The sequence below is a fragment of the Massilia luteola genome (genome assembly GCF_034420155.1).
In the GTDB taxonomy this organism is placed as follows: domain Bacteria; phylum Pseudomonadota; class Gammaproteobacteria; order Burkholderiales; family Burkholderiaceae_D; genus Telluria; species Telluria luteola.
The window spans coordinates 1-56481 of sequence record NZ_JAXOFN010000031.1 but is presented as its reverse complement, the minus strand read 5'-3'; the positions used below and the strand labels follow the sequence as shown (position 1 = coordinate 56481).

Here is a 56481-nt window from a genome sequence, read left to right as displayed (position 1 = left end):
GGAACGCGCGCGGACTTTAGGCCGGCAGGTGATTGAAATTCCTGATCCAGGTCAGGACGGCGTCCGGGTCGAGCAAATCGAGCCACGCCACGTGCGGCGCCAGCCCGTCCGGCCGGGCGCTGCTGGACGCGACGGCCACGATATGCGGGTCGTCCGGGAACATCGGCGGCTTGCCGACTTCCGGCCGGTACACCTCCAGCTTGGGCAGCGCTTCCCATTTATAGCCTTCCACCAGCGTCAGGTCGGCCGGCGCAAGACGCGCCAGGTGCTCGGCCAGCGACGGTTCGGCGGCGCCGCGCAGCTCGCGCATGATGGCCACGCGGTACGGCGACGCGATCATCACCTCGGCCGCGCCGGCCGCGCGCACGCGGGCGCTGTCCTTGTGCGGCGGTTCCAGCGTGACGTCGTGGTGGCTGTGCTTGACGACGTTGACGCGCAGTCCCGCCGCCGCCAGCCCGCCCACGACGTATTCCAGCAGCGTCGTCTTGCCGCTGCCGGACCAGCCGATGATGCCCATCACGGGCCCGCGGTCGGGCTCAATACGGGACACGGTAGCGGGTTCCCCGGTAATTCATGACGGCCGCCCTGGGCAGCAGTTTTTCCAGCACGAGGCCGGGCGCGACCTCCTCGCCCTCGTGGCGCAGGGCCTTGTCGACGATCAGCAGGCGGTCGGCCGGATTCGACGAATACATATAGCCGCCGAAGGCCACGCGCGGGATGTCGCGCTGCCGGGCCTCCGGCAGTTGCTGCAGGAACGGCAGGCCCTCTTCCGGCGCCGTTTTGACGCCGGCGGGCGCCGCGGCGCCAGGCGCGGGCGCGGGCGCAGCCGGCGCCGTAGCGGCTGCACGCGCCGCCGGGGCCGGGCGCGGCGCCGCCGGACGGGCAACCGCGATCGCCGGCTCGCGCGCGGGCGCGGATTCGCGCACGGGTGCGGGTGCGGGTGCGGGTGCGGGTGCGGGTACGGGTGCGGATGCAGGCGCGGGCGGCGCAATGACGGCCAGCGTATCCGGCGCAGGGGCCGCAGGCACCGGCGCCGCCACGGGTTGCGGCGCGGGCGCGGGCACGGGCGCCGGCGCGTGCGGCCACATGAACAGCGCGCCGGCCGCCACGGCGAGGGCGCCGCCGGCCAGGCCCACGAACAAGGGCGTGCGGCTGGCCGCCGCGCCGGCCGGCGCCGCGGACACGACCTGCGGCGCGTGGATCGTCGGCGCGCTGCCGAGCTGGCGTTCGGCCTGGGCCTTCTTCAACGCTTCGAGGATGTACGACATATCATTTTCCCGTGGCTGCCAGCAGGTGCGGCTCGTCGACGCCGGACAGCTGGTTCAGGCGCATATAGGTGCGCGGACCGGCCAGGCCGTCCGCCTTTAGGTTCTGCTTCACCTGGAACGCGCGCAGCAGGCGCCGCGACGGCTCGTCCAGGATCTGTCCGGCGGGCGGCGCCGCGCGCTTGCCGTCCAGTTCCGCCAGGCGGGCGGCGATCCAGTCGACGTCCGGCCCGCTGTCGCCCGGCCCCACCTGGTCGCGGAAGCCGCGCGGCACCTTCCACAACGTCGTGTATTCGCCGTCGACGCGGGTCGCCAGCGCGCCCAGGCTCACCGAATGGGGCTGGCCGTCGATGGTGAGGGTGGCGCTGCTGTCGTCCAGGCCGGTCAGCACGGCGTAGCCGACCTTGGCGCCGTCGTGCAGGGCGATGATGGCCGGCCGGTCGAGCAGGCGCAGTTCGTACAACCCGCCGTGGCCCTGGTAGCAGCGCAGGCCGAGGCGCGGGGCGCCGTCGCACGGCGCGGCGGCCGGCAGTCGCTGGCCCCACAACGACCCCAGTTCGCGCAGCGCATCGTTCTGCGTGGACAGCGCCAGCGGCCTGGGCGGCTCGGCGCCCTGTGCGCGCGCGGGCACGGGCGCGGCGGCGACGGGCGCGGACGCCGGATTGTGCGGGACGGCCTGCCACGCCGCCGCGCTGATCGCCGCACCGGCCAGCACGCCGCCGGCCACGAGCGGCCAGCGCATCGGCTTGCGCGGCGCGGTGGCCGCGCCCTCGCCGGCGAACACTTCGCGCGCGGCGCGGCGCAGGATCTTCGGCGTCACCTCGCGGCTGTTCTCGACGTACGCCCCGAGCAGCGCGCGGTCGCACAGCAGGTTGATGCGGCGCGGCACGCCGTCCGTCAGGCGGTGGATCTGCGGTACCAGCGCGGCGGGCACGGGCGCCGCGCCCTGCTCGCCCGCGACGGCCAGCCGGTGCGCGACATACGCGCCCGTATCGGCGGCGGACAGCGGTCCCAGGTGATAGCGGGCGATGACGCGCTGGGCCAGCTGCTCCAGTTCCGGCCGCGCCAGCATCGCGCGCAGTTCCGGCTGGCCGATCAGGATGATCTGCAGGAGCTTGCGCTCGCTCGTCTCGAGGTTCGTCAGCAGGCGCAGCTGCTCCAGCACCTGGGCCGACAGGTTCTGCGCCTCGTCGATCACGAGCACGTTGTTGTGGCCGTGCGCGTGGCTCTCCAGCAGGTAGGCGTTGATGGCGTCGACATAGGCTTTCACGCCAGACGCGGGGGCGACCCCGATGCGGAATTCGTCGCAGATCGTCTGCAGCAGCTCTTCGACCGTCAGCTTCGGATTGAAGATATAGGCCAGGCGGCAGTCGTCCGGCACCTGTTCGATGAAGCAGCGGCAGACGGTCGTCTTGCCGGCGCCGATCTCGCCCGTGAGCAGCACGAAGCCGCCGCCGCTGCCTATCCCGTACAGCAGGTGCGCGAGCGCCTCGCGGTGGCGCTCGCTCATGAACAGGTAGCGCGGATCGGGCGCGATCGAGAACGGCGCCTGCTTCAAATGAAAGTAATTTGTGTACATACCCATACCAAAGGCTTACCGGCGCGGCGGCAGCGGTTTGAACTTCGCGCAGTATATTTTGCTTTTGGCATTGTAGTAAGCGATCGTACTGCCGGGGACGGATACGCGCAACGGGTAAGGCGACGCGTCGGCCGCCACGTGGCGCACGCCGGCCGCCTTGCGGACGTCCTGCTCCAGCTCGTCCGGCGCCACCTCGGCGACGGCGCCCACGAACACCCATTCGCTCGTGTCGTCGCTGACCATGACCTCGGTGACGGGCGCACCCCACAGCGTCGTCTCGCCCGTGCGGAACCAGTACGCGCCGCCCTCGTGCTTGTAGGCCGGGCCGAAATGGGTCTTGAGCCAGGAATAGAAATACGCGTTGTCGAGATGGTCGTGGCACAGCAGCGCCGCGCCGATGACGGGGGCGAACGTGGACGGCTGCTTGTCCTGCGTTTGCGCGTGCGCCATCCCGGCGAGGGTCAGCGCCAGGGCGAGCGGCGCCGCCCGCCGGCGCAGCGAGGTCACAGCTTGGACAGCCATGCGCGGTTGGCGGCGATCTTCGCCTTCACCGAGGCCGGCAGCGCTTCGTAGCAGCCCGGATGCTGCTTGAGCGCGTGCTCGCGCACTTCCTTTTCCAGGCCGTTGACGATGAATACATAAACGGCGGCACCGTCCGCATTCTTGCGAGTGCCCATGTAGCGAATCACGATGATCTCCTTGACGTGGCGCCCATTATGACATTCGCCCCCCGTTCCGGCCACGGCCGTGCTGCTGCCGTGCGTCAGGATGGGCTGCTGGTCACGGCCCGGCAAGCGCCGTCGTTGCGATTGAGCCACATTCGCACGGGAGCGGCGGCCGCGCCGCGTGGACAGACTGTCATGTCTTGCACGGCCGGGCCGGCCGCCGGCGCCCTATAATCGCCGCCATGACGACCGCCTTCCTCCTCCGCATCCGCGCCTGCGTCCTGGGCTGCGCCCTGACCTTGTCGGCCTGCATTGCACACGCGGCGCCTGCCGCGCCGCGCCTGTGGAAGGCCACGCGCACGGCGCCCGGCCACGACGCCACCGTGCTGTACGTCTTGGGTGCGACGCCTGCCGGACTACCGGTCGAATTCGACGGCTATTACCACCGCACCGTGCTGGCGGCCCTGCGCGCGTCCGCCACCTTGTCCGTCGAGGGCGTGGGCGACGGCGAGGAAGCGCCGGCCGGTTCCGCGTCGAACCCCGGCTGCGACCTGCGCCAGCTCGACGAACGAGGCATCGCCATGCTGAACGACGCGCGCCAGCGCATCCTCACCCTCACGCTGCAGGCCGACATGGCGCGGCGCGACACGCTCGACGTCAAGGCCCTCGCGCAGGCGCCAGACCCTGACACGCAGGCGCAATCGTGGGCGCGCCTGATCGAAATGAGCGACGAATTCACGCTGCTGCAGTTCGCCCGCGCCCAGGCGGCCTCGCTCGCGGCCGCGCCGGCGGGCGCCAGCGTCGCCGCGGCGCTCGTGCGCGCCCGGCCCGGCATCGCCGTGCACGACATCGATTACCGCACCGGGATGATGCATGCCTACTGCGCGTCCGGCCCGCGCCGCACGATGCTGCTGCTGGACGTGGTCGACGGCGTGCCCGCGCGCGCCGCCGCGGATCTGGCGCGCGACTTCGACGCCCTATTGCGCGGCCGCGCGCCGTCCGCCGATGGTCCGTTCGCCCGGCTGGCGCCGCTGGACGCGGGCCTCGTCTGCGCGCGCAACCGCGACTGGATCGCGCGCATGAACGCGGTCGCGGACGGCCGCGCCCATTTCTACGTGGTCCCCGTGCGCAACCTGTTCGCGGCCCGCCACGACGACGCGGATTGCGGCGGCTTGCTGGCCGACCTGGAACAGGCCGGTTTCACCGTCGCGCCGGTCAAATAGGCGGGCCGCGCCGGCCGCCGTCCACCCCCTGTTTTGCGCAGCCTGTCCTGCGTTTTCGCGCATTCGTCGAAAGGCGGCTGCGCAGGCGTGCCGCATGCCGTATCGTGCATTCTCCCGGCACCGCCACACGACAACGACACATCATGAATAACGCCCTCAAGCTCACCGTCCTCGCCGCCGCGCTCGCGGCCGGCGCCATCGCGACGGCACCCGCCTCGTTCGCCCAGCCGCAGGATGCCGGCGCCGCCACCGAACAGCGGGCGGTCACGGCGTTTTCCGCGATCGAACTGGCGGGCCCGTACCACGTAGTGATCGACGCGCAGGCCAAACCGTCGCTGCAGCTGACGGGCGAGCGCAAGCAGCTGGCCGAGGTCGAGACCGTCGTGCGCGGCGATACCCTCGTCGTGCGGCCCGTGCAGCGCAACGGCTTCTTCTTCAGTTTCGGCAAGCGCCGCGAGACGGTCACCGTACGCATCGGCGTCGGCGCGCTCAAGCGCCTGACGGTGGCCGGCAGCGGCGACGTCGACATCGACCGCGTCAGCGGCGAGCGCTTCACCCTGACCGGCAACGGCCCCGGCGACATCCACGCGAGCGGCGCCGTGCGCCAGCTGACCGTGACGAGCAGCGGCAGCGGCGACCTCGATCTGCGGCGCCTGAAAGCGGCCGACGTCGACCTCGCGCTGAACGGCCCCGGCGACGTGCAGCTGGCGGACGTGGCCAGCACCCTGGCCGTGCAACAGAGCGGCTCGGGCGACCTGCAGGCCGATGGCCTGCGGACGGCCAAGGTGACGGCGCGCATGCGCGGTCCGGGCGACGTCAAGCTGTCCGGCACGAGCCGCGAACTGGACCTCGAGATGTCCGGCGCGGGCGATTTCGAAGGCTGCGACCTGCGGATCGACGGCGGCGCGCACAGCGTGCAGGGGGGACCGGGCAATGCCTGCATCGCGGGCACCGTGCGCAAGTTCGACGGTGAGGTGGACGGTTCCGGCGAGCTGGCCGTCCGCGGCCTGCAGGCGGCGACGGCGCAACTGCGCATGAACGGACCGGGCAACGTCGCGCTGGCCGGCACGGTGGGCGACCTTTCCGTCGACATCGGCGGCTCGGGCGACCTCGACGCCGGCGGCCTCAAGACGGGCAAGGCGACGGTGCACGGACACGGTCCGGGCGGCGTGACGCTGGCGAACGTGGGCGACACGCTCGACGCGGAACTGAGCGGCTCCGGCGGCCTCACGGCGAGCGTGTCGGGCAGGCGCCTGCTGCTGCGCATGAGCGGGCCGGGCGACGTCCGCATCGACGGCAACGTGGCGCAGGTCGATGCGCAGCTCGCGGGCTCGGGCAGCCTCGATGGGCGCGGCCTGACGGCGGGCCATGCGGACATCGCCGTGCACGGGCCGGGCACCGCCAGCGTCAACGTCGTCGACACCGCCGGCGGCAGCGCCCGCGCCAACGCGAAGACCGTCGCACGCGGCCAGTTGCTGCTCGTCGACCGCAGCGGTTCGCACACGTCCCGGTAACGCCAGGCGCCGCATCGTGCTGGCCGTGTTCGCCCGCCCGAAACGCCGCCTCGCGCCGGCGCCCGGACCCGCCATCCGCGCGGTCCGGGACGGCTTCGCCACCCTGGACATCGCCGTGCCGTGGGACGGCGTCAGCGCCGCGCAGCGCCCACGGCTGAAGCCGCGATCCTTGTGCTAATGTAGCGGCGCCGCCCACGACACGCCAAGGATCCCGATGACGCCAATCCCTGTCCGCCTCGCGCCCCGCCTTGTATCGCTCGTCGGCGCCCTGGCGCTCGCCGGCCTGGCGCACGCGCAGTCGGCGTCGCAATATCCCGCCCTGCCCTCCGAGACCCCGGCCGAATTCACGCCGCCGAATGCTGGCTTCAATTACGTCAAGCGCACGGTGATGATCCCGATGCGCGACGGCACGAAGCTGAACACCATCATCGTCGTGCCCAAGGGCGTGCGGAACGCGCCGATCCTGCTGACGCGCACGCCGTACGACGCGGCCAGCCTCGTGAACCACGCCGAGAGCTCGGACCTGGAAACGATCCTGACCGGCTACGACAACGCGGCCGACGTCATCGCCGAAGAGGGTTATATCCGCGTCGTGCAGGACGTGCGCGGCAAGTACGGCTCGGAAGGCGACTACGTGATGAACCGCCCGCTGCACGGCCCGCTGAACCCGACGCCCGTCGACCACTCGACAGACACGTGGGACACGATCGAGTGGCTGACGAAGAACGTCCCCGAGACCAACGGCCGCGTGGGCATCATCGGCATTTCCTACGACGGCTTCCTGCCGCTGATGGCGCTCGTGAATCCGCACCCGGCGCTGAAGGTCGCGGTGCCGATGAACCCGATGGTGGACGGCTGGATGGGCGACGACTGGTTCCACAACGGCGCCTTCCGGCAGATCAATATGTCGTACATCCTCGAGCAGGTCGTCACGCGCGCCAACACGGCCAAGTGGCCCGTCACGAACTACGACGACTACGACATGTACATGCGCGCCGGTTCGGCCGGCAGCCTGGGACGCGAACGGGGCCTGGAACAGAGCGGCTTCTGGAACAAGCTCGTCGCGCACCCGAGCTACGACGCGTTCTGGCAGGAACAGGCGATGGACAAGATCCTCGCCCGCCAACCCGTGACGGTGCCCACGCTGCTCGTGCACAGCCTGTGGGACGCGGAAGACATCTATGCCGCCATCGCCGTGTGGAAGGCGATCAAGCCGCACGATACGGAGAACAAGGTGTTCCTGTCGCTGGGCCCGTGGTCGCACGGCGGCGCCATCGGCGACGGCAGCACGCTCGGCGCGCTGAAGTTCGCCAGCGACACGGCGCTGTACTGGCGCCAGCAGGTGCTGAAACCGTTCCTCGCGCGCTACCTGAAAGGCGATACCACCGTCCCCGCGATCCCCACCGTGACGGCGTTCGAGACGGGCACCAACAAATGGCGCAGCCTGGCCGCGTGGCCCAGCGGCTGCAACGCCGGCTGCGCCATCGAACCGGCCGTGCTGCGCCTGGCCGCGGGCCAGAAGGCCATCCTCGGCGGCCCCGCCGACGCGCGCGGCTATGACGAATACGTGTCCGATCCCGCCAAGCCCGTGCCGTTCCGCCAGCGCCCCATTCCGCCGTACGGCTACGACGAGACCAAGGGCCAGACGTGGCCGCGCTGGCTCGTCGACGACCAGCGCGAGGCATCCGGCCGCACCGACGTGGCGACGTTCGTCTCCGACGTGCTCGCGGCGCCCGTCAAGATCAGCGGCGAGCCCGTCGCCCACCTCGTGGCATCGACGAGCGGCACGGATGCGGACTGGGTGGTCAAGCTGATCGACGTGTATCCGGACCAGGTGGGAGCGCAACCGGCCATGGGCGGCTACCAGCTGATGATCGCCGGCGACATCTTCCGCGGCCGCTACCGCGAAGGCTTCGCCACTCCGAAGGCGCTGGCGCCGAACCAGGCACTGGCCTACCGCTTTGCCCTGCCGACGGCGAACCACGTATTCCTGCCCGGCCACCGCATCATGGTGCAGGTGCAGTCGAGCTGGTTCCCGCTGTACGACCGCAATCCGCAGACCTTCGTGCCGAATATCTTCTTCGCCCGGCCGGGCGACTACAAAAAGGCCACGCAGCGCATCTACCACAGCAGCTACGTCGAACTGCCGCTCGTGCGGGCCACGCAATGACAAACGCCGCGCGCAACCTGTAGAATCATATTTTTTCGAAGAAATCCTTCCAGATACTTCGCTTTTTCAAGATCCGTCATTGCCCTATCCTTCGCCTTGACAGCGGCCGCTTCGGCCACGATTCTTGTTAACGATGAGAGATACGACCATGAAACGGATCCTGCTTTTCCTTGCCACCAACCTCGCCATCATGCTCGTGCTGGGCATCACGGCGAGCCTGCTCGGGGTCGACCGCTACCTGACGGCCAACGGCCTGAACCTCGGCGCCCTGCTCGTCTTCGCCGGCCTGATGGGCTTCGGCGGCGCCTTCATCTCGCTGTGGCTGTCCAAGCCGATCGCGAAATGGACCACGGGCGCGCGCGTGATCGCACAACCGGCCGACGCAACCGAGCGCTGGCTCGTCGACACGGTCGCGAACCAGGCCCGCAAGGCCGGCATCCCGACGCCGGAAGTGGCCATCTACGAAGGCGCGCCGAACGCGTTCGCCACCGGCGCGACGAAGAACGCGTCGCTCGTCGCCGTGTCGACGGGCCTTTTGACCTCGATGACGCACGATGAAGTGGAGGCCGTGCTGGCGCACGAAGTGGCGCACGTCGCGAACGGCGACATGGTGACGCTCACCTTGATCCAGGGCGTCGTGAACACGTTCGTGATCTTCCTGGCGCGCGTCGTCGCGTATGCCGTTGACCAGTTCCTGCGCCGCGACGGCGAGGAGCGCGGCCCCGGCCTCGCGTTCACGATCACGTCGGTCGTGTGCGACCTGCTGTTCGGCCTCGTGGCCAGCATCATCGTCGCGTGGTTCTCGCGCAAGCGCGAATACCGCGCCGACCGCGGCGCCGCCCGGATCATGGGCACGCCGCGGCCGATGATCGCCGCGCTCAAGCGCCTCGGCGGGATCGATCACGCCGACCTGCCGAAGAACCTGGCGGCATCGGGCATCGCCGGCGGCGGCGTGCTGGCGCTGTTCAGCAGCCACCCTTCGTGCGAGGACCGCATCGCGGCCTTGCAGCACGCATGACGGACCGCCGCACCAGCACGCTCGTGGCGCCGGCGCTGTTCGCGCTGGCGCTTGCCGTCCTCCTGCAGCACTTCCTCGGCGCGCTGGCCTGGGCCGGCCTGCTCGCCGTCATCACCTGGCCCGGGCACGTGCGCCTGCAGGCGCGCGGCTGGCCGCCGGCCGCCAGCGCGGCAATCCTCGTCGGCCTGCTCATCCTCGGTTTCGTGGGCCCGTCGCTGCTGCTGCTCGATACGCTCGGCGGCGAACTGGCCGGCGTGCAGCGCCTGCTCACGCGCCTCAACGAGACCGGCGTGCCGGTGCCCGCGTGGCTCGCGCGGCTGCCCCTGATCGCGGAACACGCGACCCAGTGGTGGAACGAACATCTGGCCCTGCCCGGCGGCCTGAATCGCCTCGTCGGCAGCGCGGCCGGCGACTTCGCCCCGCACCTGACGGGCGCCGCGCGCATCTGGGGTTCGACGATCCTCGCCAACGCGCTGTACCTGTTCCTCGCCCTGCTCACCTTGTTCGTGCTGTACCTGCACGGCCCCGCCGCCATCCGCCACGTCGACACCGCCGGCATGCGCGCGCTGCCGCGCCAGTATCCGATGCTGCGCCGCGTGTTCCCGCTGTCCGTGCGCGGCACGGCGCTGGGCCTCGTCTCGGTCGCCATCCTCGAAGGCTGCGTGCTGGGCGCCGCCTACGCCATCGCGGGCGCGCCGGCGCCGGCGCTGCTGGCCGTCTTCACGGGCTATCTCGCGCTCGTGCCGGGCGGCGCGCCGCTGTCGTTCTCGCTCGTCGCGCTGCTGCTGCTGGGCCAGGGCCATTCCGGCGCCGCGCTCGGCCTGTTCTGCTGGGGCGCGTTCGAGCTGTTCATGGTCGACAAGTTCATCCGCCCGAAACTCATCGGCCGGCGCGTCAACCTGCCCTTCCTCGCCGTGCTGTTCGGCCTCCTCGGCGGCGTGTCGACGCTCGGCGTCATCGGCCTGTTCGTCGGGCCGTTCATGATGGCGATCCTCTTCGAGTGGCTGCGCGGCGATGACGCCGACAATACCGCATTCAATACCAATCTAGCGCATTTTTCCGGCCCCACAATCAGCACGGGCGAGACCAATTCTCCGCCATCCGAGCAACACGACAATACCAATTAAATACCCGTTGACAAGCCTATCAGTGCTGCCTATAGTGCCCTGACTTTCCCGGCAAAGCATTCACTATGATCGACTATCTCATCGGCGTCGACGGCGGCGGCACCGGCACCCGCGTGCGCATCGCACGGTTTTCTCCCGACGGCGCCGTCGAACTGGCCCAGGGCGCGAGCGGCCCGTCCGGCCTTGGCCTGGGCATCGCCCGCGCCTGGGCCGCCGTCCAGGAAGCCGTCGCCCAGGCGTTCGCCACGGCCGGCATCGCGCCGCCGCCCCCGGACCGCATGGCCATCGGCCTCGGCCTGGCCGGCGTGCACAATCGCCAGTGGACGCGGGAATTCGCAGCGCTTGACCCCGGCTACGCCGCGCTCGTCCTCGAAACGGACGCGTTCACGACGCTCATGGGCGCGCACGGCGGCCGCCCCGGCGCCATCGTCGCCATCGGCACGGGCAGCGTCGGCGAAGTCCTGCTGCCCGACGGCACGCGGCGCGAAGTGGGCGGCTGGGGCTTCCCCGCCGGCGACGAAGCGAGCGGCGGCTGGATCGGCCTCGCCGCGGTCAACCACATCGAACAGGTATTGGACGGACGCCGTCCGGCGAGCAGCTTCGCCGCCGACGTGATCGAAGCCTGCGGCGGCGACCGCGCCGCCATCCAGGTCTGGCTCGGCCAGGCCACGCAGACGACGTACGCGAGTCTGGCGCCGCTGGTGCTCCGGCACGCCGACGATCCGGCCGCGCGCGCCATCCTGACGAAGGCCGGCGACGAAGCGGCCGCCATCGCCCGCGCGCTCGACCCGGACGGCAGCCTGCCGCTCGCGTTATGCGGCGGCTTGGGTAGCGCCCTGCGCGACTGGCTCCCGCCCGCGCTCGCGGCCCGCGCGGGCGCGCCCGCCGGCGATTCGGCACGCGGCGCACTGCGCCTGATCGAGCTGCGCATCGCGGCATGAAAGGATTCCCCATGCAAGGCAATATCCTGACCCCGGACGGCTGGATCCGCGGCCGCCTCCACATCGAGGACGGCGCCGCGACGATCGCCGCCATCGACGGCGCGGCGGCCGATCCGGCATCCAATCCGGACGACTACATCCTCCCCGGCTTCATCGACCTGCACGTGCACGGCGGCGCCGGACGCGACATGATGGAAGGCGGCGACGCCCCGCACGTGATCGCGCGCCTGCACGCACGGCACGGCACGACGAGCCTGCTGGCCACGACGATGACCGCGCCGCTGGACGACATCGACCGCGCCCTCGCCGCCATCGGCGGCGCGTGCGAACAGCGCGGCAAGGGCGAGGCCCGCATCCTCGGCGTGCACCTGGAAGGGCCGTACATCAACTCGGGCAAGCTGGGGGCGCAACCGCCGTTCGCGCGCGCGGCGAGCATGGCGGAGGTCGAGCGTTTCAACGCGCAGGCGCCGCTGCGCCTCATCACCGTGGCGCCCGAAGTCGACGGCCACCTGGCCCTCGTGCGCCGGATGGCCGACGCCGGCATCCGCGTGCAGATCGGCCACACCAACGGCAACTACGACGACGGCGTGCGCGCGCTGGAACACGGCGCGGCCGGCTTCACCCACCTGTTCAACGCGATGCCGGGCCTGCACCACCGCGATCCCGGCATGGTCGGCGCGGCGCTCGCGCACGCGCAGTACGCCGAGATCATTCCCGACCTGCTGCACGTGCATCCGGGCGCCATCCGGACCGCGCTGCGCTGCATCCCACACCTCTACTGCGTGACGGATTCCACGGCCGCCGCCGGCATGCCGGACGGCGAGTACATGCTGGGCCGCCAGGTCGTCCACAAGTGCATGGGCGGCGTGCGCCTCGCGGACGGCACGCTGGCCGGCAGCACGCTCACGATGGACCAGGCGCTGCGCAACCTCGTATCCATCGGCCTCGATCTCGCCGACGCCGCCCGCCGCGTGTCGACCAACGCCGCCGACTACCTGGGCGAGACGCGCCGCGGCCGCATCGCGCCGGGCTGCTTCGCCGACCTGGTCGTCCTCGACCGCAACCTGAATTTGAAAACCGTTTATATCGAAGGAGAGCCCCGTGACCTCGCTGATGCTTGAAGAAGCCGTATCCGCGGCCGACTGCGTCGCCCTGCAGTTGTCGAACGACGCCGAGCGCTACGCGGCCCTGGGCCATCACCTGCGCAGCGCGCCCTTCCACAACGCGGTGACGGTGGCGCGCGGCAGTTCGGACCATGCGTCGGGCTACCTCGCCTACCTGATCATGGCGCGCATGGGCCGCCTCGTGACGTCGCTGCCGATGTCGCTCCTCACCTTGTACAAGGCGCCGCTGCAGGCCGCCGGCACGCTCGCGGTGTCGATCTCGCAGTCCGGCCAGAGCCCGGACGTGGTGGAACCGATGCGCTACTTCCGCGCCGGCGGCGCGACGACGGTGGCGCTCGTGAACGACATCGATTCGCCGCTCGCCCATGAAGCCGAATGGGCGCTGCCGCTGCGCGCCGGGAAGGAGCACAGCGTCGCCGCGACGAAGAGCTTCATCACCAGCCTGACGGCCGGCGCGCGCCTCGTGGCCGAGTGGCAGCAGGACGACGAACTGAAGGCCGGCCTCGCCGCGCTGCCGGACGCGTTGCGCCAGGCCGCGCACACCGACTGGTCGGCCGCGCTCGGCGTACTGGCGCCGGCACGCAATATCATGGTCGTGGGACGCGGCATCAGCTTCCCCATCGCGCTGGAAGCGGCGCTGAAATTCAAGGAGACCTCCGCGCTGCAGGCCGAGGCGTTCTCCGGCGCCGAGATCAAGCACGGCCCGATGGCATTGATCGACGACGGCTATCCGCTGCTGATCTTCGCCACGCGCGGCCCCGCGCAAGCGGGCCTCGTCGCGCTGGCCGACGAGATGCGCGGCCGCGGCGCGCGCGTGCTGCTCGCCGCGCCGACGGACGTGCCGTCGCGCGACCTCGACCTGCCCGTCGCGAGCTGCCCGGACCTCGATCCGATCGTCGCGATCAACGCGTTCTACGTGATGGCGGCGCACCTGGCGAAGGCGCGCGGACTCGATCCGGACAAGCCGCGCCACCTGAACAAAGTCACGAAGACGCACTGACCCACCGACACACCGACACACACCGATGCACACGAACGATTTGCGCCAACTGGCCGGCCGGCTGATCATGATCCGGCTGTTCGGCACGGCACTCGATGCCGATACGGCCGGCTTCATCCGCGCCAACCGCATCCGCGGCGCGTGCCTGTTCCGCCAGAACATGGTCGATGCCGCGCAACTGACACGCTTCACCGACGACCTGAAAGACGCGATGGGCGAGGAAGCGCTGATCGCGCTCGACCAGGAAGGCGGCGCCGTCGTGCGCGCGCTGTGGGTGCCGCCGCCGCCGTCCGCGATGGCGCTGGGCGCGGCCGGCGACGCGGCCCTCGCGCGCGACGTGGGCGCGGCCGTGGCGCGGGCGATCCGCGCGCTCGGCTTCAACTGGAACTTCGCGCCGGTGCTGGACCTGAACAACAATCCGCGGAATCCCGTCATCGCCGAGCGCTCGTTCGGCGCCGATCCGGCGCAAGCGACGACGCTGGCGCTCGCATGGATGGCCGGCAGCGAGAGCGAAGGCGTGGCCTGCTGCGTCAAGCACTTCCCCGGCCACGGCGACACGCACGTCGACTCGCACCGCGACCTGCCCACGGTGAACAAACCCTTGGCGGAACTGGAGCGCTTCGAATTCGCGCCGTTCCGCACGGCGGCACCGCACGCACCCGCCGTGATGACCGCGCACATCGTCTACCCCGCCCTCGATCCTGACCATCCGGCCACGATGTCGCGCGCGATCCTGCACGACCTGCTGCGCGCGCGATGGGGTTACGAAGGCGTGATCATCACGGACGGCATGGACATGCATGCGATCGCGCACCGCTACGGCGCCGGCGAGGCCGCCGTGAACGCACTGGTGGCCGGCGCCGACATGGTGATGGCCATCGGCAGCCGCGCCACGCAGGAAGAGACCATCGCCGCCATCGCCGCCGCCATCGCCGACGGCCGCCTGCCGCTGCACGAGGTGCACGCGCGGCTGGCCCGCCTGGACGGCCTCGCGCATGCGCATCCGGCGTCCTCCGTGCCGTACGCCACGGAGGACGCGGACCGCGCGCTGATGGCGCAAGCCTGGCGCCGGGCGCTGACGGCGCGCGGCAATCCGCACCGCCCGGCGCCGCGGGCCAGGGTGCGCCTCGTCGCGCGCCAGGACGTCGTCAGTGACGGCGTCTCGGAAGCGGGCGTGCCGGCCGGCGTCATCGCGGCGATGCTGCGACGGCTGTTCGACGTCGACCTCGTGACGTTCGCGGACGCCGAAGCCTTCGACTGGAACGCCCTGCCGGACGACGGGCGCTTCACGATCCTCGCGTCGACCTCGCGCCGCCGCTACGGGCCGCACGCGCGCGCCACGTGGACGCCGGACCTGCACCTTGCGCTGTGGAACCCGTACCAGGCGCTCGACTTCGCGGCGCCCGCGCTGCTGACATATGGCTTCGCGCCGCCCGCGCTGGACGCCGTGCAGGCCTGGCTGGCCGGCGCCGCCGACGCGCACGGCCACTGCCCCGTGCCGGGGTTTTGAAGGCAGCGGGTAACGCATTGTAACGACGCAGCCCGCCCTCGCACGGCTGGGGCACAATTGCCACGCCCATCAGCAGTTTGTGGGAGAATGCACGCTTTGTCCGAGATCGGCACCTGGCACCGTCGGCGTATGTGTATGTATATGCGGCCACTGGGCGGTGCAATTTTATCGTCATCAAGAGAGGATTTTTCAATGTCCCAATTCCGTTTTGCCCGCCTTGCCCTGCTGCTGGGCGCCCTCGGCCTGAACGCCGCGCCGGCCCTGATGCACAGCGCGTCGGCGCAGGACAAGAATGCGCCGGCTGCCCAGCCGAAGCCGGACGCGGTCCGCCCGGACCTGTACAAGCTGCTCGACCCGGCCCAGATCAAGCCGCTGATGGACGCGAAGAACTACACCGAGGTGCAGAACCGCATCACGCAGGCGGAGGCGTTCGCCGACAAGACCCCGTACGAAACCTATGTGCTGAACCGCATGAAGTTGTCGCTCGGTACGTCGACCGGCAACGACAAGATGGCGATGGACGCGCTGGAAGCGATCCTGGCCTCGGGCAAGCTGTCAGAGGCGGACAAGCCGAACTTCACGCAGGCCCTGGCGACCTATTACTACAACGCCAAGAACTACCCGAAGGCGATCGAGCTGTACAAGCAGATGCAGGCGTTCGGCAAGGCGTCGGACCAGGTCAACTCGGCCCTGATCCGCGCCTACTACCTGAGCGGCGACTACGCGTCGGCGCTGAAGGCGCAGGAACCGGTGCTGCAGGCCGCGGAACAGGCCGGCAAGACGCCGACGGTGGAAGACCTGCGCCTGTACGCGTCTGCCGCGAACAAGGTCAAGGATGACGCGGCCTACCTGCGCGGCCTGGAAAAACTGGTCGCCTACTATCCGAACGACGATTACTGGACCGACCTGATCCACCGCGGCATCGTGCGCAAGCCGGGCTTCGCCGACGCCAGCATCCCGGACGTGCTGCGCCTGGAATTCGCGGCCGTCAAGCAGATGTCGGGCGACGCCTATACCGAACTGGCCGAGCTGGCCCTGAAGGACGGCTTCCCGACCGAGGCGAAGAAAGTCGTCGACGCCGGCTTCGCGGCCGGCGTGATGGGCACGGGCAGCGGCGCCGCCAAGGACCGCCAGCTGCGCGACCGCGCCACCAAGGAAGCCGCGAGCGACGCCAAGAACATCGCGGCGGGCGAAGCGGGCGCCAACAAGGCCAAGACCGGCGCCGGCCTCGTCAACCTGGGCTGGGCCTACGCGACGATGGACCAGTACGACAAGGGCATCGGCTTCATCCAGCAGGGTATCGCCAAGGGCGGCCTGAAGTCGCCGGACGAAGCGAAGCTGCGCCTGGGCATGGCCTATGCGAAAGCCGGCCAGAAGGACAAGGCCATCGCCACCTTCCAGGAAGTGAAAGCCGGCGGCGGCCTGGCCGACACCGCCAAGTACTGGATCCTGCTGCTGAACCATCCGAGCGGCGCGGCGGCAGCCAAGTAATTCCCGGCGGGGCCTGCCCCGTGGACGAGGCGGCGCGGACTCACGTTCGCGCCGCTTTTTTTCGTCTGTGTGAATCAGCGTACGGGCACAGCCGGCCCGGCGGCGGATAATCGCCGCACCACTTTCCGAAAGGCCGGCCATGAGCACCGTACGCAAGGGACAGGCGCCCGCCAAGCTGAACCGCGACGAATTCCACCTCGTCTTCGCGCGCGACTTCTACGACCCCGCCTACCAGGCCGTGGCGCGGGAACTGGCGGCCGTCGAGGAGGTCGCGTGGCAGAACTACGTAGACTCGCACAAGGCGCCCGTCACCGTCAAGGCCGGCCCCGGCTTCTTCGACCCCGACTACGACCTGTCGGTCGAATGGAAAGAAACGCGCGACCGCCTGCTGGCGGCCGAGGCGCGCCAGAAGGACCCGGCGACGCCGAACCGCATCCTGCTGATCAACGGCGCGGCCCGCAACGACGGCAGCTGTCCGGGCGAGATCTCGAAGACGTGGCGCCTCGCGAAGCTGTGCGAGGAGACGCTCGCGGCGGAAGGCGTGGAGACCGACCTGCTCGACCTGTCGCGCATCATCTCCGACTACGACCGCCACATCCATCCGTGCAAGGCCTGCGTGTCGACGGCCATGCCGCTGTGCCACTGGCCCTGCAGCTGCTATCCGAACCATGCGCTGAACCAGGAGAACGACTGGATGAACGAGATCTACGAGCGCTGGGTCCAGGCGCACGGGATCATCATCGTGACGCCCGTCTACTGGTACCAGGCGCCGTCGATACTGAAGCTGATGATCGACCGCCTCGTGTGCGCGGACGGCGGCAATCCCGACCCGACGTCCACCCACGGCAAGGATGCGGAAAAAGCCAAGGCCCTCGAGACAGACTGGTCCTATCCGAAACACCTGGCCGGCCGCGTCTACGGCGTCGCCGTGCACGGCGACGTGGCGGGCATCGAAGGTACGCGGCGCTCGCTGTCCGACTGGCTCGACTGGATGGGCCTGGTCGACGCGGGGCCCGTCGCCCAGCTCGACCGCTACGTCGGGTATTACGCATCGTATGCGGACAGCCACGACACGCTGGACCGCGACACGGCCTTCCAGGAAGAGGTCCGCAACGTAGCGCGCGCCGTGTCCGCCGCCGTCGCGGCCGTGCGCTCGGGCAAGCTGGTGCAGCCGGACCGCAAGCTGGCCAATCCGCGGCCCAAGTAGGAGGCCGGCAGGCGGTCTTTTTTTGGTATCATCGAGGCTTCGTCCGTCCTGTCGACCTTCCCGCATGTCCCACCTCGCGCAGTTGATGCACCAGCTCTCCGCCACCAGCAACCTGCCGCTCTACCAGCAATTGCAGCGCGCCCTGCGCGACACGATCGACCGCGGCGTCTACGGCCCGGCGGAAGCCCTGCCGGCCGAGCGCCAGCTCGCCATCGAACTGGACATCTCGCGCATCACCGTGCGCAAGGCCATCGACGGCCTCGTCGAAGAAGGCCTGCTCGTGCGCCGCGCGGGTTCGGGCAATTTCATCAATACGCGCATCGAAAAGAATTTCGCCAAGCTGACGTCGTTTTCGGAAGACATGCGCTCGCGCGGCCGCACGCCGCGCAGCGTGTGGCTCAAGCGTTCGGCGGGCACGGTGACGCCGGAAGAAGCGCTGCGCCTGCGCCTGTCGCCGGGCGCCGCCGTCTACCGCTTCAACCGCATCCGCTACGCCGACGATATGCCGATGTGCCTGGAATACGCGACGATCGCGGCCTCCGCCCTGCCCTCGCTGGACGCGGTGGACGTCTCGATGTACGAAGCGCTGGAAGCGAGCGGCAAGCGCCCCGTGCGCGCGCTGCAGCGCCTGTCCGCCCTGCTGTTGAACGCCGAACAGGCGAAGCTGCTGCAATCGAAGGAAGGCGATGCAGGCCTGTGCGTGGAACGGCTGGGCTTTTTGCCGGACGGGCAGGCGGTGGAATTCTGCCGCTCCTACTTCCGCGGCGACATGTACGACTTCGTGGCCGAGCTGAGCGCCGGCTGATACAACCCATTCAAAGAACCACCATGACCGAACTGACCTACGAAGCCTACCTGGACGAAGTCACCACGCTGCTGACCGAACTCTACGACCTCGACGACGCCACCGCCATCAAGCTCGTCGTCGACGCGCAGTCCGCCGAATATTTTTCACCGCATGACGATCACCCGGCGATGCGGACGCTCACGCGTGCGCGCGAGGATGCGGTCGCGTTGTACAAGGCGCGGCAGGCGCGCGTCGACACCCAGGCAAAGCAGCAACGCGCAGCGCGCCGGAAAGTCCCGCCGCGCAGCGGCCGCGGCTGAGGGTTATCCGCACCCCGGAACGTCGTTCCGGTGACGTTTTCTTGTCACGGGACGCGACGACCTTGGGCCCCTGCCTTCGCAGGGGCGACGGTCTTGATGCCGACGAAACAAGTCAGCCGGACCGGCGAAGTTTGCATGTCACGGGACGCGGCGAACCTGGGCCCCTGCCTTCGCAGGGGCGACGGTCTTGATGCCGACGAAACAAGTCAGCCGGACCGGCGAAGTTTGCATGTCACCGGACGCGGCGAACCTGGGCCCCTGCCTTCGCAGGGGCGACGGTCTTGATGCCGACGAAACGGGTCGGCCGGACTGGCCCTGGACGCCGGCGTCAGATCGCCGTCAGGCCGCCATCGATCGCGAGCTGGTGGCCGGTCACGAACGACGCCTGCTCCGAGCACAGCCACAGCGCCGCATTGGCGATCTCGGCCGGATCGGCGATACGGCCCATCGGATGCGCCGATTTCAGCTTCTTGTCGCGCCCCGGCTCGCGCTCGAGCATGCGCGCCAGCATCGGCGTCTTGACGGCACCCGGGCAGATGCTGTTGATGCGGATACTGTCCTTGGCATATTCCACGGCCGCGCTCTTGGTCAGGCCGACGACGGCGTGCTTGGACGCCGAGTAGATCGCGCGGTGCGGTGCCGCGACGAGGCCGCCGGCATCGGCGATGTTGACGATCACGCCGCCGCCTTCCTGCTTCAGCATCTGGCGCAACTGGCTCTTCATGCACAGCCAGACGCCCTTGACGTTGACGCTCATGATGCGGTCGAACTGGTCGTCCTCGCCCTCGGCCAGCGGCAGGTATTCTTCCTCGACGGCGGCGCCGTTGACGGCGCAGTCGATGCGGCCGTAATGGCCGACCGCCTTGTCGATCAGGGCCTCGACGTCCGCCGCGACCGTTACATTGGCTTTAACAAACAGTGCCTTGCCGCCCGCTTCGACGATCAGGGCCGCGGTCATGTGGCCGCCGTCGACCGAGGTATCGGCGATGACGACACAGGCGCCCGCGCGCCCGAATGCCAGCGCCGTCGCGCGGCCGATGCCGCTGGCGCCTCCGGTTACCAGCACAACCTTGCCGGCATACGAAATGCCGCTCGGTGTCTGCTTGGTCATGCCCTTCATCATGCTTCCTTTTCAATAGCTTGACGCAATCTTTGCTTCTTTCGAGCAATACTGCGCTAAGGCAACATGATAGCGCCCGTGCCGGGCATTGACCAAGTTTCTCGACACTTCGGCCGGATAATGAACGGCCGAAGTGTTGCAATCAGGGTGCAGGTTTCGCTTTTGCCTTGTCTCCAGCCATGACGACGGACATTTTTGCCGGGTCGACCGCCTTGCGGAACGCCGCATTCAGCTGGGGCAACGTGACGGCCATCAAGTGTTTTTCGAACTCGGCCGACCATGCATACGTACGGCCGCGGTACATGTACGAGGTCCAGCCCGCCGCCAGCGCGCCGTCGTCGGCACGATTCTGGGTGCGTTGTTGCATCAGACCCGACTTGGCGCCTGCGAGTTCCGCGTCCGTGAAGCCATCCTTGAGCACGCGCGCGAGTTCTTCGCGTACGGCGGCGTCGACCTTGGCGAGGTTCTGCGGCGCGGCGATGGCGTTGATCGCGAACATGCCGGCACGGTCGAGGTCACCGGCCGCGAGGTTCGAGCCGACGCCGTAGGACAGGCCGTCCTTCTGGCGGATGCGGTCCATCAGGCGCGACCGCAGCCCGCCGCCGCCGAAGATGTAGTCGGCCAGCATGAGGGCCGGGTAATCCGGGTCGTCGACGTTCAGGTCGAGGTTGATCCGCGCCGTGTAATAGCCGTTTTCCTTGTCGGGCGTATTGAGGAATTCGTGGATGGGCGTGATGTCGCCATTCTTGCGCAGCACGGGCGCCACGTGCATCGGCGCTTTCCAACGACCGAACAGCTGGTCGATCAGTGGCGTGATCGCCTGGGCATCGAAATCGCCGACGATGGACATTTCCGCGGGAACCGTGCCGTAATAATCGTGGTGGAAGGCCTTGACCTGGTCCAGCGTGGCGCCCTTGAGGTCGGCAAGGTCTTCGTCGTACGTCGTTTCGTGACGGATATCGCCCTTCGGATAGATGTCGAAATGCTCATTCAACGCGCGCGACGCCACGCTGCTCGGCTCGCTGCGGCTGGACTGCAGCCCGACGATCGCTTGCTGGCGCAATTGCTCGAATTCGCTGGCCGGGAAGCTGGGTTCGCGCAGCACGTGGGCGACGAGTTTCAGCGCTTCCGGCAGGTTTTCGCGCGTCGTCTGGAAATGCGTGACGCTGCCGGAAATCTTGAGCTTGTCGAACGCGTCGGCCAGGTGCACGCGGTCGTACTTGGTCGTGCCGCGCATCAGCATCGCGGACGTCAGGCCGGGCAGCGCGCCCTTGCCGAACAGGTTCTGCTCGTCGCCGATGTGCTGGCGCAGGTCGACGGTGACCGTCTGGCCGCGATTCTTCTTGGGCAGCAACGCCAGCTTCACGCCGCCGGCCGTCGTCAGCGTGGTGCGCTTCATGATGTTAGCCTGGCTCGGATCGAAATCCTCGGCGCTCAACGTGGACACCTGCGGCTTGAAATCCTTCAACAGGCTTTGCACGCTGGGCGCGGGCGGGATCACGGCGCGCTGCGGGTGGTCGTCCGGAATGAATTCGCCCGTCACGCGGTTGTCGCGCTTGAAATAGCGGCCCGATGCTGCTGCGATTTGTTCCGACGTAATCTTGTTGATGCGGTCGCGACCGACGAAGAACAGGCGCCAGTCGCCCAGCGCGATGACTTCCGACAAGGCGAGGCCCACCTGCTGCGGGTCGTTCAGGCTGCGCTCGAATTCGTTCAGGAAGCTCCGTTTGGTGCGCTCCATTTCTTCCGGCGTCGGCGGGTTCTTGGCGAAGTCTTCCACGGCCTGCGTGAGCGCGGCGCGCACGGGTTCGAGCGGTGCGTCCTTCTTGACGACGGCGCCGAAGAATTGCAGGCCGGGCGCATACCCGGTCTGCCCATAGGCGAACACCTGGCTCGCCTTGCCGCTCTCGACGAGCAGCTTGTGCAAACGGCCCGTCGGCGCGTCGCCGAGGATGGTCGATGCGAAACTCAGCGCGTCGCTGTCGTCGTGCAGGCCGGACGGCACCTTGTAGCCGAGCGCGACGATCTGCACGTCGCCCTGGCGCCGCACGGTGAAGGTGCGGTCGCCGTCCTGCGTGGGTTCGACGGTCCAGAACTCCGGCAGCGTGCGCTTGGGTTTCGGGACCGCGCCGAACAGGCGGTTGATCGACAATAATGTCTTCGCGGGATCGAACTTGCCCGCCACGAGCAGCACGGCGTTATCGGGCTGGTAATACGTGTGATAAAAATTCTGCAGATTCGTGATCTTGACGTTCTCGATATCGCTCTTGTTGCCGATCGTGGCGCGGCCATACGCGTGCCAGTCATACGCCACGCTCTGCATGCGCTTCATGAGCACGGCGCCCGGCGAATTTTCGCCATTCTCGTACTCGTTGCGCACCACCGTCATCTCGGAATCGAGATCCTTCTTGGCGATGTTGGAATGCGTCATGCGGTCCGCTTCCATGCCCAGCGCCCAGTTCAGGTTGTCGTCCGACGCCTGGAACACTTCGTAGTAATTCGTGCGGTCGAACGACGTCGTGCCGTTGAACTGCATGCCGCGGTCCTGGAACTGGCGCGTGATGTCCGGATGCCTGGGGCTGCCCTTGAACATCAGGTGTTCGAGCAGGTGGGCCATGCCCGTCTCGCCATAATTCTCGTGGCGCGAGCCGACGAGATACGTCACGTTGACGGTCACGGTCGGACGCGAGGAGTCGGGGAACAGCAGGACTTTCAACCCGTTCGGCAGGCGGTATTCCGTGATGCCTTCGACGGACGGGCCCTGCACGACGCCCTTGGGCAGGTCGAACGCCCAGGCGCTGCCCGTCGCGATGAAGGCAAGGCCGCCAACGACCGCATAGGTCGTCAAATACGCGGCCGCGCCGCGCTGTAAAAACGTCAAGCTCATAGGTCTCCGTCTGTAAGAACCATTGTCCGTGGGACATGGTAACAGACGGGGACTTAGGCCGGGCTTACCCTCATTGCCGCGTACGCCGTTCGTGCTGTTGCTGGTAGGGGCTGATGCGGGCGAGGTCTTCCATTTCCTCGGCCAGGAAGCCGAGCAGGTCGTCGGCACTGACGATGCCGACGAGGCGCCCGCCCTCGCCCACCACCGGCACCCGGCGGATGCCGCGCAGGCGCATGCGTTCGATCGTGACGGTGACGTCGTCGTGCTCGTCGGCGGTGAGCAGGTCGTCCGTCATGATGTCGCCCACCTGCAATCCGTTCGGATCGAGGCCGAGGGCGACGACGGAGACGACGATGTCGCGGTCCGTGACGATGCCGGCGGGCGTGGGGATGCTGTCCGCACCGTCGACGACGACGATGTCGCCCACGTGATGTTTGCGCATGAGAAAGGCCGCACCCTGCACGCTTTCGTCGCGCGCGCAGAAGACGGTGTCGACCGTACAGAGTTTTCCGACTTCCATGGCCAGCTCCAACGTCAGATGCTTACGCTATCCTTGGAGCATAGTGCAGGTTGGCGATAAATCAAACCTGCACGGCGCCGGTCAGGATTTCTTGTCGTCTGCCGGGGGTACGAAGCAGGCCTCGACGACTTGCAGGTCGTTGTCTTTGGCGAAATTGCACACGAAGTGGTAGGCCAGCGGTTCGATGCTTTTGAGGGCATTGTTCACGACGACCGCCTTGACGCCGTTGACGACGGTCGGGTGCACGTACGGCGAAAACTTGAGGTGGGCGTTCGGACCGCCGCTTCCGGCCGGCCGGAAGCACGACATGACGCCACACAGACGTTCGGCCCAGTCACTCGGGCGGAACTGCCTGCCCTTACTTGTCACGCCGAGAATGAAGAATTCGTCGGCGCCTTTCCCGGTTTGCGGTGAGTCGGCCATAGTGCGGCTTCTGAAACAAAGGCGTGGATGAGAACAACCCGACTATTATATCTTATAGAAGACTTGCGGACGAGCCCCGCGTGCCGATCGGGTCGACCGGCACGACAATCGGCACGATATCCTGCCGCCGAGGACGATCACCCGAGCAGGACCGCGCCGGACAGCAGCAGCAGGAGCAGCATCCATAATAGCAGCGCGCGCCACACCAGGCCGACCGTGCTTTGCAGTGCGCGCACGTTCGGCTCATCGCCGGGCAGCATGTCGTCTTCGCTGGCGGACAGGTCGACGGCCGCCGCGTCGGCCGGCATGACGCGCGGCGCGTTCTCGGCCGGGCTGCCGAGGCGCACGCCCATGGCGCCGCCGCCCGCGGCCAGGATGATGCCTTTCGATTCGTCCGTCCACCGGTTGGCGAAATTGCGCCACGCATAGATCGCGTCCTCGAAATTACCGACGACGGCGAATGCGATGGCCGTCAGGCGTACGGGCACCCAGTCGATCCAGTAGAACGCGCGGGCGGCGAATTCGCCGAAGGCCTCGTTGCGCATGTGGTCCGGTTCGTTCCATGCGCGCGCCAGGTATTCGGACACGCGGTACATGACGGCACAGGCCGGGCCGAGCGGCATCAGGAACCAGAAGAACACGCCGAACACGTTGCGGTGCGTCGTGATCAGGGATTTTTCGACCGCGATGCGGGCGATTTCCGTCGCATCCATGCCGACCGTGTCGATCCGGGCCCATTCGCCCAGCAGCGTGCGCGCCGTGGCCTCGTCGCCCGCGTTGAGCGCGAACTGGATCGACGTGAAGTAGTGGCTGTAATGGCGGAAACCGAGGGTGAGGTAGACGATCAGCACGTTCCAGGCGAACGCGGCGAACACCAGGCGGTAATACAGGAGGGCGCCGTAGATCACGGCCGTCGGCAGCATCAGGACCGCCATCATCAGGAACCAGCCCAACCGGCCATGGCTGGCCTGGCCGGCATTGCACCAGCCTTCGATCCGCATGGCCAGGCGCTTGATCTCGGCGTAGATCTGGTTATCTGCGCGCAGCGGCTTCAGCTGTTCGATGAGCAGCGCGCACAGGATGGAAAAGAATGTCATGCACGGTCCTTTGTCGTTGTTGCCTTACTTCATTGCCCGCTACGATAGCGCAGAGACCGGCGAGAGTCCATTCCCCATCAGGCGCGTAACAAATGAAACAGATTGCGCAGCATACCCGCCGTCGCGCCCCAGATGAAGAAGCGTTCGTACGGCATCGCATAAAAACTGCGCCGGCCGCCGCCGTCGGGCAGCTCGAACGACATCCGCTGATGGTTCATGCCGTCCATCAGGAATTGCAGGGGCACTTCAAAAATGGCGGCCACTTCGTTCGATTCGGCCACCAGGTCGAACGGCGGCGTGACGAGGCCCACCACGGGCGTGACGATGTAGGCGGAGGCGGTGACATGGTCGGGCAGCACGCCCACGATCTCCACGTGGCGGCGCGCGAGGCCGATCTCTTCCTCCGATTCGCGCAGGGCCGTCTCGATGGGCGAGGAATCGCCCTCGTCTGTGCGGCCGCCGGGAAAGCTGACCTGGCCCGCGTGGTTGGTCAGGTGTTCGGTGCGCTGGGTCAACAACACCGTCAGGCCGTCGGGCCGGCGCACGATGGGTATCAGCACGGCCGCGCGCCGCAGCGTCGGGAAGCGCAGGCGCAAGTCCTCGGGCAATTCCGGCGCCCACAGCGGCGGATGGGCGAGGCGTTCGCGCAGCCAGGCGACGTCCATGCGTTCGGCCGCCAGGGCAGGCTCGCCGGCGATCGCGTCGACGGGCAGACGCTTGGGATCGATATGCAGTGTTGCCAAGGCTTTCTCCAAAAAGAAAAGGCATCCAAATGGATGCCTTTTCCTCACCACAGACGCTATTACTTCGCAGCAGTCGTAGCGGCTTTGCGGGTCGGCAGTTTCTCTTTGATACGTGCCGATTTGCCCGAACGCTCGCGCAGGTAGTACAGCTTCGCACGACGCACGTCACCACGACGCTTCACTTCGATCGAAGCGATCAGCGGCGAGTACAGCTGGAACGTACGCTCCACGCCTTCGCCCGACGAGATCTTGCGAACGATGAAGTTCGAGTTCAGGCCGCGGTTACGACGCGAAATCACGACGCCTTCGTATGCCTGGGCGCGCTTGCGGTTGCCTTCGACGACGTTGACGCTGACGATAACGGTATCGCCTGGTGCGAAATCAGGGATGTTGCGGCCGAGGCGCGCAATCTCTTCTTGCTCGAGTTGCTGGATCAGATCCATTTGTAGACTCCTTATACCATCTTGCCGGCGCGTTCGGTGCCCGGTAGAGGATGGGGTTAAACACGGGGGTACCCGATATGGTTACCCGCCTTTATTCCACGACCTTTTTCAAAGTCGCGAGAAACTGCTCGTCGGCCTTCGTCAGCAGACCGGCGCTGCGCGCCTTGTCCAGCAGATCCGGCCGTTTCTTCGCGGTCGCCTCCAGCATACGCTGGCGGCGCCACTTCATGATCTCGGCGTGGTTGCCGCCCATCAGCACGGGCGGCACGGCCTCGCCTTCGTAGACTTCCGGACGCGTGTAATGCGGCGAATCCAGCAGGCCGTTCACAAAACTGTCTTCGACCGCCGATGCATCGTCACCCAGCACACCGGGCAGGTGCCGCACCACGGCATCCATCAGTGCCATCGCCGGCAATTCGCCGCCGGACAGCACGAAATCGCCGAGCGAGATTTCCTCATCGACGACACGGTCCAGCAGGCGCTGGTCGACCGCCTCATAGCGTCCGCACAACACCACGAGGCCGGACTCGTTCTTCAGACCCATCACGCGTTCGTGCGTCAACGGCTTGCCTTGCGGCGACATGAACACGACGCGCGGCGCCGGGAGGCCCATATCGACCTGGCGCTGCTTCGCCGCGCTGATCGTCGCTTCGAGCGGTTTGGCCAGCATCACCATGCCGGGACCGCCGCCATACGGGCGATCGTCCACGGTGCGGTGGCGATCTTGCGTGAAATCGCGCGGATTCCAGATCGCCAGGTTCCACAAACCCTGCTCGTGCGCGCGCCGGGTCACGCCCGACTGCGTCAATGCGGCAAACATTTCGGGAAACAAGCTCACGACGTCAAACTGCATCGGGACCTCGCTTCAGGTGGACGGGATCAATAATCCAGGCCCCAGTCCAGGGTAATCAGCCTGGCTTGCAGGTCGACCGTCTTGACGTACTGGTCCACGAACGGCACCAGCCGCTCCGGCGCCTTGGCATCGGGAGCGGCGCTCGGATCGGACTCGGGCGCGATGCGCAGAATGGACTGCGCACCATTGTGCATCATATCGGTGACCTTGCCGAGCGCTTCGCCCTGCAGGTTGACCGTATCCAAGCCGATCAGGTCGGTCCAGTAATACTCGTCTTCCGGAAGCTCCGGAAAATCCGCCCGCGACACCTGGACCGCGGCACCCTTGAGCGCCTCGGCCATTTCACGGTCGGTGACGTCGGCCAGCGTAGCCGTCACGTCGCCGCTGTGATACTTGGCATTCCGCACTTTGACGGCCTGCAGCGACGGCTTGTCGAGCCACCAGGTCTTGACGTTCAGCAGCGCATCCGCATCCATCGAGTGCGGCGTGACGCGCACGCCGCCACGGAGCCCATAGGCGCCGGCAATGTAGCCAACCTGGATCAGGTCGTCAGGCACTTGCGTCCCGGCTTGCGCCGGGGTCGATGCCGAATGTGTTGCCGAATCGGTCAAACCGTACAACCTTGAATTAGGCTGCAGCCTTTTGCGACGAGATCAGGCGGGCAACGGTCGGCGACAGTTGTGCGCCAACGCCTTGCCAGTACGACAGGCGATCTGCGGTGATGTTCAGGCCGACTTCCTTGCCCGACGCCATCGGGTTGTAGTAACCGATGCGCTCGATGAAACGGCCGTCGCGGCGATTGCGCGAGTCGGTTGCAACGATGTTGTAGAACGGGCGCTTTTTGGCACCACCACGAGCTAAACGAATAACGACCATAATATTTCCAAAAGTGTGCTGGACGGAGAAAGCCGACGATTATAGCGCGCTGCACCGTGCATCAGCAAGCGTTTATATAATGGAACGTCAAAAACCTGCCGCGGGTTCGCGACGGTTTTTGAGGTTCCGTTAAACAACCAAGAACGCTGGGCGCGCAGTCCCGGCCGAATCCAAGATTATCGCCTATTTTGCGATGCTCCGCCACTATACCGCCCTGCCGGCCTCGCGGGCGCCGCCTCGTGCTTAGGCGCGCGACCACGAAAGCGCGTGCGACGCATGCCGTTTTGGACGATACTGTTCGCTTTCCTTTCAACAATAACGCGATGCCGCAGCATAAGAACAAGACTTTCGCCACCGCCCTCGCCTTCCTGCTCGGCGGACTCGGCGCGCACCGTTTCTATCTCAAGGGCGGCGTCGACCGCATCGGCCTGCTGCACGTCTGCAGCGTCCCGGCCGCCGGCCTCGTGTACGGCATCGGACACGCGCCCAATCCGTTCTATGTGCTGCTGCCCCTCATCGTGTCCTGGATCGTCGGGTTCGTCGAAGCGCTCGTCTTCGGTCTCATGCCGGACGAGAAATGGGACGCCCGCTACAACGCCGGCTCCGGGCGCACATCGCATTCGCACTGGTTCGTGATCCTGCTGGTCGTGATTACGATGCTGGTGGGCACGACGGCACTCATCGCCGCCATCTCGCGCCTGTTCGACCTGCTCTACACGGGCGGCGCATACGGCTGACCGCGCGCCGCGCCGGCATCACAATCCGCTCGTATTCCAGTCATACCGGGGCACCTGCGTGGGCGGCGTGCCCGTCACGATCACGATTTCCCGGTGCGCGTCCAGCGTGATGGTGGACGGATCGACCGTGACGCGCGTGACCTTTTCCTTGTCGACGATGTAATAGGTCGGCTTGCCCGGCAGGCCGGCCACCGCCGCCGCGCTTAACGGCTGCCCCCACAACGCGAAGAACTGGCCCAGCGTGAAGACCTTGGGCACGTCCGTCTCGACGTGCATGACGCCGGAGCCGTCGTGCGTGTGCATCTCGTACGCGCACCCGCTGCCGCGGCCGATCGACTCCGGCAATGCGAGCCGCACGCCATCCTGGTAGACCGAGAGTAGCGCGTGGATGTGGTAGTTCTCGTTCTTCGCGCAGCCGACGCCGTCGACGACGGCTGTCCCCGAGTGGCTCCATGCGGGCCAGTGCGGCCGGCTGAAAGTCACCGTGGCTGAAATCTCGGTATAGGTGGGTGCCAGCACGATGTCCGGCGGCGGCGCGGGATCGGTGGGTGGCGGCGGCGCCGGCGTGGGTACCGGCGCCGGCGTCGGGGCCGGCGTTGGCGTGGGGCTCGGGCTCGGCGCCGCCGGCGGATCGGCGGCCGTCGTCGTGGAGGCGGGATCGCCGCCGCCCCCGCAGGCGGCGAGCGCACACAGTACCGCGCAGGCAGCGGTAATCGGTAACACCTTATCCGGCTTCATGGAAAACATGGGCGCTCCTTGGTTGGCCATGCACCGCGAAACACATCCGTGGGTGCGACCGATTGATTCTAGGAGCAGCCACTCCCCATTACGCATGACGGGCATCAAACGCGCGGCGCCGGTCGGCGGCACACAACAAATCGCCGGCCGAACGCCATCGTCGCGGCGCAGCGCCACAAAAAAGCGGCCCGCAGGCCGCTTTCGAAGGGTCCCGTGCGACCGTCAGAACTGGTCGACGTCCAGCGCCAGCACGCCCGCGCTGCCATCCACGATCGCGTGACGCAGGCCATCCGCCTGCGCCAGGATATGGTCGGCGAAGAAGCGCGCGGTGGCGATCTTGGCGCGGTAGAACGCCGCGTCGCCGGCGCCGCCCTCCAGCTTTTGGCGCGCGACCAGTGCCGCGCGCGCCATCTGCCAGCCGCCCAGCACGATGCCGGCCAGCTTCAGGTACAGGACACTGCCCGCGAACACGCCGCGCACGTCGGATTTCGCATTCGCCACGACGTAGTCGACGACGGCTTCCAGCGCCGCGCTGCCGGCCGCCAGCTGCGCGCGGATCGCGGCCAGGTCGGCATCCTGCACCTCGCCCAGCTGCGCCTCGGTCGCACGGACTTGTGCCAGGATGGCCTTCGCCACGGCGCCGCCGTCGCGCACGGTCTTGCGGCCCACGAGGTCGTTGGCCTGGATCGCCGTCGTGCCTTCGTAGATCGTCAGGATCTTGGCGTCGCGGTAGTGCTGGGCGGCGCCCGTTTCTTCGATGAAGCCCATGCCGCCATGCACCTGCACGCCGTCGCGCGCGACGTTCTCGCTCATCTCCGTCGACCAGCCCTTGATCACCGGCACGAGGTATTCGTACGCGGCCAGGTTGGCCTTGCGGGTCGCTTCGTCCGGATGGCTGTGCGCCAGGTCGGACAGGCCGGCGCCGACGTAGGCGAGCGCGCGCGCCGCTTCCGTCTGGGCGCGCATCGACATCAGCATGCGGCGCACGTCCGGGTGCTGGATGATGGCGACAGGACCCGCGGAGCCTTCGACGGCGCGCGACTGGACGCGCTCCTTCGCGAACGCGACGGCCTGCTGGTAGGCGCGTTCGGCGAGGCCGATGCCCTGCATGCCGACGCCGAAGCGGGCCGCGTTCATCATGATGAACATGTATTCGAGGCCGCGGTTTTCTTCGCCGACGAGCGTGCCGATCGCGCCCCCATGGTCGCCGAACTGCAGCACTGCGGTCGGGCTCGCCTTGATGCCCAGTTTGTGCTCGATCGAGACGCAGTGCACGTCATTGCGTTCGCCCAGCGAGCCGTCGTCGCCCACCATGAACTTCGGCACGATGAACAGCGAGATCCCCTTCACGCCCGCGGGCGCATCCGGCGTGCGCGCCAGCACCAGGTGGATGATGTTCTCCGCCATGTCGTGCTCGCCGTAGGTGATGAAGATCTTGGTGCCGAAGATCCTGTACGTGCCGTCGCCCTGCGGCACGGCGCGCGTGCGCACGGCGGCGAGGTCGGAACCGGCCTGCGGCTCCGTCAGGTTCATCGTGCCGGTCCATTTGCCGCTGATCAGCGGCTCGATGAAGCGCGTCTTCTGTTCGTCGGTGCCGGCGGTCAGCAGCGCCTCGATGGCGCCGTCGGTCAGGAGGCCAACGAGGGCGAACGCGATGTTCGCGCTATTCAGCATTTCGATGCATGGCGTGGCGACGAGCTTGGGCAAGCCCTGGCCGCCGAATTCGGCCGGATGCTGCACGCCCTGCCAGCCGGCGTCCGCGAAGCTCCTGAACGCTTCCTTGAAGCCCTTCGACGTCGTGACCTGGCCGTCGTGCCAGTAGCTCGGCTCCTTGTCGCCGGGGTGGTTCAGCGGGGCGACGACGCCGCCGCAGAATTTCGCGTTTTCTTCCAGCACGGCTTCGACGGTGTCGGGCGTCGCATCTTCGCAGCCGGGCAACTGGTTGATCTCGGACAGGTTGGCCAGTTCGTTCATCACGAACAGCATGTCTTTCAGGGGGGCGTTGTAGGTCACCGCGGTCTCCTAGTTTTCTCGTTTACGTAAACGTCAACCGCCGGGCGCAAAAAAGGCGGGAACCCAAATAGTCTGCGCCGCCAGCAATGGCAAGCGCCGGTAGTACGCTACGGACCTGGGTTCCCGCCTGCGCGGGAACGACGTGTTTTTTGCTGGTGGTCATGCGTGCATGCCACCAGCGAGCGGGTCAGCCCAGTTCCTTGACCAGGGCCGGCACGACCTCGAACAGGTCGCCGACGATGCCGTAGTCGGCCACCGAGAAGATCGGCGCTTCAGGATCCTTGTTGATGGCGACGATGGTCTTCGAATCCTTCATGCCGGCCAGGTGCTGGATCGCGCCGGAGATACCGACGGCGATGTACAGCTGCGGCGCGACGATCTTGCCGGTCTGGCCGACCTGCCAGTCGTTCGGCACGTAGCCGGCGTCCACGGCGGCGCGCGACGCGCCCATGGCGGCGCCCAGCCTGTCGGCCAACGGCTCCAGGATCTTGAAGTTGTCGCCCGACCCCATGCCGCGGCCGCCCGAGACGACGACCTTGGCGCCGGTCAGTTCCGGACGGTCCGACTTGGCCACCTCGCGGCCCACGAAGCTCGACTTGCCCGAGTCCGCGACGGCGGCGACGGTCTCGATGGCGGCCGAACCACCTTCGGCGGCGGCGGCGTCGAAGCCGGTGCCGCGCACGGTGATGACCTTCACCTTGTCGGTCGACTGCACGGTGGCGATGGCGTTGCCGGCGTAGATCGGGCGCTCGAACGTATCGGGCGAGTCGACCTTGGTGATTTCCGAGATCTGCGCGACGTCCAGCTTGGCGGCCACGCGCGGCAGCACGTTCTTGCCGTGGGCGCTGGCCGGGGCCAGGATGTGCGAGTAGTTACCGGCGACGGCCAGGACCTGCTCGGCGACGTTCTCGGCGAGGCCGTCGGCGAACTGCGGCGCGTCGGCGACGAGCACTTTCGACACACCGGCAACCTTGGCGGCCGCTTCCGCGACGGCGCCGCAATTGCTGCCGGCGACGAGGATGTGGACGTCGCCGCCGCATTGTGCGGCCGCGGTGACGGTGTTCAGGGTGACAGCCTTCAGGTGGGCGTTGTCGTGTTCAGCAATGACGAGTGCGACCATGGTTATTCCTTAATTAGATGACTTTGGCTTCGGTGCGCAGCTTCGCAACCAGGGTCGCCACATCGGGCACTTTGACGCCGGCCGAACGCTTGGCCGGCTCGGCGACCTTGACGATCTTCAGGCGCGGCGTGACGTCGACGCCCAGGTCTTCCGGCTTGACGGTCGTCAGCGGCTTTTTCTTGGCCTTCATGATGTTCGGCAGCGTGACGTAGCGCGGCTCGTTCAGGCGCAGGTCGGTGGTGATGATCGCCGGCAGCGTCAACTGCACGGTTTCCAGGCCGCCGTCCACTTCGCGGGTCACGGTGACCTTGTCGTCTTCCAGCACGACCTTCGAGGCGAACGTCGCCTGCGGCCAGCCCAGCAGCGCGGCCAGCATCTGGCCGGTCTGGTTCGAATCGTCGTCGATCGCCTGCTTGCCCAGGATGATCAGTTGCGGCTGCTCTTCGACGGCCAGCGCCTTCAACACCTTGGCCACACCCAGCGGCTCGATCTCGGCACCGGTCTCGACCAGCACGCCGCGGTCGGCGCCGATCGCCATCGCGGTACGCAGGGTTTCCTGGGCCTGGGCCACGCCGCAGGTCACGGCGACGATCTCGGTGACCTTGCCGGCTTCCTTCAGGCGCGTGGCTTCTTCCACCGCGATCTCGTCGAACGGGTTCATCGACATTTTGACGTTGGCGATATCGACGCCACTGCCGTCGGACTTGACGCGGACCTTGACGTTGTAGTCAACCACGCGTTTGACGGGTACCAGGACTTTCATAGTGTGCCTTTGAAAAATGGGTGAAAGACTAAAAATGATCCGAATTATAAAAGCAAATGTCGTTCAGGTCAGAATTAAAGCACGATCGTGCGTTTTTCAGTTAGAGGAATCACCCTAATCGTGTTTCATTGTGTTATCGGATTCTCGGAGAAAAACGGCGGGAGCGCCGAATGGTTGTGTGCTGCCCCGCTCACGCTGACGGGGTGGCCTGCCCGGCGGGCCGGGTGGTTCGCGATGCGGGTAAGCGGTTACTTACGGCGGAGCCAGAACGTGAACTCGCCATTGATGTTCGTATGCGCCAGCAACGTGTTGCCGGTCTGCTTGGCGAACGCCTGGAAGTCGCGTACCGAACCGGTGTCGGTGGCGACGATGCGCAGCACGTCGCCGCTGGCGAGTTCGGCGAGGGCCTTCTTCGCCTTGAGGATCGGCAGCGGGCAATTCAAGCCACGCGCATCCAGGTCCTTCTGGACCTCGATGGTGCCGGTGTCGATTATGGTTTCGCTCATCGATTGCCTGCTAGTTGGTAGGGCATGGACCCGATAGTACTCCAATTACCCCATTATGACGCGCCGCACCAAAATTTGGTACCTATGTTGCGATGTAACAACGTCAATTACTTGACAGACGAGAATAGATGAGGCGGCAGCGACCGGATGAGAGGATGTAGGGTGATCGGCTTCGCCGACCACGCGCTCAACTGCAGCGATGTTGGTCCAGGTCAAATCATGAGCTGATTTGAACGCGTGGGCGGAATCCGCCCACGCTACCCGCCACGCATGCGCCGCCGGTTACAACAGTAACGCTGCATGACGCGAACATTCGCGTGGGCATGTGATTGATGCCATCGGCAGCAATCACCCCACCAGCGACGTCAAGCGGACACGCGCTCGCCGACCCAGCCGGCCACGCCGGCCAGCGCCTGCGGCAACCCCGCCGGGTCCGTACCTCCCGCCTGGGCCATGTCCGGACGCCCGCCGCCCTTGCCGCCGACCTGCTTGGCGACGAAGTTGACGAGATCGCCCGCCTTGACCTTGCCCGTGGCGTCGGCGGTGACGCCGGCGATCAGGCTGACCTTGCCCTCCAGCACAGACGCCAGCACGATGGCGGCCGTCCCGAGCTTGTCCTTGAGCTTGTCCATCGTTTCGCGCAGGCCGGCGACGTCGGCGCCTTCCATGGTTGCGGCCAGCACCTTGATGCCGTTCACGTCGATGGCTTTCGTCAGCAGCTCGTCGCCCTGGCCTGCCGCCAGTTTCGATTTCAGCGCCGCGATTTCCTTCTCCAGCGACTTGACCTGGTCCTGCACCTGGCCGATGCGGACCGGCAGTTCGTCCGGGCTCGTCTTCAGCACGCCGGCGGCTTCGTTCAGCTTGCGGTTGATCGATTGCACGAGAGCCAGTGCGCCCTCGCCCGTCACGGCTTCCACGCGACGGATGCCGGCGGCGACGCCCGATTCGGACACGATCTTGAACAGGCCGATGTCGCCCGTGCGGGTGACGTGCACGCCACCGCACAGCTCTTTCGACGAGCCGATGTCCAGCACGCGCACCGTGTCGCCGTATTTCTCGCCAAACAGGGCCATGGCGCCATGCTTGATCGCGTCATCCATCGACATGTGGTGCGCCACGGTCGCATGGTTCTGCAGGATCTCGGCATTGACGATCTGCTCGACCTTCGTGATTTCCTCGGCGGTCAGCGGGGCATTGTGGCTGAAGTCGAAGCGGGTCTTGTCCGGATCGACCAGCGAGCCCTTCTGCTGCACGTGGCCGCCCAGCACTTCGCGCAGCGCCTTGTGCATCAGGTGCGTCGCCGAGTGGTTGCGGATGGTGCGGGCGCGCTTGACTTCATCGACTTGCGCGTCGACCGCGTCGCCGACTTTCAGCGAGCCCGACTGCAGCACGCCGTGGTGGCCGAACACGTCCGCCTGGATCTTCAGCGTGTCTTCCACGTCGAACACGCCGCCCGGCGATTTCAGCAGGCCCTTGTCGCCCACCTGGCCACCGGATTCGGCGTAGAACGGGGTCGTGTCGAGCACGACGATGCCGTCCTGGCCGGCCCTCAATTCCTGCACCGGGGCGCCGGCCGTGTACAGCGCGACGACGCGGCTGTTGTGCACGAGCGCTTCGTAGCCGACGAAGGTCGTCTTTGCGCCCGAGTACTCGACGTTGGCGGCCATCTTGAACTTGCCGGCGGCGCGGGCGGTTTTCTTCTGCTGCTCCATGGCGGCATTAAAACCTGCCTCGTCCAGCTTGATGTTGCGCTCGCGGCAGATGTCCGCGGTCAGGTCCAGCGGGAAGCCGTAGGTGTCGTACAGGGTGAAGGCGGTGGCGCCGTCCAGGTTCTGCGGGTCCTTCGCGAGCTGCGCTTCCAGGATCTTCATGCCGTGCTCGAGGGTCTCGCCGAAGCGCTCTTCCTCTGCCTTCAGCACCTGCATCACGCGCTCTTTCGCCTCGTGCAGTTCCGGGTACGCCGCGCCCATCTCGATGTCCAGGTCGCCGACGAGCTTGTAGAAGAACGGCTTCGTCTGCCCCAGTTTGTGGCCGTGGCGCAGCGCGCGGCGGATGATGCGGCGCAAAACGTAGCCGTGGCCTTCGCTGCTCGGGATGATGCCGTCGACGATCATGAAGCTGGCCGCGCGGATATGGTCGGCGATCACTTTCAGCGAGTTGTTCGCGAGGTCGGTCGCGCCGGTTTCGCGGGCGGCGGCCTTGATCAGGTTCTGGAACAGGTCGATCTCGTAGTTCGAGTGCACGTGCTGCAGCACGGCGGCCAGGCGCTCCAGGCCCATGCCGGTGTCGATCGACGGCTTCGGCAGCGGGGTCAGCACGCCGGCCTCGTCGCGGTTGAACTGCATGAACACGAGGTTCCAGATCTCGATGAATCGGTCGCCGTCTTCTTCCTTTGAGCCCGGAGGGCCGCCCCAGATGTCCGCGCCGTGGTCGTAGAAGATTTCCGTGCACGGGCCGCATGGGCCGGTATCTGCCATCTGCCAGAAATTGTCCGATGCGTAGCGCGCGCCCTTGTTGTCGCCGATGCGGATAATCCGCTCCGTCGGCACGCCGATCTCGTTCGCCCAGATGCCGTAGGCTTCGTCGTCTTCGAAGTAGACGGTGATGGTCAGCTTTTCTGCCGGCAGGCTATACACCTTGGTCAGCAGTTCCCAGGCAAAGTGGATGGCGTCGCGCTTGAAATAGTCGCCGAAGCTGAAATTGCCCAGCATTTCGAAGAACGTGTGGTGGCGCGCGGTATAGCCGACGTTTTCCAGGTCGTTGTGCTTGCCGCCGGCGCGCACGCAGCGCTGCACGGTGGTGGCGCGCTTGTACGGACGCGTATCCAGGCCCAGGAACACGTCCTTGAACTGCACCATGCCGCTGTTGGTCAACAACATCGTCGGGTCGTTGCCCGGCACGAGCGGGCTGGAGCGGACGATCGTGTGGCCTTTGGACTCAAAGAACTTGAGAAACTTTTCGCGAATTTCGGTGGATTTCATGTCGTAGGGGCGGATTTAGGCAGCTTGCTATATAAAGAAAATCGATTATAGCGTAGCTAATGGCCCTGAATAGTTTTCGCAAGGTTGGCTGTTGCAGGATCGATAACGACTGCACGCCGCGGATATGCGTCGTGGGCTCGGGGAGCCCACCCTACGCCACGAAGGGCATTTGTTGGGGTGCGCACCCACCAGACGCCCATCAGCATTCGTAGGGTGCCCCGTCCCCACGCGACGCCGATCAGCGCAGCAGCGCCAGCACCGCCCGCGGCTCCCCATTGGCCTGCGTGAGCATGGCCGACGCCGCCTGCTGCAGGATCTGGACGCGCGTCAGCCGGACCGTGTCGCCGGCATAATCGACGTCCTGGATGCGCCCGCGCGCCGCTTCCAGGTTCATCGATGCCGTCTGGTTATTGCTGGCCACGACGTCCATGCGGTTGCTGTAGGCGCCCACCTGCACGCGCTGGTCGCTGACGAAGGCGAGCGCGTCGTCGATGTGCAGCAGCGCCACCGCCGTGTTGTGCATGTCCAGGTCGCCGAGCCCCAGCGCGCTCGCGTTCACGGCCGCGAACTGCATGTCGATCAGGTCGCTGGCGTCGGCCCCCGCCTGGATCTGCACGCGACGCATGGACGGCGCAGCGGTGCCGATGTCCGGATACTCGACCTTGAAGTTGCGCAGCGGCCGGTCCGGCGTGCCGAAGCCGGCCTCGGCGACGACGCCCTGCGCGTCGCGCGACGGTCCGCCGTCCGCGTCGAGGCCGCCGATGGCGCCCGTGTCGGCATTCGTCAGGTTCATCGTGTCCGTGATGAAGCCGGCGCCGTGCGCGGAAAAGTCCGCCATGAAATCGCTCGTATCCTGGTACTGCCCGCCGGTGACGGCCTTAAGGGCAGTGTCCAGGTCGGCCGTGCGGTGGGCGCTCAGGTAGGTCATCAGGCCCTTCATGCCGCCGTCGACGCCCATGCTTTTCAACCTGTCGTGCAGGTAGCGCGACGCGACGTAGCCGCCTTCATAGGTAAAGCCACCGCCCGCGATCGTCCCGACGATGTCGTCCGCCGTCTGGCCGCCGGCCAGCGCGCCGGCAACGCGCTCGTCCGCGCCCTGGATCAGCTCGGCCGTGCCTTCCGTGAACCATTGCGGGAAATTGAAACTGGTCGAGCGCAGCATGATCGCGTGCACCATCTCGTGCGCAATGACGCGGTCATCGTACAGCGGCCCCGAGCCGCCGTCCGGCGTCGTGATGTTGCTGAAATCGGCCATGTCGATGTTCAGCGTGACGTCGCTGTCCGCCGCCGTCGAGCCCGAGACGGACGCGAGCACACCGCCCTGCCCGTCCGTCGTGTCGAGGTTGATCTTGAGCGTCGCGCCGTCGGCTTGCAAGCCATAGTACTGCTGGACCATGTCTTCGGCGGAGCTCAGCCAGCCGGCCCTGAGGCTGTCCAGCACCGCACGTTTGTTCTTGTCCTCATGCGCGTTCCCGTTGTCCTGAGAAAAGATCGTCTGGCCATTGAACGTGGCGCCATTGCCAGTCTGCGTGATGTGACTGAGGATCTGGTCCGCTTCGGCCTGCAGGGTGTTGCGGTCGCGGTCCGTGTACGACCCGTTGCCGGACGCCACGGCCAGTTCGCGCAGGCGCTGCAGGCTGTCGGTGATGGTCGACAAGGTGCTGTCCGCCACCTGCAGCATCGACGTGGCGTCGTTGATGCTGCGCATGGCCTGGCTCATCCCGGTCAGCTGCGACGTCATGCGTGACGCCAGCGCCTGGCCGGCCGGATCGTCCGAGGCGCCGCCGATACGTGCGCCCGAACTCAGGCGCGCGATGAGGCGGTTCGCGTCGTTCGTATGGTCGGCGAGCTTGCGCTGGGCGTTCAGTGACAGTGAATTGTTGTTGATCGATAGAGACATAAGGGCCGTGACCGGTAGCCGAATGTCATTAACGACAAGACGTTACAATTCTTGAGAGAACGATCCGGTTTAATTGAAAGCAGGACCGATGAGGTCGATCCGGTCCGTGCACAGCCCATCGACGCCCCAGCCGAACAGCGCGCGCGCACGGGCCGGCGTATTGACGGTGTAGCAGAACAGGCCCAAACCGGCCCCCTTCACCGCGGCGGCCTGGGCGGCCGTCAGCCGCCTGTGGTCGGTGTGGATGGCGACCACGTCCAGCGCCCGCGCACGGCGCTCCCAGTCGCGCGGGAGCGACGCCGTCAGCCACCCACGCGGCACGGCCGGCGCAGCGTGCCGGGCCGCCTCCAGCGCCGCCTCGCTGAACGAGGACAGCAGCGGCGCCCGCTCCACACGGCCGGCGGCGAGTTCGTCGGCGAACAGGGCCGCCGCCATACGCGCGACCACGGTGCCGGTCTGCGCGTCGTGGCCGGGCACGGGCTTGATCTCGATGTTCATCCACACGCCGTGCGCCTTGCAATACTGCGCGAACTCGGCGAACAGCGGCACCGGCTCGCCCGCGAATTCGGGTGCGAACCAGGCGCCCGCATCGCGCGCGGCGAGGTCGAGCGCGTCGATCGCCGCCACCGAGCCCGACCCGGCCACCGTGCGGCCCAGTTCGGGATCGTGCAGCACGACGGGGACGCCGTCCTGCGCCAGCATGACGTCGAATTCGATGGCGCGGAAACCCGCTTCCATGCCGCGGCGCAGGCCGGCCAGCGTGTTTTCGGGCGCCAGCGTGCCGCCGCCGCGGTGCGCCAGGATCTTCGGGTAAGGCCACATGATGACTCCTCGTGAACGGTGCTCAGGCCAGCGCGCGCGCCAGGGCGCAGAATCCGGCGAGATTCGCGCCGACAGTCAGCCAGAACAAGTGCCGGAACGGCATTTTGACGGTCTTGTGGCGCAGCCATTGTTGCGCCAGCAAGGCGCCGGGCCAGCCGCACGCCAGGCCCAGCAGCAGCAAATTCCGCTCGGCCGTGCGCCGCCCGCCGCGCCGGGCGGCCGCCTTGTCGCGCGCATACAGCGCGAAGCAGGCGGCGCTGGCCAGCACGTACGCCAGCCCCACCGCGGACGGCAGGCCCAGCGCCAGGGCGGCATAGGCGTACAGGGCAAGGAACAGCAGCAGCGGCGCGTAGGTCATGCCCTCAGCTTACGACATGAGTGTCCACCAAGCAATGCCCGCGCCACGCCATTCCGGTCCGTCGGTTAGCGACCGTACGGAGCGATCCCGCGCGAACGCCTACCCTTGCCCTTCGACGTCAACGCGGGAGAACATCATGAGCTTTGATTTGGGCAATCTGTTGCAGCAATACCTGGGCGGTGCCAATCCGAACGTCAACCCGGCGCAGGCCGAGAACGATTTCGACAGTGTGGCCCAGAACGTGCCGCGCGCGACCGTCGCGCAGGGCGTGACCCAGGCGCTGCGCTCCGACCAGACGCCGCCGTTCGGGCAGATGGTCAGCCAGCTATTCAGCAACAGCAATCCCGACCAGCGCGCCGGCATGCTGAACCATCTGCTGGCCAGCGTGGGACCGTCCGTGCTGTCGTCCGTGGCGGGCGGCGCGCTGGGCAACCTGCTGGGCGGCGGCCAGGCCCGCGTGTCGCCGGAACAGGCGAACCAGGTGTCGCCGGACCAGGTGCAGGAACTGGCGTCCAAGGCCGAACAGCAGAATCCCGGCATCGTCGACCGCATGGGCGACTTTTATGCCGAACACCCGACCCTGCTCAAGGCCATCGGCGGCGCGGCGCTGGCGATCGCGCTCGGCCATATGGCGCAGGGCATGCAGCAGCGCCATTGAGCGCATCCATCCATCACCGAAAAGGACTCGCTATGGGTATCCTGAGCAATATCTTCCACAAGATCTTCCCGTCCTCGCACCCCGCCGCGCAATCCGGCGGACAGGCCGACCCGGGCTCCCAGCAACGCGCGCCGCAGCCGACGCAACAGCCCGCGCAGCAACCGGCCCCGCAATCCGCGCAACAGCCGCAGGCGGCGCCGGCACCGGCGGCGATGCAGCAGGTCGACGTGGAAGCCGTCCTCAACAACATGCAGCAGCAGTCCGGCCAGCAACTGAACTGGCGCACGTCGATCGTCGACCTGCTCAAGCTGCTCGGCCTCGATTCCAGCCTGCAGTCGCGCAAGGAACTGGCCGCCGAGCTGCACTACACGGGCGATACCAACGACTCGGCCAGCATGAACATCTGGCTGCACCGCCAGGTCATGAACAAGCTGGCGGCCAACGGCGGCAAGGTGCCGGCCGACCTGAAGGACTAATCCGCCAGGCTGACGTTGGCCGGCGTGCCGCACGAAAAGCAATAGCGCGTGAAAGCGTTCTTGCGCGACGTGCACGCCGGGCAGCGGTCGAACAGGCCGATGCCGCAGTGCGGGCAATGGGCGAGGTGTTCGTCCTTGTAATTCGTCGCGCGCTCGCACGACGGGCATACGTTCTTGGCGATGCGCGCCATCGCCACGTCGTAACGCATCGTCGTGCGGCGCTGCGCGTCCGGCATGGCTTCGGCGGCCCGCTGGCGTTCCAGCCACGCGTGCAGCCAGCGGATCGCGTAGCGGCCGGCGACGACCGTCACGACGATGCCCACGCCATAGCGCACATAGCCGCCATAGCTGGGCAAGTACGGCACCAGCTCGACGAAAAACGCGAACAGCGCGAAAAAGATGAAGCCCCACGTGAACGGCCAGTACGTGCCGTTGCGCTTGTATTTGAACAGCGCGCCCGCCGCCAGCAGCAGCGGCAGGGTCACGCCGAGGCGGATCAGGAAGACTTTGCGCTCGGCCCGTTTCTCCGCTTCATACGCGGCCTGGCGTGCCGGTTCCAGCAACGCCTCGTAGGCGTCACCGTCTTTCTGCTGGGCCTGCTTGGCGTCGAGTTCGACCTGCTCCTGGGATTGGACTGCGGCGAGCGCGGCGCGTTCCGCCGCCACGAGTTTATCCAGCTCACGGTTGCGCGCGATCAGTTCAGTGTCCTGGTCGGGGCGCGCCGTCGCGTGGCGCGTCGCGATCCAGTTCTCGAAGGCGTCGCGCGCGCTCTTCGTGTTGGCCTGCGCCACGCGATGTTGCTGCTGGGCCTGCTCCAGCGCGGCGTCCGCCTTCTCGCGCGTGTCCTGCGCCTGCCGGACCGCGGCCTGCAGCGGCCCGGCCTTGGCCGGATCGAGAAATTGTTCGGGAGGCGGCACGGGCTCCAGGTACATCACGTTGTCGACGACCTGGTTGCCGAGCCCGATCAAAAAGCCGGCGAAGACGAACGCGACGATCCACAGCGCCCGGCGCATCCATTGCTCGGTCCAACGCAAACCCTTGTTCATGGTGCCGCTCCTCCATCGATGACGAAACCCGCAGCTTGCCATCAATACATGGAGCGGACCATAAGAAAGCGCAAAGCCATCGCCTTGCGCTACCTCACGTCGCGTCTGTCGCTACCCGCAGCGGATCAGAAGTAAGACAAACCGAGGGCCTTGCGCACCTCGTCCGTCGTGCGCGCCGCCACCTCGCGCGCCTTCATCGTGCCTTCCTTGAGGATCTGCATGACCTGGCCCTTGTCCTTGGCCAGTTCCTCGCGGCGGGCGCGGATCGGCGCCAGCATGTCTTGCAGGATGCCTTCCAGGCGTTTCTTGACGATGGAATCGCCCAGGCCGCCGCGCTGGTAATGCGCCTTCATCTCGGCGAGGCCGTCCTTGTCGGTATCGAAGGCGTCCAGGTAGAGGAAGGCGACGTTGCCTTCCAGGTGGCCGGGGTCCGAGACCTTCAGGTGCAGCGGGTCGGTGTAGACCATCTTGACGGCGGCGCGGATCTCGTCGGCGGACGCGCCCAGGTTGATGGTGTTGCCCAGCGACTTGCTCATCTTGGCCTTGCCGTCGATACCCGGCAGGCGGCCGACTTCCGGCACGATCGCCTTGCACTCGACGAGGATGTCGCGGCCGGCGTTGCGGTTGAACTTGCGCACGATCTCGTTGCACTGCTCGATCATCGGGATCTGGTCCTCGCCCACCGGCACGATGGTGGCCTTGAACGCGCTGATGTCGGCGGCCTGGCTCGCCGGGTAGGTGAGGAAGCCGGCCGGGATGTCGCGCTCGAAGCCGCGCAGCATGATTTCCTGCTTGACGGTCGGGTTGCGCTCGAGGCGCGCGACGGTCACGAGGTTCAGGTAATAGAAGGTCAGCTCGGCCAGTTCCGGGATCTGCGACTGGATCAGGATGGTCGACTTGGCCGGGTCGATCCCCACGGCAAGGTAATCGAGCGCCACCTCGATCACGTTCCGGTGTACCTTACCAATATCATCCATATTGTCCGTGAGCGCCTGGGCGTCCGCGAGCATGATGAACTGGCGATATTGGTCCTGGTAAGTGACGCGATTGCGCAGGCTGCCGACGAAGTGGCCGAGGTGCAGCGGCCCGGTGGGCCGGTCGCCAGTGAGGATGATGGGCGTGGTAGCGGTAGGGGTTTGCAGACTCATCGAGTTGTCCTTGGGTGGTTGACCGCCCTGCCTCGATCCTGCCGCGCCAACAAAAACGCCACCTTGGAATCGAGGCGGCGTTTCGGAATACCTATCCAATTCACTGGCCGCGCGCAATCAGCGGCGCCACCAGGTGAGAACAGGATGTGGATACGAAAAATTCATGGATGGCATGGTTGCAGGTTGACGCGCCGCTGTCAACCGCCACCGCTCGAAAGCCAAAACGCTTCCCCGACTTTTTTGCCAGATCGGGACCGTGCTGGATTTTTTGTTGCAATAAAACTAACAAACTGGTGATTTATGAATTCCACGAAGAGCACGAACAGCCACGCCCGCCCCCTCGAACTCTGGGGCGGCCTCGAATGCACCGTCAACCGCGTCCGCGACGACTACTTTCATCAGCTCGACCGTAACGGCCACGCCAGCAGGCCGGACGACATCGCCCGCTTCGCTTCCCTCGGCATCCGCGCCATCCGCTATCCCGTGCTGTGGGAGCGCACGGCGCCGGACGGCATCGAGCATGCCGACTGGACCTGGTCGGACGAACGCCTGAACGGCCTGCGCGACCACGGCATCACGCCGATCGCCGGCCTGATCCACCACGGCAGCGGTCCGCGCCACACGAGCCTCGTCGACCCCGCCTTCGCCGAACAACTGGCGGCGTATGCGGGCGCCGTCGCCGCGCGCTATCCGTGGATCGAGTACTACACGCCCGTCAACGAACCGTGCACGACGGCACGCTTCGCCGGCCTGTACGGCGTGTGGTATCCGCACGGCCGCGACGACCGCACGTTCGTGCAGGCGCTGCTGAACCAGTGCCGCGCCGTCGTGCTCGCCATGCGCGCGATCCGCGCCGTGAATCCGGATGCGAAGCTCGTGCAGACGGACGACCTCGGCAAGACCTACAGCACGCCCGAGATGGCCAAGGTGGCCGAGTTCTACAACGAGCGCCGCTGGCTCGCGTGGGACCTGCTGTGCGGCATGGTCGGCCCGGAACATCCGCTGTGGTCCTACCTGACGAAGACCGGCATCCCGGCCGCCGAATTCCTGTGGTTCCGCGAGAATACCTGCCCGCCGGACGTCATCGGCGTCAATTACTATGTCACGAGCGAACGCTGGCTCGATCACCGTCCCGACCGCTATCCGGCGCACCACCGCGGCACGGCCGACGGCATCCCCTGCGCCGACATCGAAGCGTCGCGCTCGCTCGCGACGCCGACCGCCGGCATCGCCCCGCTGCTGCACGAGATCTGGGACCGGTACCGCATCCCGCTGGCCGTCACCGAAGCCCACATCGACGCCAACCGCGAAGACCAGTTGCGCTGGCTGCTGGAAATCTGGGAAGCGGGCAAGGAAGTGCGCGCGAACGGCGTCGACCTGCGCGCGGTGACCGTGTGGTCGCTGCTCGGCTCGTTCGACTGGAACAGCCTCGTCACCCGCAACAACGGCTATTACGAACCGGGCCCGTTCGACGTGCGCGCGCCCGCGCCGCGCCCGACCGCCGTGGCGCGCATGATGCGCGAACTGTCGGCCGGCACGCCGCTGTCGCATCCGGTGCTGCGCGGCCAGGGCTGGTGGCGCCGTCCCGGCCGCTGGCTGTGCCAGCCGGTGGCGACGCCGGACGCCCTCACGTCGATCACGGCCGACGGCCACACGCTCGTCGGCAAGGACGCCGCGCCGGTCCTGATCACGGGCGCGACCGGCACGCTGGGCCGCGCCTTCGCCCGCATCTGCCGCAAGCGCAACCTGGCGTACCGCCTGCTGTCGCGCCAGGACATGGACATCACCGACCCCGATTCCGTCGAACGCGCGCTGGCGCGCCATCGTCCGTGGGCGGTGGTCAACACGGCCGGCTACGTGCGCGTGGACGAGGCCGAGCGCGATGCCGAGCGCTGCTTCCGCGAGAACGCGATCGGCCCGGCAATCCTCGCCGCCGCGTGCGCCCGCCACGGCGTGCACCTGACGACGTTCTCCAGCGATCTCGTGTTCGACGGCGCCCTCGACCGGCCGTATATCGAAACCGATACCGTCGCCCCGCTCAACGTCTACGGCCGCAGCAAGGCCGAGGCCGAGCTGCGCGTGCAGGACAAGCACCCGGGCGCCCTCGTCGTGCGCACGAGCGCCTTCTTCGGCCCGTGGGACAAGTACAACTTCGTCACCCTGGCGCTGGGCGCGCTGGAACGGGGCGAACCGTTCCGCGCCGCGCACGACATGGCCGTGTCGCCGACGTACGTGCCGGACCTCGTGCACGCCTGCCTCGACCTCGCGATCGACGGCGAATCCGGCGTCTGGCACCTGGCCAACGTGGGCACGCTGACCTGGGTCGAGCTGGCCGAACGCGCCGCGACGCGGGCCGGCGTGGACGCAAGCCGGCTGGAAGCCGTATCGACCGAATCGATCGGCTTCGCCGCGGCGCGGCCGCGCTACACCGGCATGCACAGCGAGCGCGGGATCCTGTTGCCGGGACTGGACCACGCGCTGTCCCGCTACCTCGAGCTGCGCAACGAGACCGACCAGGAGGAGTTGATCCTCACGGCGTAGGGTGGGCTCCCCGAGCCCACGCGTTAAAATTGGCGGGCCCCCCGTCCAATAAAGGCCTCACGTGCAAGAGCAACACGCCTTCCCCTTCCTGCGCGAAATCCTGCTGTTCCTCGCCCTCGCCGGCATCCTGATCCCGCTGCTGCAACGCCTGCGCATCAACCAGGTGCTGGGCTTCCTCGCCGTCGGCGCCCTCCTCGGACCGTTCGGCCTCGGACGCATGGCGCAGGACGTGCACCTGCTCGGCCTGCTCACGTTTCCCAACAACGCGAACGTGGCGATGCTGGCCGAGCTGGGCGTGCTGTTCCTGATGTTCATGATCGGCCTCGAACTGTCCGCCGCGCGCCTGTGGGCCATGCGGCGCTGGGTGTTCGGCACCGGCAGCGCGCAGGTGCTGCTGTGCGCCGCGCTGATCGGCGGCGCGACGTATGCCCTGATCGACCGCAGGCTCGACACGGCACTCGTGCTGGGCCTCGTGCTGTCGCTGTCGTCGACGGCCGTCGTGATGCAGCTGCTGGCCGAGAGCCAACGCACCGCGAGTCGCGTCGGCCAGGCCGCGTTCGCCGTGCTGATGCTGCAGGACCTTGCGGTCGTCCCGATCCTGATACTGGTCAAGGCGCTCGGCAAAGGCGGCGCCGGGGCGGACACGAACGTGGCGCTGATCGCCCTCCTCGCGATGGCCAAGGCGGCCGGCGCCATCGCGGTGATCTACCTGATCGGCGGCAAGGTCGTGCACCCACTGTTCCGCGCCTTCGCGCGGCATCGCCAGCCGGACGTGTTCATGGCGCTGATCCTGTTGTCGACGTTCGGCATCGCCGCGCTGTCGCACCTGGCCGGCCTGTCGATGGCGCTGGGCGCGCTGATCGCCGGCGTGCTGCTGGCGGAGACGGAATTCAAGCACGAGGTCGAGCTGATGGTCGAACCGTTCAAGGGCCTGCTCATGGGGCTGTTCTTCATGACGGTCGGGATGGGCATGGACCCGCTGCAGATCGTGCAGGCGCCGCTGTGGCTCGCCTGCGCGGTGCTCGGGCTCGTGCTGCTCAAGGGCGTCGTCATCGCGCCGCTGCTGCGGCTCGGCGGCCTGCCGTGGGGCCGCGCGCTCGAAGGCGGCCTGCTGCTGGGCCAGGGCGGCGAATTCGCGTTCATCGTCATCGGCGACGCGATCGCGGCGCAGCTGCTGGACGGCGCGCTCGGCGCGCGCGTGATGCTGGCCGTCGGCCTGTCGCTGTTCATCACGCCGCTGCTGGCGCGGATCGGCCACGCGATCGGCGAGCGCTCGGCCGCGCACGCGCATGCCGAACAGGCGCACCGGGACGACAACGAACTGGAACAAGCGCGGGGCCGCGTGATCATCGCCGGCTTCGGGCGCGTCGGGCAGCAGCTGGCCAAGCTGCTGGCGGCGCAGAACATCCCGTACGTCGCGTTCGAGAACGATGCGAAGATGGTCTCGCGCCTGCACGCGGACGGGGTGCCCGTCTACTTCGGCAACGCGGCGCGGCCGGAGCTGCTGCGCCGCGTGCACGCCGACGAAGCGCCCGCGATCGTGCTGACGATGGACCATCCCCCATCGGCGCTGCAGGCCGTGCGCGGCATCCGGCGCGAATTCCCGCACGTGCAGCTGTACGCGCGCTCGCGCGACGAAAAACATGCGCGCGCCCTCAAGCAGGCCGGCGCCAACGTCGTCGTGCCCGAGACATTGGAGGCGAGCCTGCAGTTGTCGGCCTTCGTGCTCGAAGGGATGGGACTGGACGAGCGCGTCGTCGACGACATCGTCGACCGCGAGCGCGACCAGTTCGCCGCGGCGCTCGACGACGCCCGCACGCGGGAGCGGGACGAGCGCGACGTATAATCCGCGCCGAGAACAACTCATCCATCGGAGACAGAATGGCATCCATTCCGAACGGACCGCACAACGGTCCGGATCATCGACTGCAAGGCGCGCTGGGCCACATCCGCGTGCTCGACCTGTCGCGCGTGCTGGCGGGCCCGTGGTGCTCGCAGAACCTGGCCGACCTCGGCGCCGACGTCATCAAGATCGAGCGGCCCGGCGCCGGCGACGACACGCGCGCCTGGGGCCCGCCGTATGCCCCGGACGCGTCCGGCCAGCCGACCACCGAAGCGGCCTATTACCTGTCCGCGAACCGCGGCAAGCGCTCGCTCACGGTCGACATCGCAGCAGAGCAAGGCCAGGCGCTGCTGCGCGAGCTGGTGCGCCATTGCGACGTCGTGCTGGAAAACTTCAAGGTCGGCCACCTGAAACGCTACGGCCTCGATTACGCCACGCTGAAGGCCATCAAGCCGGACCTCGTCTACTGCTCGATCACGGGCTTCGGCCAGGACGGGCCGTACGCGCACCGCGCCGGCTACGATTTCCTCATCCAGGGCATGGGCGGGCTGATGTCCGTCACGGGCGAGCGCGACGACCTGCCGGGCGGCGGGCCGCAAAAAGTCGGCGTGGCGCTGACCGACCTGATGACGGGCATGTACGCGACCGTCGCCGTGCTCGCGGCCCTCACGCACCGCGACCGCACGGGCGAAGGCCAGCACATCGACATGGCGCTTCTCGACACGCAGGTCGCGATGCTCGCGAACGTCGGCAGCAATTACCTGAACAGCGGCAAGCGGCCCAGGCGCTGGGGCAATGCGCACGCCAACATCGTGCCGTACCAGACGTTCGCGTGCAGCGACGGCCACATCATCGTCGCCGCCGGCAACGACGGCCAGTACCAGAAATTCGTCGAAGCGGGCGGTCGTCCGGAACTGGCGCGCGACCCGCGCTTCGCCACCAATCCGCTGCGCGTGCAGAACCGCGACGTGCTCGTGCCGCTGCTGGCCGACATGGTGCGCCGGCAGCCCCGCGACGCGTGGATCGCGATGCTGGAAGCCGTGGGCGTGCCGTGCGGTCCGATCAACGACCTGGACGAGGTGTTCGCCAACGACCAGGTGCGCGCACGCGGCATGGAGATCGCGCTGCCGCATCCGACCGCCGGCAACGTGAAACTGGTGCGCAGCCCGATGCGGATGTCGGCCACGCCGGCGACGAGCAGCCTCGCGCCGCCGCTGCTGGGCGAGCACACGGCCGAGGTCCTGCGCGACGTGCTGGGCAAGAACGATGAGGAGATCGCGGCCCTGCGCGCGGACGGCATTGTGTGACTGCGCCTCGCCAGCGAGTTGACAATTGATGAGCGGGCACGGATCATGGCGTCACCGTGCCATTTCGATATCCCGCCATGAACACCACACGCCTCCCCTTCTTCCTCGTCCTCGGCGCACTCGCCTGCGCGCCCGCCATGGCGCAGGAAGCGCCGGCATGGATCGGAAAACCGGACTGCCGCCTGGCCGCCGTGAAGCCGCCGCCCGCGCAGGCGCCCACCTGGAACGGCGGCTGCAAGGACGGTTACGCTGAAGGCAAGGGCGCGCTGGACTGGACGGATGCGGCCGGCAATCACTACAAGCTGGAAGCGGAATTCGCCGCGGGCCGGACGCGCGGCGAAGGCACGCTGCACTACCCGCACGGCTCGATCTACACAGGCACGCTCAAGGACGGCCGGCCGGACGGGCACGGCTATTTCCGCGAGCCGAACGGCGACCAGTACGAGGGCGACATCCGGGAGGGCAAGCTCATGGGGCCCGGCGAAGCGCTGTACGCGAACGGCGACGATTACAAGGGCGAGTTCAAGAACAACCAGCCTGACGGCACCGGCACGATCACCTGGGCGCTCGGCGGCCGCTACGAAGGCGGCTGGAAGAATGGCGAACCGAGCGGTCCGGGCAAGATCGTCTATGCGGGCGGCGCCGGGCGCGAAGTGGCAGTGCAGGACGGGCGCGATCCGGGCCGGCCGCGCGTCGTCGCGCCCGACGGCACCTACACGGTCAAACAGACATTCGCCACGATCGGCACGACGTTCCGGCGCGACGCGGCACGCGGCATTCCGGTGCCGCCCGAGCGGGGCTTCAAGGAATTGACCGCGGCGGAGCAGGCGATCGTCGCCAGCTGGTATCCCGCGCTCGCACCGGGGGACGAGCCGCCGTATCCGGCCAAGGGGCCCGCCGAGTTCCTCAGGGCGATAGTGAGCATCGTCAACAAGACGCTCGCGGAAGGCGAGGTCACCGTGTACGTGCTGGTGGGCACCGACGGCAAGGCCCGCAGCGTCAGGGCGATCGGCCTGAACGATCCCGAGGTGCGCAAGACCGTCGCGACCGTGGCCAGCCTGATGCAATACAAGCCGGCCGTCTGCGCCGGGCAGCCGTGCGAGATGGTCTATCCCTATCGCCTTGTGCTGGCGCTGGATCCCTGAACGCCACGGCACGGCGCCGTGGCGGCGTCAAGCGATCAGTGCAGCTTGTGCTTCAGGTCGGACAGCTCGGCGTGCACGCGGGTCACTGCCGCTTCCAGGTGGGCCGGCATGGTCGGCAGCGAGCGGCTGATGCGCTTGGCTTCGTCGCCCATGTCTTCGAGGTTGTCCACGCATTGCTGGATGCGCCGCTGGTCGTTCGACTGCATGACGCTCTGCGCCTGCTTTGCTTCGCGCGACAGCTTGTCGATCACGTTACGGATCTCGTCCGGTGCGTCGCCGGACTGTTTGCAGGCCTGTTCGGCCTCTTGAATGGTTTGCTGAATATGAGTGAATCGCTGCTGGATTTCGTTTGCTTGCAACATGACGTGCTCCTTGCATTGATGGCTCGTGTCCACATCCGCCGGGGATGCGGGGCTGGAGCGTCATGGTAGTCCTGTTGGGAATCGAGGGGCGCACGAACCGTATTGACGAGCTTGACGCCCGTTTCCGGAATCACCGGATTTGATGATGCAAACGTCGCGTGGGCACGGGGTGCCCACCATTGCGACGCATGCCGCTACGGATACTCGGCGTCGATTTCGGATCCCGCGTAATTTTCGAGCTCCACGAACAGCTGCGTCATGGGCACCCTGCCCGCGATGTTCTGCAGCAGGATGCTGTTGCGATAGCTCGCGATGCGGTCCGCGATGATGGCCTGGTGCGGCGCCGGGACGTGTTCCAGCAGCGCGGCCCAGCCGGCCTCGAAGTCCGGCTTGCTCTTGCGGACGGTCTGCACGAAGCGCTCGAATTCCTTCTGCCCCGTGCGCGCGACGATGCGCCCGCCGCCCTCGACGCCGAAGACGATCGCCAGTGCGATCACGCCTTCCGCATTCAGGTCCGGATCCTTGACGGGACCTTCCCAGTGATGCCGGCGCAGCCACTGGGCCGCGCGCACGACGGCCTGCACGTCCTTGCGCTGCTTGAGTTGCCCCAGGTAGCGCTCGTAGCCGGTCCACGTCTCGCCCGGGTCGGCCGTGCAGATGTCGACGAACAGTTCCTTGAGGCGCCGCTGCGAATACACGGGGTCGGCGTCGAACTCGCCGATCAGCGTGTCTTCCGGCAGCGCCGCGAGTTCGCGGATCAGGCGGAAGCCCTGCTGGAACACGTATTCCGCGCCCTCGCCCAGCAGCACGTCGAGCGCGTCCAGGTCGCCCTGGTCGTCGTCGCGCTGTTCCATCTCTTCCTTGACGAGATGTTCCAGGCCCAGCGACACGCCGCCGATGGTCAGCAGCTGCGCGCGCTGGATGCCCTCGGCCGTGCGGTCGTTGGTGAACTTCTCGGCCACCATCGCGGTGATGCCCGAGAGCTCGTCGGCCAGGGCGACCGCTTCGTCGGCGTCCGCGTGCGCGGCGATCAGCCGGATCGCGCGGATCAGCCGGGGCGGTTTTTCGATGACGATTGTCGGCAGCATCGCGCTTGCAAGCCCCGTCACGAGAAGATGTCCGTGCCGATGCTGCGGCGGCCGCTGCGGCGCGGCATGCTGCGCACGGACGGCACCTGCTTGCGCAGGCGGTACAGCAGCTCGCGCGTGCCGCGCTGCTGGAATTCCGTCTCTTCGTCCGGATCGTCCGGCAGCTCGACGTCCGCGAGGTCGGCCGTGTTGCGGTATTCCGGGAACAGTTCCAGCAGCGAGCGCTGCCAGCCGTCCTCGCTGGCCTTGGCCAGGTCGACGGCGAGCGGCACGACGTCGCTGTCCGACGTCGTGTGCACGTTGATGTGCGGGCCGCGGTTGTTGATCTCGCCCGCCACTTCGAGGATCTCGCGCGGCGCCAGCGACCACACGATGGCGAACGCGGTCGCGCCGTAGTCGGTGGCGGACGCTTCCGTCAGCAGTTCCTGGCGGCGGCCTTCGTCATCCGTCGCATAGACCACGCCGTGGATGTGGTTGAACAGGTTCTCGGCGATGCGCTCGGGATCGTCCTCGATCATGTCGTCCGGCCAGGTGGCGGCCAGGTAGGCGAGGCTCTCGGCCCATGCCTTGGGCGGCACGAGCAGCGTCGCGAGGGACGTCTTGGCCCCGTCGAAACCGGCCAGGTGCAGCGCCGTCACCTGCGGCGGCAAGGTGGACAGCACTTCGGCCACCGCGTAATCGCCATGCTCGTCGGCGGCCTGCGACAGCGCCTCCTCGGCGTGCTGCAGCGAACCGGCCAGCACGAGTTCGCCGACCTGCTTGCTCAGCGCGGGCAGATTGGATTTGTTGTCGTCGCTCATGCGCGCTCACCTCCATCCTGGTCGAACAGCTGGGAGAAATCGTCGCCGACCGAGGTCTCGTCGAGTTCCTCGTCGTCGCCTTCGTCGTCTCTGGCGAGCTGGTCCAGCGACTGGTCGTCGTCTTCCCAGCGGGCCTGGTTCTTGTACAGGAACGCCGTCACGATGGCCTGGCGCGCCAGCTCGGGATGGTTGTCGCAGACGGCCGCGTACATGGCGCGGCCCGCGTCGTCGCCGTCGCAGTTGGCCATGCCGAATACCTTCGCCGGATCGCCGCCTTCGTAATCGTAGGCTTCGCGGATCAGGCCTTTCGGGTCCGTGAAGCGGATGCGGTCGACGAGTGCGAACGCCATCATGTTGACGTCGTCGAGGCCGTCGCCGTTGGCGTATTCGGACACGAGGGCCTGCACCATCAGGTCGTAGTTCTTGCGGTTGGGCGGGTCACCCAGGGTGCCTTCGATCTGACCTTCGAGCTCGCGCGACTGGAACGCGAACTCCGGATGTACTTTTTTCATGGTTGACTCGTATTCTGTTGGATGGGCTCAGGCGGGAATGTTCACGCCGTTCAGGGCGAACACCGAGCGCCACAGTTCGAACGCCTCGCTTTCCGCGTCGAGCACGATGCGGTGATTCACGCTCTGGTCGTATTCCGCGCGCCTGGCCGGATCGGACAGGACCTCATAGGCCTTCGTGACGGCCTTGAAGCGCGCTTCCGCGCCCGGCGCCTGGTTGCGGTCCGGGTGGTAGCGCATGGCGAGCGAACGGTAGACCTTCTTGATGTCGTCGTCGCTGGCATTCGGCGCGACGCCGAGGATCGCGTATAAATTTTCCACTTGGAACCCTCCGGCTGTGGCCGAAAAAACATTAAACCGGGATTATCCTATAGAAAGCGCCAACTTGACAGGCCGCCACCGACGATGGCCCGCCCAGTATGCGGACTGGCGTCCGGGTGGACCGTGCGCTTGACCACATAGCGGCCCGGATGCCGTCTTCTACGGTAAAATGCTGGGAATCATACCCATCCAACAATAGGTTTCATGAGTAACGACAAGAACGCCGCGGCGGCCACCCCGTCACCGAATTTTGTCCGTGCGATCGTCGAATCCGACATCGCCGCGGGCACCCACACGCGTGCCGGCATGCCGTCCGTGATCACGCGCTTCCCGCCGGAGCCGAACGGCTACCTGCACGTGGGCCACGCCAAATCCATCTGCCTGAACTTCGGCCTGGCGCGCGACTACCAGGGCCGTTGCCACCTGCGTTTCGACGACACCAATCCGGAAAAAGAGGACCAGGAATACGTCGACACGATCATGGACAGCGTCAAGTGGCTGGGCTTCACGTGGGAGCAAGGCGGGCAGGCATACCTGCACTACGCCAGCGACTACTTCGACCAGTTGTACGCGATGGCCGAATACCTGATCGAGAACGGCAAGGCCTATGTCGACAGCCAGAGCGCGGAAGACATGTCGCGCAACCGCGGCAACTTCGGCACGCCGGGCACGAACTCGCCGTTCCGCGACCGTCCGGCGGCCGAATCGCTGCAGTTGTTCCGCGACATGAAGGCCGGCAAGTACAAGGATGGCGAGCACATCCTGCGCGCCAGGATGAGCGAGGATGCGATGTCCTCGCCCGTCATGACGAACCGCGACCCGGCCCTGTACCGCATCCGCCACGCGCATCACCACCGCACGGGCGACGCGTGGTGCATCTACCCGATGTACGACTACACGCACCCGATCTCGGACGCGCTGGAGAACATCACGCACTCGCTGTGCACCCTGGAGTTCCAGGACCACCGCCCGTTCTACGACTGGCTCGTGGAGACGCTGGCCGAGGGCGGCTTCTTCGAGCGCCCCGTGCCGCGCCAGTACGAATTCGCGCGCCTGAACCTGACCTATGTCGTCACGTCCAAGCGCAAGCTGCGCCAGCTCGTGGTCGACGGCGTCGTGTCCGGCTGGGACGACCCGCGCATGCCCACGATCGTCGGCCTGCGCCGCCGCGGCTACACACCGGAATCGATCCAGCTGTTCTGCGACCGCATCGGCGTCTCCAAGGCCGACGGCTGGATCGACATGAGCACGCTGGAAGGCGCCCTGCGCGACGACCTCGACCCGAAGGCCTCGCGTGCCGTGGCCGTGCTGCGTCCGCTCAAGCTGATCGTCGATAACTTCCCGGCAGACGAGACGGTCGAGTGCAGCGCGCCCGTCCACCCGCACCATCCGGATTGGGGCACCCGTTCGTTCCCGTTCTCGCGCGAACTGTGGATCGAGCAGGAAGACTTCATGGAAGTGCCGAGCAAGGGCTACCACCGCTTCACGCCGCCGACGGACGACAAGCCCGGTGCGCGCGTGCGCCTGAAATACGGTTTCGTTGCCGAGTGCACCGGTTTCGACAAGGACGCCGACGGCAACGTCGTCGCCGTGCACGTGAACTATTTCCCGGACTCGAAATCGGGCACGCCGGGCGCGGACACCTACAAGGTCAAGGGCAACATCACCTGGGTCAGCGCGCAACATGCGTTGGCCGCCGAGGTGCGCCTGTACGACCGCCTGTTCCTCGACCCGCAGCCGGACGGCGGCGGCAAGGACTTCATGAGCGTGCTGAATCCGAACGCGCTGGAAGTCGTGACCGCCTACCTGGAGCCGGGCCTGGCCCAGGCCGCGCCGGACCAGCGCTTCCAGTTCGAGCGCCACGGCTATTTCGTCGCCGACCGCGTCGACTCGCAACCCGGCAAGCCCGTGTTCAACCGTGTCACGACGCTCAAGGACAGCTGGGGCAAGTAATCCGCCCGATCCCGCAAGCCCGGTTCGATGCGTGAGCCGGGCTTGTTCCGCCCCTTCACCGGACGGTCACCGATGACTCACCCCGACAACTCACCGATCTGTTAGGTCCACCCGGCACGCAAGCCAAGTAAGTTGCAATAAACCAACACTACCTTGCCCGAACGCAAATCCTCATGTCGACGACGCTGAGAGACGCTTTTTCCGTCACCCGGTTCTCGTTCTGGGCCGGCGTCTTGCTGTCGACGCTGGTCGGCAGCCTGCTGTACGTCGACACCTCGCGCTCGATCGAAAGCGACGCCGAATCCCGCTTCATGAACGACGTCAAGTACGCGCAAGGCGCCATCGGCGTGCGTATCAAGTCCTATACCGACCTGCTGCGGGCGACCGGCAGCATGATCCAGAGCACCGATGCCCTGACCCACCGCAAGCTCCACGATTATGTGAACGGCCTCCAGCTCGATAAGCATTTCCCTGCGGTCGACTCGATCAATCTGGCGCTGTACGTGACCGAGGAACGGCGCAACGCATTCCTCGCCGGCCTGCGCGCCGAACTTCGGCCATATATCAATGTCCCGCTGAACATCTCTCCGCCGGGCGCGCGCGCCGCCTACCTTGTCGTCAGTTATATCGAACCGGACCTGTCCAGCCCCGGCCATTATGGGACGGACCTGTTGGCCAATCCCTATTTCGGCGGCCAGTTGCAGGTCGCGCGCGACACCGGCACGATGGCGGCGTCGGGCACGCGGATTCCCGCGCTGTCCAGGCCGAACGACGCCCACCTCGGCATGCGCATGCCGGTGTACCGTTGCGGCGCGCCGCTCGCCACCGTCGAACAGCGCCGCGCCGCCTATGTCGGCTCGCTGGGCATTGCCTTCAGCGTTCCGAAGCTCCTGCATGGCGTGATGGATGAAGTGGCGCTCGCGGACATGCGCATGACGCTCTACGACACGGGGCCGCGCGTGGACGCGTACGGGCGGGAGTTCCCATCCGCGCCGCGCACGCTGTTCGACAGCGTCGGCAGCGCAAGCGACCCGCGCCCTCCGCTCGCCGCCGGCGACGACGTGTTCACGGCGACCCTGCCGCTCGATTTCAACGGTCGCCCCTGGCAGGCCACCTTCAGCGTGCCGAAGGCCGCGCTGTACACGAAATTCGACGCTTATTATCCGAAGTTCATGATGGTGTTCGGCTTCCTCGGCTCGGTCATGCTGTACGCCCTGCTGCACACCTTAACGTCGTCGCGCCGCGCCGCCCTCGCGCTCGCCCGGGAAATGACGAGCGAACTGCGCGACAGCCAGGCCAAGCTGCAGCTGTCGCACCAGAAGCTCAGGCGCCTGGCCGACCACGCCTACCAGATCAAGGAAATGGAACGCAAGCGCATCGCGCGCGAGATCCACGACGACCTCGGCCAAAGCCTGCTCGCGCTGCGCATCGAGACCGAGCTGC

Annotated in this window: 54 protein-coding genes; 23 read left to right on the top strand and 31 right to left on the bottom strand. The window is 67.1% G+C overall.

Features of this window, described 5'->3' with window-relative positions; all coding sequences use genetic code 11:
- Positions 1-16: 16 nt before the first annotated feature.
- The 5 genes from mobB to U9J41_RS24355 are packed head-to-tail and all read right to left on the bottom strand — an operon-like array spanning position 17 to position 3533.
- The gene (gene mobB, locus U9J41_RS24375) at positions 17-517 is read right to left on the bottom strand and encodes a molybdopterin-guanine dinucleotide biosynthesis protein B (RefSeq protein WP_322404744.1); all 501 of its coding nucleotides are present in this window, start codon (positions 515-517) and stop codon (positions 17-19) included.
- Positions 518-536: 19 nt separating this feature from the next.
- Complete coding sequence (locus U9J41_RS24370) at positions 537-1268, bottom strand: general secretion pathway protein GspB (RefSeq protein ID WP_322404731.1); 732 nt, start codon at positions 1266-1268, stop codon at positions 537-539.
- Between the two features lies 1 nt (position 1269).
- A complete protein-coding gene (locus U9J41_RS24365) occupies positions 1270-2844 on the bottom strand; it encodes an ExeA family protein (RefSeq protein ID WP_322404730.1) in 1575 nt (524 codons plus the stop codon).
- Positions 2845-2859: 15 nt separating this feature from the next.
- The gene (locus U9J41_RS24360; protein ID WP_322404729.1) at positions 2860-3366 is read right to left on the bottom strand and encodes a hypothetical protein; all 507 of its coding nucleotides are present in this window, start codon (positions 3364-3366) and stop codon (positions 2860-2862) included.
- A complete protein-coding gene (locus U9J41_RS24355) occupies positions 3348-3533 on the bottom strand; it encodes a hypothetical protein (RefSeq protein ID WP_258818445.1) in 186 nt (61 codons plus the stop codon). Before U9J41_RS24355 ends, U9J41_RS24360 begins: the two co-directional genes overlap by 19 nt.
- Before the next feature lie 218 nt (positions 3534-3751).
- On the opposite strand from U9J41_RS24355, the gene U9J41_RS24350 reads away from it, so the two are divergent.
- From U9J41_RS24350 to U9J41_RS24285, 14 genes are all read left to right on the top strand, one after another.
- Complete coding sequence (locus U9J41_RS24350) at positions 3752-4732, top strand: hypothetical protein (RefSeq protein WP_322404728.1); 981 nt, start codon at positions 3752-3754, stop codon at positions 4730-4732.
- A 143-nt stretch (positions 4733-4875) separates the two neighbouring features.
- Positions 4876-6246, top strand: coding sequence for a GIN domain-containing protein (locus U9J41_RS24345; protein WP_322404727.1), 1371 nt, complete (start codon positions 4876-4878; stop codon positions 6244-6246).
- Positions 6247-6271: 25 nt separating this feature from the next.
- Positions 6272-6424, top strand: a complete 153-nt coding sequence (locus tag U9J41_RS24340; RefSeq protein ID WP_322404726.1) for a hypothetical protein — start codon at positions 6272-6274, stop codon at positions 6422-6424.
- A 36-nt stretch (positions 6425-6460) separates the two neighbouring features.
- Positions 6461-8416, top strand: coding sequence for a CocE/NonD family hydrolase (locus U9J41_RS24335; protein ID WP_322404725.1), 1956 nt, complete (start codon positions 6461-6463; stop codon positions 8414-8416).
- Positions 8417-8564: 148 nt separating this feature from the next.
- Positions 8565-9434 (top strand): protease HtpX, encoded by an 870-nt coding sequence (htpX, locus tag U9J41_RS24330; protein ID WP_322404724.1) that lies wholly within the window; start codon positions 8565-8567, stop codon positions 9432-9434.
- Entirely contained in the window at positions 9431-10561 is a 1131-nt protein-coding gene (locus U9J41_RS24325) for an AI-2E family transporter (RefSeq protein WP_322404723.1), read from the top strand. The genes htpX and U9J41_RS24325 overlap by 4 nt, the downstream gene beginning before the upstream one ends.
- Positions 10562-10626: 65 nt before the next feature.
- Positions 10627-11502, top strand: coding sequence for a glucosamine kinase nucleotide-binding domain-containing protein (locus U9J41_RS24320; RefSeq protein WP_322404722.1), 876 nt, complete (start codon positions 10627-10629; stop codon positions 11500-11502).
- Positions 11503-11513: 11 nt separating this feature from the next.
- Positions 11514-12623 (top strand): N-acetylglucosamine-6-phosphate deacetylase, encoded by a 1110-nt coding sequence (gene nagA / locus U9J41_RS24315; RefSeq protein WP_322404721.1) that lies wholly within the window; start codon positions 11514-11516, stop codon positions 12621-12623.
- Positions 12616-13626: an SIS domain-containing protein gene (locus U9J41_RS24310; protein ID WP_322404743.1), complete on the top strand. Its 1011-nt coding sequence runs from the start codon at positions 12616-12618 to the stop codon at positions 13624-13626. Before nagA ends, U9J41_RS24310 begins: the two co-directional genes overlap by 8 nt.
- A 25-nt stretch (positions 13627-13651) precedes the next feature.
- Positions 13652-15136 (top strand): glycoside hydrolase family 3 N-terminal domain-containing protein, encoded by a 1485-nt coding sequence (locus tag U9J41_RS24305; RefSeq protein ID WP_322404720.1) that lies wholly within the window; start codon positions 13652-13654, stop codon positions 15134-15136.
- Positions 15137-15328: 192 nt separating this feature from the next.
- Positions 15329-16627 carry a tetratricopeptide repeat protein gene (locus U9J41_RS24300; RefSeq protein WP_322404719.1) on the top strand — a complete coding sequence of 433 codons (1299 nt, stop codon included), beginning with the start codon at positions 15329-15331 and terminating at the stop codon, positions 16625-16627.
- A 139-nt stretch (positions 16628-16766) separates the two neighbouring features.
- Positions 16767-17834, top strand: coding sequence for a flavodoxin family protein (locus U9J41_RS24295; RefSeq protein ID WP_322404718.1), 1068 nt, complete (start codon positions 16767-16769; stop codon positions 17832-17834).
- A gap of 64 nt (positions 17835-17898) precedes the next feature.
- Positions 17899-18639: a GntR family transcriptional regulator gene (locus tag U9J41_RS24290; RefSeq protein WP_322404717.1), complete on the top strand. Its 741-nt coding sequence runs from the start codon at positions 17899-17901 to the stop codon at positions 18637-18639.
- Between the two features lie 23 nt (positions 18640-18662).
- Complete coding sequence (locus tag U9J41_RS24285; protein ID WP_322404716.1) at positions 18663-18941, top strand: hypothetical protein; 279 nt, start codon at positions 18663-18665, stop codon at positions 18939-18941.
- A gap of 328 nt (positions 18942-19269) precedes the next feature.
- Here U9J41_RS24285 and U9J41_RS24280 read toward each other — a convergent pair whose 3' ends face one another.
- The 10 genes from U9J41_RS24280 to rpsP form a co-directional block, all read right to left on the bottom strand.
- A complete protein-coding gene (locus U9J41_RS24280; protein ID WP_322404715.1) occupies positions 19270-20052 on the bottom strand; it encodes an SDR family oxidoreductase in 783 nt (260 codons plus the stop codon).
- Between the two features lie 151 nt (positions 20053-20203).
- Entirely contained in the window at positions 20204-22948 is a 2745-nt protein-coding gene (locus U9J41_RS24275; RefSeq protein ID WP_322404714.1) for a M16 family metallopeptidase, read from the bottom strand.
- A 70-nt stretch (positions 22949-23018) separates the two neighbouring features.
- On the bottom strand, positions 23019-23468 hold the full coding sequence (locus U9J41_RS24270; protein ID WP_322404713.1) for a CBS domain-containing protein: 450 nt from the start codon (positions 23466-23468) through the stop codon (positions 23019-23021).
- An 81-nt stretch (positions 23469-23549) separates the two neighbouring features.
- The gene (locus U9J41_RS24265; protein ID WP_322404712.1) at positions 23550-23891 is read right to left on the bottom strand and encodes a DUF3579 domain-containing protein; all 342 of its coding nucleotides are present in this window, start codon (positions 23889-23891) and stop codon (positions 23550-23552) included.
- A gap of 137 nt (positions 23892-24028) precedes the next feature.
- Positions 24029-24988, bottom strand: coding sequence for a CobD/CbiB family protein (locus U9J41_RS24260; RefSeq protein ID WP_322404711.1), 960 nt, complete (start codon positions 24986-24988; stop codon positions 24029-24031).
- Positions 24989-25065: 77 nt separating this feature from the next.
- Positions 25066-25731 (bottom strand): CoA pyrophosphatase, encoded by a 666-nt coding sequence (locus tag U9J41_RS24255; RefSeq protein WP_322404710.1) that lies wholly within the window; start codon positions 25729-25731, stop codon positions 25066-25068.
- A gap of 59 nt (positions 25732-25790) precedes the next feature.
- Positions 25791-26174, bottom strand: coding sequence for a 50S ribosomal protein L19 (rplS, locus tag U9J41_RS24250; protein ID WP_322404709.1), 384 nt, complete (start codon positions 26172-26174; stop codon positions 25791-25793).
- A gap of 91 nt (positions 26175-26265) precedes the next feature.
- Positions 26266-27027 carry a tRNA (guanosine(37)-N1)-methyltransferase TrmD gene (trmD, locus tag U9J41_RS24245; RefSeq protein WP_322404708.1) on the bottom strand — a complete coding sequence of 254 codons (762 nt, stop codon included), beginning with the start codon at positions 27025-27027 and terminating at the stop codon, positions 26266-26268.
- 26 nt (positions 27028-27053) lie between these two features.
- The gene (gene rimM, locus U9J41_RS24240; RefSeq protein WP_322404707.1) at positions 27054-27584 is read right to left on the bottom strand and encodes a ribosome maturation factor RimM; all 531 of its coding nucleotides are present in this window, start codon (positions 27582-27584) and stop codon (positions 27054-27056) included.
- Between the two features lie 70 nt (positions 27585-27654).
- Positions 27655-27903: a 30S ribosomal protein S16 gene (gene rpsP / locus U9J41_RS24235; protein ID WP_056440640.1), complete on the bottom strand. Its 249-nt coding sequence runs from the start codon at positions 27901-27903 to the stop codon at positions 27655-27657.
- A gap of 323 nt (positions 27904-28226) precedes the next feature.
- Between rpsP and U9J41_RS24230 the strand changes: the two genes are divergently transcribed.
- Complete coding sequence (locus U9J41_RS24230; RefSeq protein WP_322404706.1) at positions 28227-28640, top strand: TM2 domain-containing protein; 414 nt, start codon at positions 28227-28229, stop codon at positions 28638-28640.
- An 18-nt stretch (positions 28641-28658) separates the two neighbouring features.
- Here U9J41_RS24230 and U9J41_RS24225 read toward each other — a convergent pair whose 3' ends face one another.
- From U9J41_RS24225 to U9J41_RS24185, 9 genes are all read right to left on the bottom strand, one after another.
- The gene (locus U9J41_RS24225) at positions 28659-29387 is read right to left on the bottom strand and encodes a hypothetical protein (RefSeq protein WP_322404705.1); all 729 of its coding nucleotides are present in this window, start codon (positions 29385-29387) and stop codon (positions 28659-28661) included.
- Between the two features lie 213 nt (positions 29388-29600).
- A complete protein-coding gene (locus U9J41_RS24220) occupies positions 29601-31391 on the bottom strand; it encodes an acyl-CoA dehydrogenase (RefSeq protein ID WP_322404704.1) in 1791 nt (596 codons plus the stop codon).
- A 187-nt stretch (positions 31392-31578) separates the two neighbouring features.
- Positions 31579-32511, bottom strand: a complete 933-nt coding sequence (locus U9J41_RS24215) for an electron transfer flavoprotein subunit alpha/FixB family protein (RefSeq protein WP_322404703.1) — start codon at positions 32509-32511, stop codon at positions 31579-31581.
- Positions 32512-32524: 13 nt separating this feature from the next.
- A complete protein-coding gene (locus U9J41_RS24210) occupies positions 32525-33274 on the bottom strand; it encodes an electron transfer flavoprotein subunit beta/FixA family protein (RefSeq protein ID WP_322404702.1) in 750 nt (249 codons plus the stop codon).
- 248 nt (positions 33275-33522) lie between these two features.
- Positions 33523-33780 (bottom strand): sulfurtransferase TusA family protein, encoded by a 258-nt coding sequence (locus tag U9J41_RS24205; protein WP_322404701.1) that lies wholly within the window; start codon positions 33778-33780, stop codon positions 33523-33525.
- 365 nt (positions 33781-34145) lie between these two features.
- Positions 34146-36761 carry an alanine--tRNA ligase gene (alaS, locus tag U9J41_RS24200; protein ID WP_322404700.1) on the bottom strand — a complete coding sequence of 872 codons (2616 nt, stop codon included), beginning with the start codon at positions 36759-36761 and terminating at the stop codon, positions 34146-34148.
- 238 nt (positions 36762-36999) lie between these two features.
- On the bottom strand, positions 37000-38661 hold the full coding sequence (locus tag U9J41_RS24195) for a flagellinolysin (RefSeq protein WP_322404699.1): 1662 nt from the start codon (positions 38659-38661) through the stop codon (positions 37000-37002).
- 69 nt (positions 38662-38730) lie between these two features.
- Positions 38731-39483 (bottom strand): glycerophosphodiester phosphodiesterase, encoded by a 753-nt coding sequence (gene ugpQ / locus U9J41_RS24190; RefSeq protein ID WP_322404698.1) that lies wholly within the window; start codon positions 39481-39483, stop codon positions 38731-38733.
- Between the two features lie 22 nt (positions 39484-39505).
- The gene (locus tag U9J41_RS24185; protein WP_322404697.1) at positions 39506-39841 is read right to left on the bottom strand and encodes a DUF1294 domain-containing protein; all 336 of its coding nucleotides are present in this window, start codon (positions 39839-39841) and stop codon (positions 39506-39508) included.
- A gap of 136 nt (positions 39842-39977) precedes the next feature.
- Here U9J41_RS24185 and U9J41_RS24180 point away from each other — a divergent pair, with 136 nt between their 5' ends.
- Positions 39978-40499 carry a hypothetical protein gene (locus U9J41_RS24180; protein WP_322404696.1) on the top strand — a complete coding sequence of 174 codons (522 nt, stop codon included), beginning with the start codon at positions 39978-39980 and terminating at the stop codon, positions 40497-40499.
- A gap of 32 nt (positions 40500-40531) precedes the next feature.
- Entirely contained in the window at positions 40532-40975 is a 444-nt protein-coding gene (locus tag U9J41_RS24175) for a DUF3597 domain-containing protein (protein ID WP_322404695.1), read from the top strand.
- On the opposite strand, the gene U9J41_RS24170 is transcribed toward U9J41_RS24175, so the two are convergent.
- The gene (locus U9J41_RS24170) at positions 40972-42021 is read right to left on the bottom strand and encodes a zinc ribbon domain-containing protein (protein WP_322404694.1); all 1050 of its coding nucleotides are present in this window, start codon (positions 42019-42021) and stop codon (positions 40972-40974) included. The two genes, U9J41_RS24175 and U9J41_RS24170, sit on opposite strands and share 4 nt — an antisense overlap.
- 125 nt (positions 42022-42146) lie before the next feature.
- Positions 42147-43169 (bottom strand): tryptophan--tRNA ligase, encoded by a 1023-nt coding sequence (gene trpS, locus U9J41_RS24165; protein WP_322404693.1) that lies wholly within the window; start codon positions 43167-43169, stop codon positions 42147-42149.
- Between the two features lie 300 nt (positions 43170-43469).
- On the opposite strand from trpS, the gene U9J41_RS24160 reads away from it, so the two are divergent.
- The 4 genes from U9J41_RS24160 to U9J41_RS24145 all read left to right on the top strand — a co-directional run bounded on the left by U9J41_RS24160 (position 43470) and on the right by U9J41_RS24145 (position 50005).
- Positions 43470-45710: a family 1 glycosylhydrolase gene (locus U9J41_RS24160; RefSeq protein ID WP_322404692.1), complete on the top strand. Its 2241-nt coding sequence runs from the start codon at positions 43470-43472 to the stop codon at positions 45708-45710.
- A 61-nt stretch (positions 45711-45771) separates the two neighbouring features.
- Positions 45772-47556 carry a cation:proton antiporter domain-containing protein gene (locus tag U9J41_RS24155; protein WP_322404691.1) on the top strand — a complete coding sequence of 595 codons (1785 nt, stop codon included), beginning with the start codon at positions 45772-45774 and terminating at the stop codon, positions 47554-47556.
- Between the two features lie 35 nt (positions 47557-47591).
- The gene (locus U9J41_RS24150) at positions 47592-48860 is read left to right on the top strand and encodes a CaiB/BaiF CoA transferase family protein (RefSeq protein WP_322404690.1); all 1269 of its coding nucleotides are present in this window, start codon (positions 47592-47594) and stop codon (positions 48858-48860) included.
- Between the two features lie 77 nt (positions 48861-48937).
- Positions 48938-50005, top strand: a complete 1068-nt coding sequence (locus tag U9J41_RS24145) for a hypothetical protein (RefSeq protein ID WP_322404689.1) — start codon at positions 48938-48940, stop codon at positions 50003-50005.
- 35 nt (positions 50006-50040) lie between these two features.
- On the opposite strand, the gene U9J41_RS24140 is transcribed toward U9J41_RS24145, so the two are convergent.
- From U9J41_RS24140 to U9J41_RS24120, 5 genes are all read right to left on the bottom strand, one after another.
- Positions 50041-50367, bottom strand: a complete 327-nt coding sequence (locus U9J41_RS24140) for a hypothetical protein (protein ID WP_322404688.1) — start codon at positions 50365-50367, stop codon at positions 50041-50043.
- 194 nt (positions 50368-50561) lie between these two features.
- Positions 50562-51455: a hypothetical protein gene (locus tag U9J41_RS24135; RefSeq protein ID WP_322404687.1), complete on the bottom strand. Its 894-nt coding sequence runs from the start codon at positions 51453-51455 to the stop codon at positions 50562-50564.
- A 17-nt stretch (positions 51456-51472) separates the two neighbouring features.
- Positions 51473-52255, bottom strand: coding sequence for a hypothetical protein (locus U9J41_RS24130; RefSeq protein ID WP_322404686.1), 783 nt, complete (start codon positions 52253-52255; stop codon positions 51473-51475).
- Positions 52252-52767 (bottom strand): hypothetical protein, encoded by a 516-nt coding sequence (locus U9J41_RS24125; RefSeq protein ID WP_322404685.1) that lies wholly within the window; start codon positions 52765-52767, stop codon positions 52252-52254. Before U9J41_RS24125 ends, U9J41_RS24130 begins: the two co-directional genes overlap by 4 nt.
- Before the next feature lie 27 nt (positions 52768-52794).
- Entirely contained in the window at positions 52795-53085 is a 291-nt protein-coding gene (locus U9J41_RS24120; RefSeq protein ID WP_056440682.1) for a DnaJ domain-containing protein, read from the bottom strand.
- Positions 53086-53289: 204 nt separating this feature from the next.
- Here U9J41_RS24120 and U9J41_RS24115 point away from each other — a divergent pair, with 204 nt between their 5' ends.
- On the top strand, positions 53290-55038 hold the full coding sequence (locus U9J41_RS24115) for a glutamine--tRNA ligase/YqeY domain fusion protein (RefSeq protein ID WP_322404684.1): 1749 nt from the start codon (positions 53290-53292) through the stop codon (positions 55036-55038).
- Positions 55039-55211: 173 nt separating this feature from the next.
- Positions 55212-56481, top strand: a 1270-nt coding sequence (locus U9J41_RS24110; RefSeq protein WP_322404683.1) for a CHASE domain-containing protein, incomplete at its 3' end; no start/stop codon positions are given.

Coding starts and splice junctions, on each gene's coding strand:
- U9J41_RS24275 (WP_322404714.1), bottom strand. CDS start 22,948: ATGAGCTTGACGTTTTTACAGCGCGGCGCGGCCGCGTATTTGACGACC.
- U9J41_RS24160 (WP_322404692.1), top strand. CDS start 43,470: ATGAATTCCACGAAGAGCACGAACAGCCACGCCCGCCCCCTCGAACTC.
- U9J41_RS24210 (WP_322404702.1), bottom strand. CDS start 33,274: ATGAAAGTCCTGGTACCCGTCAAACGCGTGGTTGACTACAACGTCAAG.
- U9J41_RS24225 (WP_322404705.1), bottom strand. CDS start 29,387: ATGTTTTCCATGAAGCCGGATAAGGTGTTACCGATTACCGCTGCCTGC.
- U9J41_RS24145 (WP_322404689.1), top strand. CDS start 48,938: ATGAACACCACACGCCTCCCCTTCTTCCTCGTCCTCGGCGCACTCGCC.
- U9J41_RS24205 (WP_322404701.1), bottom strand. CDS start 33,780: ATGAGCGAAACCATAATCGACACCGGCACCATCGAGGTCCAGAAGGAC.
- U9J41_RS24310 (WP_322404743.1), top strand. CDS start 12,616: ATGCTTGAAGAAGCCGTATCCGCGGCCGACTGCGTCGCCCTGCAGTTG.
- U9J41_RS24125 (WP_322404685.1), bottom strand. CDS start 52,767: ATGAAAAAAGTACATCCGGAGTTCGCGTTCCAGTCGCGCGAGCTCGAA.
- U9J41_RS24300 (WP_322404719.1), top strand. CDS start 15,329: ATGTCCCAATTCCGTTTTGCCCGCCTTGCCCTGCTGCTGGGCGCCCTC.
- U9J41_RS24345 (WP_322404727.1), top strand. CDS start 4,876: ATGAATAACGCCCTCAAGCTCACCGTCCTCGCCGCCGCGCTCGCGGCC.
- U9J41_RS24140 (WP_322404688.1), bottom strand. CDS start 50,367: ATGTTGCAAGCAAACGAAATCCAGCAGCGATTCACTCATATTCAGCAA.
- U9J41_RS24270 (WP_322404713.1), bottom strand. CDS start 23,468: ATGGAAGTCGGAAAACTCTGTACGGTCGACACCGTCTTCTGCGCGCGC.
- U9J41_RS24150 (WP_322404690.1), top strand. CDS start 47,592: ATGGCATCCATTCCGAACGGACCGCACAACGGTCCGGATCATCGACTG.
- trmD (WP_322404708.1), bottom strand. CDS start 27,027: ATGCAGTTTGACGTCGTGAGCTTGTTTCCCGAAATGTTTGCCGCATTG.
- htpX (WP_322404724.1), top strand. CDS start 8,565: ATGAAACGGATCCTGCTTTTCCTTGCCACCAACCTCGCCATCATGCTC.
- U9J41_RS24285 (WP_322404716.1), top strand. CDS start 18,663: ATGACCGAACTGACCTACGAAGCCTACCTGGACGAAGTCACCACGCTG.
- U9J41_RS24230 (WP_322404706.1), top strand. CDS start 28,227: ATGCCGCAGCATAAGAACAAGACTTTCGCCACCGCCCTCGCCTTCCTG.
- mobB (WP_322404744.1), bottom strand. CDS start 517: ATGGGCATCATCGGCTGGTCCGGCAGCGGCAAGACGACGCTGCTGGAA.
- U9J41_RS24280 (WP_322404715.1), bottom strand. CDS start 20,052: ATGACCAAGCAGACACCGAGCGGCATTTCGTATGCCGGCAAGGTTGTG.
- U9J41_RS24290 (WP_322404717.1), top strand. CDS start 17,899: ATGTCCCACCTCGCGCAGTTGATGCACCAGCTCTCCGCCACCAGCAAC.
- trpS (WP_322404693.1), bottom strand. CDS start 43,169: ATGAGTCTGCAAACCCCTACCGCTACCACGCCCATCATCCTCACTGGC.
- U9J41_RS24295 (WP_322404718.1), top strand. CDS start 16,767: ATGAGCACCGTACGCAAGGGACAGGCGCCCGCCAAGCTGAACCGCGAC.
- U9J41_RS24360 (WP_322404729.1), bottom strand. CDS start 3,366: ATGGCTGTCCAAGCTGTGACCTCGCTGCGCCGGCGGGCGGCGCCGCTC.
- U9J41_RS24115 (WP_322404684.1), top strand. CDS start 53,290: ATGAGTAACGACAAGAACGCCGCGGCGGCCACCCCGTCACCGAATTTT.
- U9J41_RS24320 (WP_322404722.1), top strand. CDS start 10,627: ATGATCGACTATCTCATCGGCGTCGACGGCGGCGGCACCGGCACCCGC.
- U9J41_RS24370 (WP_322404731.1), bottom strand. CDS start 1,268: ATGTCGTACATCCTCGAAGCGTTGAAGAAGGCCCAGGCCGAACGCCAG.
- U9J41_RS24350 (WP_322404728.1), top strand. CDS start 3,752: ATGACGACCGCCTTCCTCCTCCGCATCCGCGCCTGCGTCCTGGGCTGC.
- U9J41_RS24265 (WP_322404712.1), bottom strand. CDS start 23,891: ATGGCCGACTCACCGCAAACCGGGAAAGGCGCCGACGAATTCTTCATT.
- U9J41_RS24335 (WP_322404725.1), top strand. CDS start 6,461: ATGACGCCAATCCCTGTCCGCCTCGCGCCCCGCCTTGTATCGCTCGTC.
- U9J41_RS24305 (WP_322404720.1), top strand. CDS start 13,652: ATGCACACGAACGATTTGCGCCAACTGGCCGGCCGGCTGATCATGATC.
- U9J41_RS24325 (WP_322404723.1), top strand. CDS start 9,431: ATGACGGACCGCCGCACCAGCACGCTCGTGGCGCCGGCGCTGTTCGCG.
- U9J41_RS24170 (WP_322404694.1), bottom strand. CDS start 42,021: ATGAACAAGGGTTTGCGTTGGACCGAGCAATGGATGCGCCGGGCGCTG.
- U9J41_RS24185 (WP_322404697.1), bottom strand. CDS start 39,841: ATGACCTACGCGCCGCTGCTGCTGTTCCTTGCCCTGTACGCCTATGCC.
- U9J41_RS24215 (WP_322404703.1), bottom strand. CDS start 32,511: ATGGTCGCACTCGTCATTGCTGAACACGACAACGCCCACCTGAAGGCT.
- U9J41_RS24365 (WP_322404730.1), bottom strand. CDS start 2,844: ATGTACACAAATTACTTTCATTTGAAGCAGGCGCCGTTCTCGATCGCG.
- U9J41_RS24130 (WP_322404686.1), bottom strand. CDS start 52,255: ATGAGCGACGACAACAAATCCAATCTGCCCGCGCTGAGCAAGCAGGTC.
- U9J41_RS24175 (WP_322404695.1), top strand. CDS start 40,532: ATGGGTATCCTGAGCAATATCTTCCACAAGATCTTCCCGTCCTCGCAC.
- U9J41_RS24195 (WP_322404699.1), bottom strand. CDS start 38,661: ATGTCTCTATCGATCAACAACAATTCACTGTCACTGAACGCCCAGCGC.
- rplS (WP_322404709.1), bottom strand. CDS start 26,174: ATGGATCTGATCCAGCAACTCGAGCAAGAAGAGATTGCGCGCCTCGGC.
- U9J41_RS24135 (WP_322404687.1), bottom strand. CDS start 51,455: ATGCTGCCGACAATCGTCATCGAAAAACCGCCCCGGCTGATCCGCGCG.
- U9J41_RS24260 (WP_322404711.1), bottom strand. CDS start 24,988: ATGACATTCTTTTCCATCCTGTGCGCGCTGCTCATCGAACAGCTGAAG.
- nagA (WP_322404721.1), top strand. CDS start 11,514: ATGCAAGGCAATATCCTGACCCCGGACGGCTGGATCCGCGGCCGCCTC.
- ugpQ (WP_322404698.1), bottom strand. CDS start 39,483: ATGTGGCCTTACCCGAAGATCCTGGCGCACCGCGGCGGCGGCACGCTG.
- rpsP (WP_056440640.1), bottom strand. CDS start 27,903: ATGGTCGTTATTCGTTTAGCTCGTGGTGGTGCCAAAAAGCGCCCGTTC.
- U9J41_RS24180 (WP_322404696.1), top strand. CDS start 39,978: ATGAGCTTTGATTTGGGCAATCTGTTGCAGCAATACCTGGGCGGTGCC.
- alaS (WP_322404700.1), bottom strand. CDS start 36,761: ATGAAATCCACCGAAATTCGCGAAAAGTTTCTCAAGTTCTTTGAGTCC.